This window comes from Emticicia sp. MM (genome assembly GCF_001649495.1).
This window is the reverse complement of sequence record NZ_LXHX01000046.1, coordinates 1-47,453: the sequence shown is the minus strand read 5'-3', so window position 1 is coordinate 47,453 and position 47,453 is coordinate 1. Positions and strand designations below refer to the sequence as shown.

Annotated in this window: 37 protein-coding genes; 6 read left to right on the top strand and 31 right to left on the bottom strand. The window is 33.7% G+C overall.

The window, feature by feature from the left end; translation table 11 throughout:
* Positions 1-111: 111 nt before the first annotated feature.
* Positions 112-1,248, bottom strand: a complete 1,137-nt coding sequence (locus A6M55_RS06840) for an FAD-binding oxidoreductase (protein WP_064197001.1) — start codon at positions 1,246-1,248, stop codon at positions 112-114.
* Positions 1,249-1,358: 110 nt separating this feature from the next.
* Here A6M55_RS06840 and A6M55_RS06835 point away from each other — a divergent pair, with 110 nt between their 5' ends.
* From A6M55_RS06835 to A6M55_RS06825, 3 genes are all read left to right on the top strand, one after another.
* Positions 1,359-2,537, top strand: a complete 1,179-nt coding sequence (locus A6M55_RS06835) for a class I SAM-dependent methyltransferase (protein WP_156510996.1) — start codon at positions 1,359-1,361, stop codon at positions 2,535-2,537.
* A 70-nt stretch (positions 2,538-2,607) separates the two neighbouring features.
* Positions 2,608-3,285 carry a hypothetical protein gene (locus A6M55_RS06830; RefSeq protein WP_156510995.1) on the top strand — a complete coding sequence of 226 codons (678 nt, stop codon included), beginning with the start codon at positions 2,608-2,610 and terminating at the stop codon, positions 3,283-3,285.
* Between the two features lie 218 nt (positions 3,286-3,503).
* A complete protein-coding gene (locus tag A6M55_RS06825; RefSeq protein ID WP_064196997.1) occupies positions 3,504-6,137 on the top strand; it encodes an MGH1-like glycoside hydrolase domain-containing protein in 2,634 nt (877 codons plus the stop codon).
* 26 nt (positions 6,138-6,163) lie between these two features.
* Here the strand turns inward: A6M55_RS06825 and A6M55_RS06820 are convergent, their stop codons facing one another.
* The 16 genes from A6M55_RS06820 to A6M55_RS06745 form a co-directional block, all read right to left on the bottom strand.
* Entirely contained in the window at positions 6,164-6,634 is a 471-nt protein-coding gene (locus A6M55_RS06820; RefSeq protein ID WP_064196995.1) for a DUF2147 domain-containing protein, read from the bottom strand.
* 11 nt (positions 6,635-6,645) lie between these two features.
* A complete protein-coding gene (locus tag A6M55_RS06815) occupies positions 6,646-7,824 on the bottom strand; it encodes a hypothetical protein (RefSeq protein ID WP_064196994.1) in 1,179 nt (392 codons plus the stop codon).
* Between the two features lies 1 nt (position 7,825).
* The gene (locus tag A6M55_RS06810; protein WP_064196993.1) at positions 7,826-8,653 is read right to left on the bottom strand and encodes a sterol desaturase family protein; all 828 of its coding nucleotides are present in this window, start codon (positions 8,651-8,653) and stop codon (positions 7,826-7,828) included.
* A gap of 244 nt (positions 8,654-8,897) precedes the next feature.
* Entirely contained in the window at positions 8,898-9,251 is a 354-nt protein-coding gene (locus A6M55_RS06805; protein ID WP_064196992.1) for a hypothetical protein, read from the bottom strand.
* Between the two features lie 373 nt (positions 9,252-9,624).
* Complete coding sequence (locus tag A6M55_RS06800; RefSeq protein WP_015030601.1) at positions 9,625-10,305, bottom strand: response regulator transcription factor; 681 nt, start codon at positions 10,303-10,305, stop codon at positions 9,625-9,627.
* A 414-nt stretch (positions 10,306-10,719) separates the two neighbouring features.
* A complete protein-coding gene (locus tag A6M55_RS06795; RefSeq protein WP_064196991.1) occupies positions 10,720-12,093 on the bottom strand; it encodes a HAMP domain-containing sensor histidine kinase in 1,374 nt (457 codons plus the stop codon).
* Positions 12,094-12,188: 95 nt separating this feature from the next.
* Entirely contained in the window at positions 12,189-15,287 is a 3,099-nt protein-coding gene (locus A6M55_RS06790; protein WP_064196990.1) for an efflux RND transporter permease subunit, read from the bottom strand.
* A gap of 237 nt (positions 15,288-15,524) precedes the next feature.
* On the bottom strand, positions 15,525-16,964 hold the full coding sequence (locus tag A6M55_RS06785) for a TolC family protein (protein ID WP_197491674.1): 1,440 nt from the start codon (positions 16,962-16,964) through the stop codon (positions 15,525-15,527).
* Positions 16,951-20,199, bottom strand: a complete 3,249-nt coding sequence (locus A6M55_RS06780) for an efflux RND transporter permease subunit (RefSeq protein ID WP_064196989.1) — start codon at positions 20,197-20,199, stop codon at positions 16,951-16,953. Before A6M55_RS06780 ends, A6M55_RS06785 begins: the two co-directional genes overlap by 14 nt.
* Before the next feature lie 28 nt (positions 20,200-20,227).
* Positions 20,228-21,316: an efflux RND transporter periplasmic adaptor subunit gene (locus A6M55_RS06775; RefSeq protein ID WP_064196988.1), complete on the bottom strand. Its 1,089-nt coding sequence runs from the start codon at positions 21,314-21,316 to the stop codon at positions 20,228-20,230.
* A 236-nt stretch (positions 21,317-21,552) separates the two neighbouring features.
* Positions 21,553-21,930 carry a hypothetical protein gene (locus A6M55_RS06770; protein WP_156510994.1) on the bottom strand — a complete coding sequence of 126 codons (378 nt, stop codon included), beginning with the start codon at positions 21,928-21,930 and terminating at the stop codon, positions 21,553-21,555.
* A gap of 203 nt (positions 21,931-22,133) precedes the next feature.
* Entirely contained in the window at positions 22,134-23,243 is a 1,110-nt protein-coding gene (locus A6M55_RS06765; RefSeq protein WP_015030593.1) for an efflux RND transporter periplasmic adaptor subunit, read from the bottom strand.
* Positions 23,244-23,279: 36 nt separating this feature from the next.
* Positions 23,280-24,536 carry a TolC family protein gene (locus A6M55_RS06760; protein ID WP_197491673.1) on the bottom strand — a complete coding sequence of 419 codons (1,257 nt, stop codon included), beginning with the start codon at positions 24,534-24,536 and terminating at the stop codon, positions 23,280-23,282.
* Between the two features lie 203 nt (positions 24,537-24,739).
* Positions 24,740-26,269, bottom strand: coding sequence for a glutamine-hydrolyzing GMP synthase (guaA, locus tag A6M55_RS06755; protein WP_064196985.1), 1,530 nt, complete (start codon positions 26,267-26,269; stop codon positions 24,740-24,742).
* A 106-nt stretch (positions 26,270-26,375) separates the two neighbouring features.
* Positions 26,376-27,839 carry an MBOAT family protein gene (locus A6M55_RS06750; protein WP_064196984.1) on the bottom strand — a complete coding sequence of 488 codons (1,464 nt, stop codon included), beginning with the start codon at positions 27,837-27,839 and terminating at the stop codon, positions 26,376-26,378.
* Between the two features lie 49 nt (positions 27,840-27,888).
* A complete protein-coding gene (locus A6M55_RS06745) occupies positions 27,889-28,836 on the bottom strand; it encodes a hypothetical protein (RefSeq protein WP_064196983.1) in 948 nt (315 codons plus the stop codon).
* Positions 28,837-28,962: 126 nt separating this feature from the next.
* Here A6M55_RS06745 and A6M55_RS06740 point away from each other — a divergent pair, with 126 nt between their 5' ends.
* Positions 28,963-30,183, top strand: coding sequence for an FtsX-like permease family protein (locus A6M55_RS06740; protein WP_064196982.1), 1,221 nt, complete (start codon positions 28,963-28,965; stop codon positions 30,181-30,183).
* Between the two features lie 64 nt (positions 30,184-30,247).
* Here the strand turns inward: A6M55_RS06740 and A6M55_RS06735 are convergent, their stop codons facing one another.
* The 6 genes from A6M55_RS06735 to rbfA form a co-directional block, all read right to left on the bottom strand.
* The gene (locus A6M55_RS06735; RefSeq protein ID WP_064196981.1) at positions 30,248-31,450 is read right to left on the bottom strand and encodes a nucleoside permease; all 1,203 of its coding nucleotides are present in this window, start codon (positions 31,448-31,450) and stop codon (positions 30,248-30,250) included.
* 44 nt (positions 31,451-31,494) lie between these two features.
* Positions 31,495-32,517, bottom strand: a complete 1,023-nt coding sequence (locus A6M55_RS06730) for a radical SAM/SPASM domain-containing protein (protein WP_064196980.1) — start codon at positions 32,515-32,517, stop codon at positions 31,495-31,497.
* A gap of 130 nt (positions 32,518-32,647) precedes the next feature.
* Entirely contained in the window at positions 32,648-35,146 is a 2,499-nt protein-coding gene (locus tag A6M55_RS06725) for a M1 family metallopeptidase (RefSeq protein ID WP_229235486.1), read from the bottom strand.
* 19 nt (positions 35,147-35,165) lie between these two features.
* A complete protein-coding gene (locus A6M55_RS06720; protein WP_064196978.1) occupies positions 35,166-36,128 on the bottom strand; it encodes a hypothetical protein in 963 nt (320 codons plus the stop codon).
* A gap of 44 nt (positions 36,129-36,172) precedes the next feature.
* Positions 36,173-37,375: an FtsX-like permease family protein gene (locus tag A6M55_RS06715; protein ID WP_064196977.1), complete on the bottom strand. Its 1,203-nt coding sequence runs from the start codon at positions 37,373-37,375 to the stop codon at positions 36,173-36,175.
* A 50-nt stretch (positions 37,376-37,425) separates the two neighbouring features.
* On the bottom strand, positions 37,426-37,800 hold the full coding sequence (gene rbfA / locus A6M55_RS06710; protein WP_015030582.1) for a 30S ribosome-binding factor RbfA: 375 nt from the start codon (positions 37,798-37,800) through the stop codon (positions 37,426-37,428).
* Between the two features lie 257 nt (positions 37,801-38,057).
* Here rbfA and A6M55_RS06705 point away from each other — a divergent pair, with 257 nt between their 5' ends.
* Positions 38,058-39,407 carry a hypothetical protein gene (locus tag A6M55_RS06705; protein WP_015030581.1) on the top strand — a complete coding sequence of 450 codons (1,350 nt, stop codon included), beginning with the start codon at positions 38,058-38,060 and terminating at the stop codon, positions 39,405-39,407.
* Between the two features lie 47 nt (positions 39,408-39,454).
* Here A6M55_RS06705 and rpiB read toward each other — a convergent pair whose 3' ends face one another.
* The gene (gene rpiB / locus A6M55_RS06700) at positions 39,455-39,883 is read right to left on the bottom strand and encodes a ribose 5-phosphate isomerase B (protein WP_015030580.1); all 429 of its coding nucleotides are present in this window, start codon (positions 39,881-39,883) and stop codon (positions 39,455-39,457) included.
* A gap of 191 nt (positions 39,884-40,074) precedes the next feature.
* On the opposite strand from rpiB, the gene A6M55_RS06695 reads away from it, so the two are divergent.
* Positions 40,075-40,803 (top strand): TIGR00730 family Rossman fold protein, encoded by a 729-nt coding sequence (locus A6M55_RS06695; RefSeq protein ID WP_015030579.1) that lies wholly within the window; start codon positions 40,075-40,077, stop codon positions 40,801-40,803.
* A 73-nt stretch (positions 40,804-40,876) separates the two neighbouring features.
* Here the strand turns inward: A6M55_RS06695 and A6M55_RS06690 are convergent, their stop codons facing one another.
* From A6M55_RS06690 to A6M55_RS06660, 7 genes are all read right to left on the bottom strand, one after another.
* A complete protein-coding gene (locus tag A6M55_RS06690) occupies positions 40,877-41,302 on the bottom strand; it encodes a BrxA/BrxB family bacilliredoxin (RefSeq protein ID WP_015030578.1) in 426 nt (141 codons plus the stop codon).
* Between the two features lie 105 nt (positions 41,303-41,407).
* Positions 41,408-41,719 (bottom strand): DUF59 domain-containing protein, encoded by a 312-nt coding sequence (locus A6M55_RS06685; protein ID WP_015030577.1) that lies wholly within the window; start codon positions 41,717-41,719, stop codon positions 41,408-41,410.
* 25 nt (positions 41,720-41,744) lie between these two features.
* The gene (locus A6M55_RS06680; protein WP_015030576.1) at positions 41,745-42,164 is read right to left on the bottom strand and encodes a SufE family protein; all 420 of its coding nucleotides are present in this window, start codon (positions 42,162-42,164) and stop codon (positions 41,745-41,747) included.
* A 64-nt stretch (positions 42,165-42,228) separates the two neighbouring features.
* Positions 42,229-43,452 (bottom strand): cysteine desulfurase, encoded by a 1,224-nt coding sequence (locus A6M55_RS06675; RefSeq protein WP_064196976.1) that lies wholly within the window; start codon positions 43,450-43,452, stop codon positions 42,229-42,231.
* 108 nt (positions 43,453-43,560) lie between these two features.
* Entirely contained in the window at positions 43,561-44,355 is a 795-nt protein-coding gene (locus A6M55_RS06670) for an O-methyltransferase (protein ID WP_229235485.1), read from the bottom strand.
* Positions 44,356-44,394: 39 nt separating this feature from the next.
* Positions 44,395-46,935 (bottom strand): ATP-dependent Clp protease ATP-binding subunit, encoded by a 2,541-nt coding sequence (locus A6M55_RS06665; protein ID WP_015030573.1) that lies wholly within the window; start codon positions 46,933-46,935, stop codon positions 44,395-44,397.
* A 151-nt stretch (positions 46,936-47,086) separates the two neighbouring features.
* The coding region (locus A6M55_RS06660) for a WbqC family protein (protein ID WP_197491672.1) at positions 47,087-47,453 on the bottom strand (367 nt) is incomplete at its 5' end.

Below are 47,453 nucleotides of genomic sequence, written 5' to 3'. Positions count from 1 at the left end.
TTTTTATATCTACTATAATTTTTGCTAATGCAAAAATAGATTAAAAACTTAAACTTACTATAAATGGCTTACAGAATATTAAAAACTTATATTGGTTAAATTCAAAACAAATCAATATTGAAGAACTTCGGTGATTTGTTTTGCTAATAATTCAGATAAAGTTGGAGCCAATGCAACACCCATACCATTCATTCGAACACTGAGCGAGACTTGGTTTGAAAGCATTTTACAAACAGGCGTTTTTGTTTCATCAAATGCCATTATCCCACTCCAACGATAATCAATTTTAGTTTGCTTGAAATTGGGAATAATATTTTTGAATAAAAGTTCTTCTAATTTTTCTTGTATTAAACTCGTGATTCCAAATTCATCTGTATTTTCGAGCGTAAAATTTAGATTTCTTCCACCACCCAATAATACTCGATTTTGGTAGTTTCTAAAATAATAAAAGCCCTTATCAAAGTGAAAAGTACCACTCCAATTCAACCCTTCTATGGGTTCAGTAATCAAGACCTGTCCACGACCAGGGTATAAGTCAATATCGGGTAATAATTGCTTTGTAAAAGCATTGGTTGTAAAACAAAGGTGTTTTGATAAAAAAGTGAGGTTATTTTTGGTTTTTATACATACCTCACCACTATTTTCTTCGAATGAATCTACTTCTACTCCAAAGAAAAATTTAACTTTTAGGTCTTGCAAGCTTTCAATCATTACATTGACAAGTTTGCCACTATGTATTGACCCTTCAACACTATTGGTTATTGCACTTTCAAAACCATAAAATCCAGCATTTCCAATGATATTTTTATCGACATAAAAATGGTTTTCATTGCCTGTTATTCTTTTAATAGAATCATTCAGATAATCAATTTTATGAATGGTATCATCAAAAACGCCATCATTAATAAATAATTCAGTCCCACCGCAGGCATCAAACTCAATTTCTGACCCAAAATATTGCTCAATCATTTTTATTCCACGAAATCGTTGTTCGGCTAAAAACATAGCCTCATCAACACCCATTACTGTAATATTTTCCAATAATTCAGTTGGACTTCCAAAACATGAAAAACCTGCATTTTTCGTACTTGCACCAGTTGGTAAAACCCCTCGTTCCAAAATGGCTATTTGAATTTTTGGATTCTGCTTTTTCAAAAAGAAAGCCAACCACAATCCAGAAAAACCTGCACCTACGATGATTACATCATATTTTTTCAAAAAAACATCTTTTTCCCAAAAACTTAGCATAATATTGTGTGATTAACTTATCTTGAACAGAGACAAAATTATCATTTAGATTACATAAAACTGAATGATGAATGATATTTTTTTAGTTTGAAGGCCCAATGATAGAAGCAATGATAGAAGCAAGTAAAATTGCTCAACAGTTTCAAAATACTAATGTTCAGGAGTTTATTTTAAAAAACCCGCTGAAACTTAGTTCTAACACACTTACATTAGTTGCAGACCAGCTACTTGCCCGACAAAAATCAAAAACAAAACTTCCAACATGGTTTACCAACCAAAACATACTTTTTCCACCACCATTATCAGTAGAACAGGCATCATCGGAAGTTACAGCAAATTTTAAGGCTTCGGTTTTTAGTCAATTAATTGGCAAAAAGAATGTTGTTGATTTAACTGGAGGGATGGGGGTAGATTCTTGGGCTTTAGCTAAAATTTGCGAGTCTGTTAAATACATTGAACAATCAGAATTACTTTCAGAAATTGCTAAGGTTAACTTTAAATCATTAAACCTTACAAATATTGAAGTCATTAACCAAAATGCTACAACCCTTGATTATTCATTTCTAAATAATAATAACAATTATTATATTGACCCTCACAGAAGAGATAATTCACAAAATAAGGTTTTTAAAATCGAAGACTGTGAACCAAACCTTCTGACTTTGAAGCCATTTCTTAATAAATATATGGTAAAATTTTCACCTATGCTTGATATTAAGATGGCACTCGAACAGCTCACAAATATTTCTTATGTCTATGTGATTGCCTTCGAAAATGAAGTAAAAGAGTTACTATTTATCAGCAATGGCATTGATTCCAATCCAAATATAGTTTGCGTAAATCTTAGTTTTAAGTCATTGCCCCATATATTTGAATTTGATTATACTTTAGAAGAGCATTGTAAAATAGCATATTCTAATCCGCTGAAATATATCTACGAACCCAATGCTTCAATCTTAAAAGCCGGAGGATTTAAAAGTGTGAGTGAAAAATTTAATTTGCTCAAAATAGCCCCAAATAGTCATCTTTATACATCAGATATACTCAATGAGGCTTTTCCGGGTAGAATCTTTTTGTGCGAGTCTATTTGTAAGTTTGATAAAAAAGAAATCCTATCAAAACTACCATCGCCGAAAGCCAATATTAGTACCCGAAATTTCCCCTTGAAACCAGAAGAAATAAAAAAGAAGCTTGGTTTACAAGATGGTGGCGATTATTATTTATTTGCCACCGAAAATTCAGATAAACAAAAGATTGTTTTGGTATGTAAGAAAGTTGAACTCTTGTAAGTTTTTTAAATAAATGTTACAAAAAATAAGAACTTGCGTCTGAAAATTATTTATTAAACAATTATTATATATGAGCAGACTATTCATGACTGTTTTAATGCTATTCATGGCATTGACGAACTTCGCCCAAACAATTTTAAGTGGGTCTGAAATTTTTGGAAAAGAACGTAAAGAAGGATTCTATATGACCCTTAGTATTGATAAAAAATACATTGAAAAAGACTGGGCAATTTATATTTCAAAGTATGGTGGTGTTTCACAAAATCGCGAAATATTTAGTATTTCTTCGGCGAATATGTCAGAAATCTCACCTGATCCTATTAATTTGATGAGTAAAGTCATCTCTGAACAAAAATTAAAAACCAAAGTTTTTGCTTCTTTTGATGTTGGGGGTGGACAAATGGTATCAGAGAATTCTATAAATTTCAGTAAAGTAGAAAAATTCTTAAAAGATTTTTATGCTTTTGCCATGCAAAATGAAGACGTTAGATTAGCAGAACGAGATTCAGAGGAAGCCCAAAAAAGCTTAGAGCGAGTTAATAAAACAGGAGATAAAATTTCGAGAGATATTGAGAGAAATAAACGAGAAAAAGAAAAATTGCTTAAAGCAATTGAAGAAAACAGAATAGAACTCGAAAAACTTCTCAATGACCAAATAGCCAATAAACAAGACCAAGAAAATGCCAAAATCTCATTGGAAGAAAAACAAAAAGCAGCAAGTCTTGTAAAAACTAAAAAAAATAATTGAAAAATTTCAACGCCTCTTACAAAGAGGCGTTTTTGTTTATCACCAATATAGAAATATTCCAATAACTTTTATTACTATTATAAGCGATTATTAATATTAACTTTTATCCATTACAATTTTTCATATTTTTGCGAGAACCGCATCAGTACTGCTGTATGTGGTTAAAATACTAAGCCTCAATTATTTATAATCCAAATTGGATTTAATAAGTAAAACTTATGACGGAAATACAAGAACAAATACGCCTAAACCAAAGAAAAGATAACAAAGGTTGGAAAAAGTGGGGACCTTATTTGTCGGAAAGACAATGGGGAACCGTTAGGGAAGATTACAGTGTATACGGCAATGCTTGGGATTACGTTCCGCACGATATGGCACGTTCACGAGCATTCAGATGGGGGGAAGATGGCATTGGAGGTATTTCTGATAACAAACAACACATTTGTTTTGCCCTTGCTTTTTGGAATCATAAAGATAAGATAGTAAAAGAAAGACTATTTGGACTGGCTGGCTCGGAAGGTAATCACGGAGAAGATGTGAAAGAGCTATACTATTACCTCGATAGTACTCCAACACACTCGTATATGAAGATGCTCTATAAGTATCCACAAAATGAGTTTCCGTATCGACAAATAGTAGAAGAAAATCAACGCCGAAATCGTAGTAATCCTGAATTCGAAATTGAACAAACAGGTATTTTTGATAAAGATGAATACTTCGATATTTTCATTGAATATGCAAAAGCCGATGAAAACGATATTTTGATAAAGGTTACAGCTCACAATAGAAATACCAAAGAAGCAATACTCACCATGCTCCCTACCCTATGGTTTAGAAATACATGGAGTTGGGGCTACGAAGCATATAGTAAAGCTCCAATGCTAACAGGTATTTCTAATACGCAGATAGAAGTTGGACATCAATTATTGGGCAAGTATAAATTATATGTAGAAGGTGCTGATGAACTCCTATTTTGTGAAAATGAAACAAATATGGAAAGAGTATTCGGACGCCCCAATACTAGCATGTATGTGAAGGATGGAATTAGCAATTATATCCTTACTGGCAAAAGCGAAACGGTCAATCCAAATAAAATTGGAACGAAGGCTTCCGCTCGTTATACCAAAAAAATTGCGGGTGGCGAAAGTTCAACAATTAGATTAAGATTCAGCCAAAACACGCATAATCATAATGCTTTCAATGATTTCGATGAAATTTTCAGTAAAAGAATTATCGAAGCAGACGAGTTTTATGGCCATGTACAAAAAGATGTAAAATCTGAAGAGATGAAAAATATTCAACGTCAGGCCTTTGCAGGCATGATGTGGAATAAACAATTTTACTACTATAATATTAACGAATGGCTCAAAGGCGACCCAAAAATGCCTTTTGAATTTAAAGGTAGGGCCTTTCCAAGAAATAGCACTTGGAAACATGCTTACATGGCAAATATTTTGTCGATGCCCGATAAATGGGAGTATCCTTGGTTTGCCGCTTGGGATTTAGCTTTTCATACGCTTACGCTTGCCCGAATTGACGCCGATTTCGCTAAAAGACAATTAGCCGTAGTATTGAGAGAATATTACATGCACCCTAATGGGCAAATCCCTGCCTATGAATGGAATTTTTCAGATGTAAATCCACCTGTTCATGCATGGGCAACTTGGAAAGTATATGAAATTGATAAGAAAAACAGTGGTAAAGGAGATTTAGCATTTTTAGAGAAAATCTTCCATAAACTACTCATTAATTTTACTTGGTGGGTAAATCAAAAAGATGAAGAAGGAAACAACATTTTTGGGGGTGGATTTTTAGGCTTAGATAACATTGGAGTTTTTGATAGAAATGCCCAAATCCCTGGGGTTAAATTAGAGCAGGCAGATGCAACAGGCTGGATGGCCATGTACACGCTCAATATGCTACGAATTGCTTGCGAAATTGCCATGGAGAAGCCTGTTTATCAAGATATGGCCTCAAAATTCTTTGAACATTTCTTGCATATTGCCGCAGCTATCAATAAACCAATTAAGGGAAATGACTTGGGGCTTTGGGATGAAGCTGACCAATTTTATTACGACAAACTTCATGCCCCCAACGGTGAAACTATTTTCATGAAGATTCGCTCCTATGTGGGTCTGATTCCTTTATTTGCTGTTGAGGTAATTAATGAAGAAATGCTCTCAAAATTACCAGACTTCAAACGTAGATTAGAGTGGGTTCTAACGAATCGCCCAGATTTAGCAGCACTCATCTCACGCTGGAACGAACCGGGGAAAGGTGAAACCCATTTACTTTCGCTTTTACGCGGGCACCGCATGAAAATGGTTGTAAAAAGAATGTTTGATGAAACAGAGTTTCTTTCAGATTATGGCATTCGTTCTTTATCAAAAGCCCATAATGATGTGCCATATCAGTTTAATCTCCACGGTGAAATAATGACCGTAAAATATACCCCTGCGGAATCAGATTTGAGCATTATGGGTGGAAATTCAAATTGGCGTGGACCAATTTGGTTTCCAATAAATTTCCTGTTGATAGATTCTCTTCTGAAGTTTTATCATTACTATGGTGATGACTTCGAAATTGAATATCCAACTAATTCTGGCAATATTATGTCAATCAAAGATGCGGCTTTGCTTGTTGCAGAAAGATTGGTAAATATTTTTAAAATGAAAGAAGGAAAAAGAGCTAATACTGGAGATTTTTCAAAATTTGACACCGACCCTCATTTTAAAGACCTTCATTTATTCTACGAATATTTTAACGGAGATACGGGTGAAGGATTAGGTGCTTCGCACCAATGCGGTTGGACTGGCCTAGTTGCAGACCTTGTACAATATATTAGTGAATAAAAAATAAGGGTAAACAATGTTTACCCTTATTTCCCACTAGGAACCACTCTATAAAAAATCATATTTTTACCTAATAACTCAATTCCCCAATACCCTTTTACAACCAAAGTATTATTATCTTTTAGTGTAACCACTGAACTATATGTACGTCCGGTATTGGGGTCGTAAATCGTGCCATTTCCCCATATATTATCACCATTAAACATTAAGCCTTCAACAACCTCCATTCCAAGCCAAGGTCTATGTCTTAATTTAGGCTCAGGATTTTCGGTATCTTTAAAATCACTCATATTTGGCGTTTTGGGGTCACACAAGAACCAAATAATTTTCCCAAAATACTTATCTTCTTTTTTATAAATTTCTACTTTTAAATCTTTATTTTCAGAAATCCAAGTACCCAAAATTTCATCTTGTTGTTTATAATCTTGAGCGTTTAGTACTATACCATTTGCTACTATTATCACTACCAGAAATACTTTCTTAAAATAATTATACATAATTTAAACAATTAATAAACTTCTCCCAAATTAAAGAAAAAACCCCTTGCTCCTCCTTTACCCAAACCATAGGATACTACAAAATATACTTTTGATTTCTTATTAACTTTTGTTCTTAAACTAGCTCCATATCCCAAAATTGGATTGGAAAAATGTTTATTTTGAGGTTCTGAAAATGACTGAATATTCGCAAAAAAAGCACCACCCAAAAGTTGGTTTTTGATAATATCAAATCTATACTCAGCTTCGTAATAAAGCATATTTTTGCCTCTGAATCTTCCCTGAATAAAAGTTCTTCCAGCATTATCATAAGTATCCCACAAAGTGCTTGGCAAATCGAAATAAGGAGATTTGCCTCCGAAAGTTAACCAATTAATATTCCAAAATGCTAAAATATTGTTTGAACCTTGAGGCAAACTCACATAATGCCTAAAATCAGAGTAAAGGGAGTAATAATTACTACTACTTTTTAAAAATTTATAATTCCGAATAAAGGAACTATTGAAATACCAACCACCAGATACAGGACTATTTTCATTTTTCCGGGAATCATACAAAACGTTAAATACTAATCCAGAAGAAAGTGTAGGTTTAGTTATTCCATAATTCGATACATTGGTATTTAACTGAGATTCATTTTGAATAATATTGAAGTGTTTATCAAAATTATAACCAATACCAAGCAAAAAATTACTTGAAATTGACCTCGACAATAATTGATGAAACCTTAAAAATTGATAACTGTAAGTATTAAAAATAAAAGGGTTTGTACTTCCTCCTAAACCAAAATCAATAACTTTATAATTATAATATCTCCAATCTGAAACAAAGTTATATTGGTTATTTTTAGTCCAAATACTAGTTGTCAAAATTGGCGTAAACTGCTTATTCTGAGCATATTCAGGCGTAAGCTTTATAACCGAAATATTGGTATTAGGCTGGGTATAAAACGAAATATTACCATCTATCAAAACTGTAAATCCAGTTAATTGACTATACCCAAATCCTGGTAAAATAGATAATAATGGTTCTTTAACTTTAGCTTTTGAAGTATCAATAGAATAATTCTTACTAAAAACAAGATGCCAAACATCTATTACATCCACTAGTTTATTTTTAGAAGTATCTACCTGCCCAAACACTACCTTGTAAGGGATACATACTAAGAAAATTATTCTCGAAATACTCATTTTAACCTTTCATATTAATCTTCTCAGAACTTTTATCAGATATTAGCGGAATAGTCAATAACTTGCTAAAAGTATTAAGATTACACTCATCAAAATGCGTATCAACACCAAAAACTACTGCTTCCTTAGGTAATTGAGCAAAAGTACCAAATATTCTATCCCAAATGCTCAATACATCTCCATAATTTGTATCTGTATAAGGTTGTAAATAATGATGATGAACATGATGAAAATTAGGAGTAACAAACAGATAACTCAGCCAAGAATCAACCTTTTCTGGTAGTCTTACTTCTGTATGAGCCAATACATTTGAAAATATTTGAATAAACTGGCGGAAAATAAGAGCCCACAATGAGACCCCGCCCCAAAATACCCAAAGTGTGGTAAAAAGCAGTCTAATTGTAGTTTCACCAGGATGTTCTCGTAATGTTGTAGAAACATCCAATTGTTTATCGGCATGATGAACTAAATGAAATTTCCAGAGTTTTTTTACTTTGTGCATCAATAAGTGATAAGCATATTCGCAAAAATCAAGATATAAAAAAGTCAAGATAAAAAGCGTTAACGCATTCACTTTCTGGATTTGATGAAATAACCCAAATTCATGGTTTTGAGTCCATTTAAGCACAAAATTCATTAAATATCCTAGTACGAACTGAACTGGAGCTGCAGTAAGCATAAATTTGGCATTAAGCCATAAATGACTTACTTTATTCTTTGCGTGTTCATAAAAATACTCAATATTCCAAAACAGAAAAAAAGAGAACGACAACAATAAGACTCTATGAAAATCGGGTGCTGAATTAAAATAGTTAATCAGATTTTTCATTTAAAATTAAAGGTTAGTAGTTAAATCTTACACGGATTATAAAAAATGATAGTGGGGTTGATAAGATTAAGTTTTTTTTAAATCCCACTCCTAATCATCATATACCATCAAAAAAGAAAATTCGTACACTAATCATAGATATTTCTAAGTGTTCTATATTTCTTACCGTGTAAATTTAATCTTACCAAATAGAAAAAGTTTCAAAGCCACATTAAAACCCAATTAAATACTTTCGGTAAATATTTTACCTTAATTCAACCTTTACTAAGTCTAAGGTATAGGTTTCTTCAATCTGGCTTTGATAAAAAGATTGTGCGTAATTTTTTACTTCAAAAATGAGAAGGCCGTTCATAAAATCAATCATTATTTCAGTACCTAGAAGAATTTTACCTGAAACTAACTGTTCGAATCTCATGATACAATCAGATAAATGATGGCGTAGTTTTATAAAATCACTTTCAGTAGAATTTGGAAAAAAATCTTTGATGTTTTCAAAAGCCCAAGGTTCAATATGCAATTTGAGTAAAATTGGTTTTTCACTCTTGAATGATTGAATTTGTGTATTGTAAGGTAGGTTTGCTAAAAATGAAGTTTCCATAAGACTTGAAAAGATTAAGATTCAACAAAATTTTATTAAAAGTCTCTGATTAAAAATCGGGTTTTAATCAGAGAACTATAACCCTAACTAACTAAACCCACTATGGCGGATTAATACTTCTACTCTAAAAAAAGCTCTGGTTAATGTGAAACCAGAGCTTTAAGACCTAAAATTCCTTTATGAAAATTCACTATTACTGTTTCTTGATGTAAAAGTATAGGTATTATCTTAATTGCTTCTAAAAATCAAATTAAAGAGTGATTAAAAATAGAATCCGCCTCACAATACAACTCAAACACCTTATTATCAAGTATTTACAGAAAAATAGCCTAGATTTTATGTCAAGGCTATTTTATATTCTTAATATAAATTACTACTCTTTTAAGATATAACCCATTCCCACTATTGTGTGGATTAGTTTGGAAGAAAATTCTTTATCAACTTTTTTTCGAAGAAAATTTATGTAAGTATCAATGGTATTACTGGTTGGGTCAAGGTCTGAGTCCCAAATCTTTTCAGCAATATCAACCCTGGATACTACCCTATTATGGTTAATCATTAAATACTCAAGCAAAGCATATTCTTTAGCAGTCAACAAAATATCTTTCCCGTTTCTAATGACTGTTCTGGCTGTTAAATCAAGTTCTAAGTCAGCGACTTTCATAATATTACGCTTAACTTGATGCTGCACAATTGCATTTCTTCTATGTAGAGCGTTGAGTCTCATTAAAAGCTCTTGAAACTGAAATGGTTTCACCAAAAAATCATCAATACCAGCATCAAAACCTAAGGCTTTATCGTTTAATGTACCCATGGCTGTGAGCATCAGAATTGGGGTATTTTGCTTTTCAGACCTAATTTGTTGTGTAACGTCATAGCCATTCATTTTTGGCATATTAACATCCATAATAATTACATCATAATCGTTATCGAATGCCATCTTTAGGCCCATTTCACCATCTTTGGCAATATCTGCCATGTGTGTATTTTCCTCAAGACCTTTTTTAATGAATTCAGCCAAGCGGAGCTCGTCTTCTACAATCAGTATTTTCATAAAATCAAAAAATTTTAGCAAGGCAGTAAGCTACCTTGCTAATATAAATTTGTGGGAATCAGAGCAAATGTATTAAGAAAAATTATTTATGTGCATGATTAGCTTCTTTTTTTGTCTCTTTCTCTGCTTTTTTAGCTTCTTTCTGCTCTTTCTTCATTTCATGAGCAGCCATTTTAGCCGTTATTTTATCTTCTTTTTTCTCTAATTTAGCTATTTTTTTTTTTAAACTTCAGGTGTTGTTTGTGCAATTGCATTTGCAGCAAAAATAGCCGCAATAAATGCTAAAATAAGATTCTTTTTCATGTCAGTCTATATTATAGAGTTAGCTACCAAATCACTGTTTGGCTTTCTAAATCAAAAATATATTCTAATGATAAAAAGCATCTAAAACCTAAATTAAAAGCAAGTTAAAGTCTAATAAAGCTGCTTTACGGGCAATTCTACTGTAAAAATTGAACCAACACCTTCTTCTGATAAAACCGATATTTTCCCAGAGTGAATTTCCACGATTCTCTTTGTTAGTGGTAAGCCAATTCCATGTCCTGAGATTTCTTTGGTTTTTTCATTTCTATAAAAAGGTTCAAAAATATGTTCCGTTTCACTCGAAGACATCCCCACTCCTTTATCAATAAAATCAATCCTAATTGAATTTTTCTCATATAAAATTTTCGCTTCTACTCTTTTATCTGCACTATACTTACATGCATTTTCCATCAGATTTCTAAAAACCAATACTAATAATTCTGCATTTCCACTCACAATCATTTGCTCATCATTTTCAGGAATCTGCTCAAACTCAACATTTATATGATATTCTGGTTGATTTTTTTTAACAATATCAGAAGCAGCCCATAATACTTCATCAACCCTTACCTCTACAAAAGGCACCGACTGGGCATCGGCATTCATTCTTGCTAATTCGAGTAAACTATTTACTAAATTTATCATATTGTTAATATCCACTTGAAAGTTTTCTACAGTTTGTTTGTATTCTTCAACTGTTCGTTCTTTCATGAGTGTCACTTGGGCATTACCCAATAAAATAGATAGGGGGGTTCGAAGCTCGTGTGTTACATAAGATACAAAATTTCGTTGTTGGGTATAGGAATTATCTAGTCTATCAAGCAAATCATTGAATGTATGAGCCATTTGGCCAATTTCATTATCAAGGTCGGCTTCTGGAATTCGTGATTGAAGGTTTTTGCTAGAAATCTTCTTCATTCTTTTAGCAATTTCACCAATAGGCCGCAAATCTGTCCTGATATAATATCTCGTGGTAAGCGTAATAATACTAATTAGTAAAACCGAACTAATGATTAAAATATAAAGGAGATTTCTTTGTTTATTAAAGCCAGATAAGTCATATCCTGCAGCTTCTATTACAAGCAGACGTTTATATTTATTGTTACGACTGAGGAAAATGGTTCTTTCATATCCATCTTTTTTAAATTCAACCTCATGCTTATACACTTCTTTTAGTAAATTATCTGTTAAGTGATTAACAGCATATCTCGATTTAAAAATTACGGTGCCCGTTGAATCATAAATAATAAATTGCTCTTGGGTATAAATATTTTCTTTCATATCATCCATTGTACGAACATCTTCGCCACTCAAGCCTTTGTCTATAATCATTTTTTCAATCGAAATAGCATTATTCCGAAGGTATAGATAAAACTCATTTTCACGGAAATTACTATAAAAGAGGTATATATTAGCCGAAAAAATGATGAGTGCAATACTCAAAATTGTTGGAATACGTATGGTCTGTTTGTCAACTATTTTCATAAAGAAATTCTCGATTAATTATCATGCAATATCACATATAACAAACAAAATAAAAAAGGGCTAAGCATAAATCTTAGCCCTTCATATTATGAAAATTAATTTAAAGGCAACTTTTCTTTATAAAAGACATAGAAAATTATAGGGAAGGCTAGTAAAGTTAAAACCGTTGCGGTTATTAATCCACCAATCACTACAATTGCCAATGGTTTTGAAGTTTCTGAGCCAATACCGTGAGAGATTGCTGCAGGAATTAAACCAATTGCAGCCATCATGGCGGTCATTATTACAGGTCTAATACGTGAAATAACACCTTTAGTAATAGCTTCCGTGAGATTCATTCGTTCATGAAGGTTTTTCTTGAATACTGAAATTAAAATAACGCCATTTTGAATACAAATACCGAAAAGTGCAATAAAACCAATACCTGCCGAAATACTAAAATTCGTACCCGAAATTAGCAAAGAAGCTATTCCACCAATGATTGCAAATGGTACATTCACTAATACAATTCCAGCATCTTTAATATTGCCAAATAATACAAATAATATCAAGAAAATCAACAACAAACTAATTGGAACTACCTGCATTAAACGGTTGGTAGCACGTTGTTGATTTTCAAAATCACCAGCCCATTTCATTGTATATCCTTTAGGCAACTTCACGTGTGCATTTACTTTTTGCTGGGCTTCTGCAATGGCACTTCCCATATCTCTTCCACGAACCGAGAATTTTACTGCATTGAAACGTTGATTAGCCTCACGGAATACTAATATTGGGCCAGTATTATAATAGATTTTAGCTATTTCTTTTAACGGAATTTGAGTATTATTCATCGTTGGAATTAATAAATTACTGATTTCGGAATCAGATTTACGATATTCTTGTTGGAATCTAATTCTTAAATCAAACTTACGCTCTCCCTCGTATATTTGAGTAGCCGCTTTACCACCAATGGCCATTTCAATAACTGCTTGAGCATCACCTTTTTGAACACCATAAAGACCCAACTTGTCTTCATCTAATTCAATTCTCAATTCGGGCTGGCCAATATTTTTAATTACCCCTAAATCTTCAATTCCACGAACAGTAGCCAATTGATTATATACCTCTTTGGCTTTTTTCTCCATCAAAACTAGATCTTGTCCGTAAATTTTCACGGCAATACTACCTTTAACCCCCGAAACTGCTTCCTCAACATTGTCCATAATAGGTTGCGAGAAGTTGAAGTTAACACCCGTGAATTTATCAAGCCGTTCTTGCATTTGACTGATTAATTGTTCTTTTGAAATATCTCTTTTCCAATCCTCTTGTGGGAAAATATCAACCAAAAACTCAATATTATAAAAGCCAGTTGGGTCGGTTCCATCATTTGGACGGCCAGTTTGAGACATCACCCCTTTTACCTCTGGGAAACTTCTAAATACTTGACGCATCTCATTGGTATATCGAATCGATTCATTCAATGAAATATTCATCGGCATACTTGCACGCACATAAATCGAACCTTCATTCAATTCTGGAAGAAATTCTGAGCCTAAAAACTTAAAGTTAAATAGACCCAATACTACCACAATTACAGTAATTAGTAATGTTTTACGTTTATGATTGAATACATAATTAAAGCCTTTCATTACCCATTTTTCAATAAATAACACAAACGGGTTGTGTTTTTCACGTACATTCTTTCTTAATAAAATACTTGCTAAAACAGGCACCAACGTAAGTGTAAAAATCAATGCTCCGAGTAAAGCAAAACCCAATGTCCAAGCTAAAGGTGAGAACATTTTTCCTTCAACTTTTTGGAAAGAAAATATTGGAATCAAACAAGTTATGATAATTAGCTTTGAGAAAAATATGGCTTTACCCATTTCTGTACCAGTCTTACGAATAATACTTAATTTTGAAAGCTTATTGTATCGCTCCATACCTATCTGATGAGCCAAATTATCAAGCACCACGAAAATTCCTTCTACCATTACAACTGCCCCATCGACAATAATACCGAAGTCAATCGCTCCCATTGATAGTAAATTTGCAGACATTCCTTTCAAACGAAGACAAATGAATGAAAATAATAGAGCCAATGGAATAACAATCGAAACAGTAACCGTTGTACGCCAATCGGCCATAAACAAAAACACAATGCAGGTAACAAATATAATTCCTTCTAAAAGGTTATGTGTTACGGTGTGTGTAGCAAAATGAATAAGGGTTTCTCTATTATAAAAAGTATTAATTTTTACATCTTGTGGCAAAATAGAAGTATTAAGTTCTTCAATTTTTGCTTTAACATTTTCTATAACCTGACTTGGATTTTCAGCTTTACGCATCACAACAATACACTCAAGAACATCATTTTGCCCATCTCTACCAGCTTGACCCAGACGAGGTAAGGCCGATTCTGTAACTGTTGCCACGTTTTTTACCGTAATTGGTACGCCATTCGCACTTTTAATGATTATTTTTTCTATGTCATTAATCCCCTTCAAAAGGCCAATTCCACGAACAACATAAGCCTCTGAATTTTTTTCAATCACATCTCCACCAACGTTTACATTCGAGTTGGCAACCGCTTGATAAAGCTCAAGTGGAGTAACATCATAATCTGCTAGTAAATGAGGATTAGCACTAATCTCATAGGTTTTTACTTCTCCACCAAAACTAACTACATCTGCTACACCTGCTACCCCTTTCAACTGTCGTTCAACCACCCAATCTTGGATTGTTTTCAATTCTCTAACAGTTCGTGCTTTACTTTCAAGTGTATATCTGAAAATTTCACCAGTAGGGCCATAAGGAGGTTGTATATCAGGTTCAATACCTTCTGGTAAATTTACACTTCCTATCAAATTATTAATTTGTTGACGAGCAAAAGCATCATCAACACCATCTTCAAACATAACTTTCACAACCGAAAGACCAAAAACAGTAGTCGAACGAATATCTGTTTTCTTTTGAACAGGATTCAATCCGATTTCTATTGGAATTGAAACAAACTTTTCAACCTCCTCCGCACTTCGGCCCGGCCATTGTGTAATAATTGTGATTTGTGTATTTGTTACATCGGGGAAAGCCTCAATTGGTGTATTTTGGTAGGCAATCCAACCGCCAATAACTGCTAATAAAGTAGCAAAAAAGATAAAGTATTTATTTTTGAGGGAAAAGGATAAAATTCCTTTGATGAATTTGTTCATGACACTCGTTGTTTGCTTGATAGCACAAAAGTGTTGTGGTAGTCTGAAAGACGTTTAAAGGAAAGATTAAAAGAGGATTAAAACAAAAATAAGTTTAATAAGAAAGGATTGAGTATATTTAATGAACAAATATGTAATTATTCAAAAAATCCACAAAGATTTCTAAAAAAATATCTAGTTTAATAATACCCTAGTTTATTCCTAAAAACCTTTGTGGATGATAATTTACACTTAATATTAATTCCAGCCTCCGCCTAATGCTCTATAAGTGTTAACAGCCGCATTCAATTGTTTCATGCGAGTTTCGATTAATTCCATTCTGGCTTCAAGTACATCTCGTTGAGTTAACAATACCTCCATGTAATCTGCACGTGCAGCTTTGAAAAGTTTTAGCGAAATATCTGTTGACCTTGTCAGGGCTTCCACTTGATTATTTTTCATTGCATAATTCTTCTCAAGATTATTAATGTTTGCCAACTGATTTGTAACCTCGATAAATGCATTTAAAACCGTCTTTTCATAATCGTAAACTGCTTGAATCTGCTTGGCATTCGCATTTTTATAAGTTGCTGTAATTGAATTTTTATTTACTAATGGACCAGCCAAATCTCCAGCTAATGACATAATCAAAGATTGTGGCAAATTCGCTAATAAAAGTGGGTTAAACGAACGAAAACCTAATGATGCAGAAAGCCCCAACGAAGGATAAAAATTAGCTTTTGCAACACTTACATTCAATTTAGCAGCTTGAATACCTAATTCTGCACGACGAATATCGGGGCGTTTTTCCAATAACTGTGCAGGTAATCCAACGGAAATTTTCGTAGGTACCATTGAAGCAAATTGTTGTGAACTTCTTTGAATTGGTCGTGGGAAACGTCCAACTAAAAAATTTATTCGATTTTCGGTTTCAACTATTTTCTGCTGAATTTCAAATTGAAGACTTTGAGTCTTAAAAACCTCAGCTTCAAATCTTTGAACAGCCAATTCTGTAACTTTTGCTGCTTCTTTTTCTTGTTTGATAATCAATAAAGCCGAATTTAATATTTCGATGTTTTTCTTGACAATATCTAATTGATTATCAAGTGCTAACAATTCGTAATAAGAATTAGCAATTTCAGCAACTAAGTTGGTCACCAGAAAGTTTTTTCCTTCAATTGTTCCTAAATAATTGGCGGCAGATGCTTTTTGAGCGTTACGCAATTTATGCCAAATATCTACCTCCCAGCTAGCAAAAGCCCCAAAATAAGAATCAGGAAGAACAACTGGAGTTCGTTTTCCGGGCTTAATTTCAGTAATTTCATCACTTGCACCCTTACTCGTATAGCGTGAAACTTTATCAAAACCCGTTCCGCCCCCTAATCTTACAAATGGAAGGTACTCCCCTCTTCGTGCCATGATTTCATTTTTCGACATCTCAATTTCTTGCATTGTAATATTCAGCTCCTGATTATTTAGCAGTGCTGTGTCTATCAATGCATTTAGATATGGGTCATTGAAAAAATCCTTCCATTTTAGTTTCGCAGAATTGGTAGAATCCTGTGAAGCTGCATAATTAGGCAATGATTTATTTTCTATTTTGCCAATTATGGCCGGTGTTTTACAAGAGTCGAGAACTATTGCTGAAACGGCCAAAGCAATAAACAGAAGTTTCTTTTTTATGTTATTTCGTATCATCTTCGTCGTTTCGGTTTAATAATTTTCTCAATCTTTCATTCGCTTTTCTGATATTTTTCAAAATCTTACCGCGTTCTTCACTTGATTCCACAAACCTTTCAGATAATGGTTCTTCGTCCTCGTCTTTAATTAGATGTTTACCATCGGATAAACTTCCAAATATGTAATACAGACCTGGAATTATCATTACGCCGAAAATTGTACCGAAAAGCATTCCACCCATAGCTGAGCCACCGATTGTTTTATTACCAATTGCACCAGCACCATGAGAAATAACCAAAGGAATTAGACCTGCTACGAAAGCAAAAGATGTCATTAAAATTGGTCGGAAACGAACTTTAGCTCCTTCAATGGCAGCATCAAAAATCGACATACCTTTTTGTCGTTGTTGAACGGCAAACTCCACAATCAATACGGCATTTTTCCCTAAAAGACCAACTAACATGATAAGACCTACTTGAGCATAAACATCATTGGCCATACCCATCGCTTTTAGCAAGAAGAAAGACCCAAATACCCCAACAGGTAGCGAGAAAATTACAGCCATAGGTAATAAGAAGCTTTCATATTGAGCCGCCAAAACGAAATAAACAAATATCAAAACGACAGCAAAAACATAAATTGATTCGTTTCCTCGTTTGGCTTCATCATATGATAAACCTTCCCAAGCAATATCATAACCTTTTGGAAGTGTTTTTGATACTTCTTGAATAGCCTTGATTGCATCGGCAGTGGTATAACCTTTCGCTGGTTGTCCTTGAATTGACGATGAGTTGTACATATTATACCTCGTAATCTCGTTTGGGCCCTGTTTTTTCACTAATTTCATGAATGCTGAATAAGGCACCATTTCGCCATTATCGTTTTTTACAAACATATTCATAATATCAGAAGGAAGACGTCGGAATTCTGGTGATGACTGAACATAGACCTTAAAGAAACGGCCAAAACGAATGAAACCCTGTTCATAAGTACTACCAATCATGATATTAAGATTCTCCATTGCTTTTCCAATGGATACCCCCTTTTGCATGGCCACATTATTATCAATCTCTAATTCATATTGAGGATAATTCGCGGCAAAGAAAGTAAATAAACCAGTCAACTCTTTACGCTTACCTAAAGCAGCCATAAAGTCTTTGTTTACCTTATCGAATTCTTGATAATCAGTTGTATTATTCTTATCAAGCATACGCATTGAAAAACCTGCTGAAGAACCAAAACCGGGTACGGCAGGTGGCTCGAAATACTCTACAACTGCCCCTAAATCTTTAGTTTTTTCTTCTAATTCTTCGATAATTTCATGTACTCCTCTTTCTCTTTCAGACCAGTTTTTCAAGTTAATCAAACAAGTACCAGCATTCGAACCACGACCTTCGGTCATGATTTCGTATCCTGCCAATGAAGAAACCGATTCAACGCCTTCTACTTTTTTACAAATTTCTTGTAATTCTCTTGAAACTGCATTTGTTCTTTCAAGTGTTGAACCCGGTGGTGTTTGAATAATGGCATAAATTGTACCTTGGTCTTCACTTGGAATAAATCCCGCTGGTAAGATTTTGTTTTCGAAGATAATTCCAACACTAAAAGCAACTAATATTAAGAACGTGAGCAATCGTTTATTAACAATGAACTTCAAAACACTCACATAACGACCTGTTAACTTTTCAAAACCTTTGTTGAATTGGTCAATGAGCCAATCAATTGGAGATTTTTTCTTTGGTTTTCCATGATTATTTTTAAGAATCATGGCACAAAGTACTGGGGTGAGCGTAAGAGCAACAACAGCCGAAAGTATGATAGAACTCGCCATCGTAATTGAAAACTGCCGATAGAAAGTACCCACAGGACCTGACATAAAGGCAATTGGTAAGAACACAGACACCATTACGAGCGTAATTGCAATGATAGCTCCACTGATTTCGCCCATCACTTTTCTAACAGCATTATATGGAGAAAGATGCTCTTCTTCCATTTTGGCATGAACGGCCTCAACAACCACAATCGCATCATCAACCACAATACCAATAGCCAAAACCAATGCAAAAAGTGTGATAAGATTTATAGAAAGCCCAAACATTTGCATCACGAAAAATGCACCAATTAATGACACCGGTACGGCAATGATTGGAATAAGTGTCGAACGCCAGTCGCCTAAGAAAAGGAAAACAACCAAAGCTACCAAAATAAAGGCATCACGTAAGGTATGAAGTACTTGCTCAATTGAGGCATCCAAAAATTTCGATACATCATAACTCAACTTATATTCAACTCCGGGAGGGAAAGTTGCTTTTAACTCCTCCATTTTATCTTTTACTTGTTGAATTACTTCACTCGCATTACTACCCACATTTTGTTTCAATACAATCGCTGCCGAAGGATGACCATCAAGGTTAGAATAAATATCAAAAAATTCACTGCCAAGTTCTACTTTGGCAACATCTTTCAATCGAATACTTTCACCAGCAGGATTTGCTCGCAGAATCACATTTTCATACTCTTCGGGTTTATTGTAGCGGCCTTTGTATGTCAAAACGTATTCTAAAGATTGAGCCGCTATACCAGAACTTTGACCAATACGACCCGGGCGACCAATAATACTTTGCTCTGCCAATGCTTTCATTACATCTTCAGCCGAAATATTATAGGCACGCATACGGTCTGGATTTAACCAAACCCTCATCGCAAATTGGCGACTACCCAAAATTTGCGTTCTTGCTACCCCATTGATACGGTTAATTTCGGGTAAAAGGTTTACGTTAGCGTAGTTATACAAAAACTTTTCATCGAAATTCTTACTTGTTCCATAGAGATTAATGTACATCAACATACTTGGTTGGATTGGTGTAATCACAACCCCTTCACGTTGTACTAACTCTGGTAACAAAGGCATTACTTGGTCAACCCTTGTTTTTACCCTAATAACCGCCTGATTAGGGTCGGTACCCGGTTCAAAAATTACACGAAGCGTTGCTTCACCCGCACTTGTTGCATCGGTGGCGAGGTATCTCATTCCCTGAACACCATTGATGGCATTTTCGAGGGTTACGAGTGTAGATTTAACGAGAACGTCAGCACTTGACCCTGGGTAAGCAATAAAGATATTGACTGTTGTAGGGGCAATTTCTGGAAACTGCGAAGTTGGCAGTTGCTTGATGGCTAAAGTACCAGTAAAAACTATCAATACCGAAATAACGATAGCCAATACAGGTCGTTTGATGATATTACTAAACATATATTTCTTTTGTTTCGGTGGATAAAAACTATTCAGCGTAAAGACTTAAGTGTGAAATTACCTGTGAAGGTTCTTCAAACTTGTACTCTATCTTTTGGTTTTCTTTTACTTTTCTTAAACCTTCCAAAAGAATCTTGTCGCCAGTAGATAGACCAGAAGAAATAGCATATAAATGCGGCATTTCAGCGGCAATCGTTACGGGGCGAGAACGCACAATATTGTCTTTATCAATTACATACACATACGTTTTATCGAGTACCTCAAAAGTAGCTTTTTGTGGAATAAGCAATGCATTTTTCACAGGAACTGTTACTTGAATATTACCTGTTTCACCATGTCTTAATAGTCCTTCTGGATTGGGGAACGTTGCTCTAAAGGCGATATTTCCTGTTTCATTATCAAACTCTCCTTCAATGGTTTCTACAATACCCGGAAACTTAAACAATTCATTATTAGCCATTTTGAGCGATACTTTTTGCATTCCACCATCACTTTTTGCATGGGTTTTAAAGTTTAAATACTGTGCTTCTGGCACATTGAAATAAACCCACATTTTGCTATTATCTGATAAAGTTGTAAGTAAATCACCTTCATCAACCAAACTACCTTTTCTTACACGAAGGCGGTCCATGATTCCATCAAATGGTGCTCGAATTTCAGTAAATCCCAAATGCACTTTCGTTAGAGCCAATTCAGCAAGAGCTTTGTCTAGTTTTGCTTTGGCCAGAGCTAATTCATTTGCTGAAACAATATTTCCATCAGCCAATGATTTGGTGTTTTTATATTCAATTTCTGCATAATTTGCTTCCGCTTCCGCTTTTTTCATTTCTGCTTGATAGAGGTTTGGCATAATCTGGAACATTAATTGTCCTTTTTTCACAAACTTACCTTCATCTACAAAAATGCCTTGTAAATAACCCTTCTCAAGGGCACGTAACTCGATATTATTAATTGATCGAATTTGGCAAACATAGTCGGTAGTGACAACAGTATCTTTGCGGATGGGAGAAGTAACTAGAAGTTTGGCATCTTCTTTCTTTTCCTCTTTTTCTTCTGACTTACAACTCGCATTAAAAAGCAAGACAGTCAAACCTAAAAACATGAGTGATTTTTTCATAATTATTCTTCTTCGGATTTAAAATTTATAATTGTCGAAGAGCTATTAAAATATAGGCAAAGCGTTGCCATTGAGGCCGAAAAGCCTATTTTAAAGCTTGTTTTTTTGCGTTTGATATACTGTTTGAATGTAGAGTTCTGTAAAAGCAGCAGAATGATTTACCTCAAACAGGTTCGAAATTTGATTTAATTGTATTGATGTCTTTTATAAGCAATTTTGCTTTCAAAAAACTAAAATCATAGTAAATAGGCACAGTTTAAAATAAACCTTTTATGGCCTTTATGATTTTTTTTAAATAAATAATAGTAGGTAAATTTTGATTGTAAGCCTAATAGGCAAATGGAAGGTTTTTTGGTATAATTATTTTCTTGTGTGGGATATGTTTTTTTATTTGTTTCCGCATCTTCGGCTATTTCTTCTAAATAAAAGAAAAGATTATAAAAAGAAATAGCTGTTTTGAGGGTTAGTGCAAAAGTCTTAGTTAAACCACTCAAAGGCAAAACAATTGAGTTTCTTTTGTGAGGTGATAGAGTCGGACTAATATTTCTTTTAAACTCATCCGCTCGACAACTGGCACCCATTAAAAGAATACACAAAAAAAGAAGATATTTCAAAATTGTGTTACCCATTTATTTTTACAAAAATATTCAACGATGGCTTTCCAAATAAGTATATCGTCTTAAAATTTGATTAAAACTATCCCCAAAGTCGATGATTAAAGGTATTGTAATACAATTAATTATCATTAAAATTGGGGTATAAGAATCGAGTTACTAATTTCAGTAACCCGAATCTAAAATAAATAAACAAACAATAATTATTGAATAAGTGCTTGATATAAAGTCAATTGGTTTTCAGTCACAATTGGCGTATTTGCCTCAACTCCTGAATAAATAAAGGTTTTATCACCAACTACTTTGTAAATCGAAATAGGTTTTACAGCCAATTTTCCTGACTCTTTTACAACCACAAAATTCTGATTATTATCAAAAACCACAGCCTTGCTAGGCACAGCAAGACGTTGCTCAGAACCACCATATTCAACTATAATATTCGTAAACATTTCTGGTTTTAACTGAAAATCTTTGTTCATCAATTGAATTCGTACCTTTTCAGTTTTATTCATCGGGTCAAGCGTATTGAAAATTTTATCAATCTTGCCTGTATATACTTTATCAGGAAAAGAGATAGTAGTAATTTTTGCTTCTTGCCCTAAATGCACCTTTGCAATATCTGATTCATATACATTTGCCATGACCCAAACACGGTCAAGGTTGCTAATTGTAAATAAATTTTCGGGGTCATCTCCACGCAGTTCCATGCCCGTAGCTGCGGTTTTTTCAACAATAAATCCATTAGTCGGAGCTTTAACTACATACAACATTCCTTTAGCACCTAAGATACTCTTTCTTTCTGCCACCCTATTTACTTCTGCTTTTGCAGTTTCTACACCCTCTTTGGCTGCAACTAATTCTTTTTGAGATGAAAGGCCAGACTTTGTCATATCTTCAGAAACTTGAAGATTTTTTTGTGCAACCGATAAATTACTTTTGGCAGAAATTGCTTGTTGCTCCAAATCGGCTAAATCTCCACTTCTAATCACCGCTAAAACTTGTCCTTTTTGCACATAATCGCCTAATTCGACTTTAACCTCCTCGATGTGTCCACCTACTAAAGGAAAAACTTTCACAACACCATCTTGGTCAAAGGTAATTTTGCCAGTTAAATTTAAAACCTGATTTACAGTTTTTACTTCTGCATTGATAGTTTTTAAATTTTTATAAGTTTCTGCATCTAAACTGACTTGCTTTTGAGCTGCTTCCTTAGAATCTTGTTTGGTCTGCCCTTCTCCACAACCAGTCATTGCAGTGGAAAAAATCGATACAATCGATAGCCCCAGAAACAATAATCTCAATGAATTTTTCATGTTATTTTATTTTTAAATATATAATTTCGATAAAAATTAGTTCAAAATTGCTTTACCAACCGTAAAGTTTAGATTTTCAAAGGCAGATACTCTATCGTTTTGCAGTTGATTATATTGCAAAATTGTTTGTTTATAAGAGTCAAAAAAATCTATAAACTCAACAACTGTAATGTTTTGTTTTCGATAATTATCTAATACTCCAGCGATAAGTTTAGAAAAATCGTCACTAAACTTACTGTCAATTGATTTAGCAACTGTATCTGCTTGACGTGCTTTATAGAAAGCATTTTGAACATCTTTTTCTACTTTCAACTGATACGATTCTTGTAATTTGTCAGCTTCTTGTATTCTTATTTGAGCGGCTTGAATATTTCCTTGGTTTTTATTAAAAACAGGTAGGTTCATGCTAACGCCAAGTCCTAAATAATTTTGAACAAAACTACCATTTCGGTCATATGTCATTTGAAAAGTCAAATCTGGTTTTTTATTAGCCATTTGGAATTCCAAATTACGCTCTTCAATTTTTCTTTGTGTCAATGCACCTTTCAAATCAAATCTATTTTCCGAAGCAATATTTATTAAATCACTGATTGTCAGCTTATTAAAGTCAACATTCGTAAAAACTGATTCAACCACTGGTTCGATAGTATACTGTTTTTTTGAACCAAGCAAATAACCTAAATCTCTTTCGTCATCAAATTTTTGTTGAATCAATGATTGCTTTTCAGTATTCAGTGAAACCAAATAAGCTTTTAATCGAGCTAAATCTTTTAAAGGGACATTTCCACGATTAAATTGCTCTTGATAAGCATTTAAGGTCTGTTGGAGCGTTGATATTTCTTGTTCATAAACTACCAATGCCTGATTGGTAAAATATAAATCATAGAAAGTGGCATGTAATTGATACTGAAGATTTCTGATTAATTCTCTAAAGCTATTTTCAGCTTGTTCGGTATTTGCTTGAGCAAGAGAAATGGCCTTCTGGCGTTTTTGGGCAACTTGAACGAGGTATTGAAATTGAATAATTTGCTCCGCATTATTTTTTTTTAAACCTCCTAACTCCTTGTTTTGTGTATTGTAAGGCATGTGCTCAAAATATAGACTCGGATTGGGTCTCAAACCAGCTTGTAATTCGTATGCTCTACCTTCGGAAATTCCCAATTTAGCAGCCACTAACTGAAGATTTTCCTTGAAAAAATCATCTTCAGCTTGCTTTAAAGTCAGCTTCAACGTATCACTTTGTGCAGAAACTCTAAATCCCAGTAATAGTAAAACAAAAATCAATTTCTTCATCACATTCATTTATTTTGATGATGTAAAATTGTTTTTTGAATATCAAGTAGATTTTAAAGGAAGATTAAAAAAGGGTTAAAAGAAGTATTATGGAAAAAAGAAGTTTTGAATTATCAAATAGACTAACCTTAAACTAAATAAAAAAAGCTGATAAACTTAAATTTACCAGCCCTTTTAGCATCATAATTAATAATTATCATATATTATTCCCACTCAATGGTTGCTGGTGGTTTCGAACTAATATCATACACTACCCTATTGACTCCCTTCACTTTATTGATAATTTCGTTAGAAACATCAGCTAAAAACTCATAAGGTAAATGTGCCCAATCGGCAGTCATTCCATCTATACTCGTTACAGCTCTAAGGGCAACAACTCTTTCATAAGTACGTTCATCACCCATTACTCCTACACTTTGTACTGGAAGCAACATTGCACCTGCTTGCCATACTTTATCATACAGTCCAGAACTTTTCAGACCATTGATAAAAATGGCATCAACTTCTTGTAAAATTTGTACTTTCTCAGCAGTTACATCGCCTAAAATCCTAATTCCTAAACCTGGTCCTGGGAAAGGATGACGTCCTAAAATATTTTGAGGAATATCTAAAGCTTTACCTACTTCTCTAACACCATCTTTGAAAAGTAATCTCAATGGTTCAACTACCTGCAATTTCATAAAGTCAGGTAAACCACCCACGTTATGATGCGATTTGATAGTTACTGAAGGGCCTTTGACCGAAACTGACTCAATTACATCAGGATAGATTGTTCCTTGACCTAACCATTTTGCTCCTTCAATTTTATGAGATTCGGTATCAAAAACATCAATGAATGTTTTTCCAATAGCTTTTCGTTTAGCTTCAGGGTCTGTTAAACCTTTCAATGCTTCATAAAATCTATCTTTCGCATCAACACCCACGACATTTAACCCCAAACCTTTATATGAATCAAGCACCTCTTCAAATTCACCTTTACGAAGCAAACCATTATCAACGAATATGCAATATAGATTTTTTCCGATTGCGTGGTGAATTAAAGTTGCTGCTACCGATGAATCAACACCACCAGATAGACCCATAATTACTTTATCATCGCCTAATTTTTCACGTAAATCTTTGATTGTTTCTTCTACAAATGAATCGGGCGTCCAAGACTGAGAACATTCACAGATATCCACCACAAAGTTTTTAATAATTGTTTTTCCCAAAACTGTATGTGTCACTTCTGGGTGAAACTGAATACCATAAACTGGTTTTTCCTTTATTTTAAAAGCTGCAACTTTTACTGTATCAGTAGAAGCAATAATATCCGCATCTTTAGGAGGCTGTGCAATGGTATCACTGTGCGACATCCAAACTTGAGTATCATCAGCCACGTCCTTAAATAAAGCGTAACGATTATCTACTTTATTCAAAATTGTGCGTCCATATTCTCTAATTGAAGAGGGAGCCACTTCGCCACCGCCAGTTTGAGCCATCATTTGTGCTCCATAACAAACACCCAAAACAGGAAGCGTTTTGGCAAATTCTTGCCAATCAACAATCGGAGCATCTTCATCTCTTACTGAACACGGACTCCCTGAAAGAATAACACCTTTAATTTCGGGTGTAATAGCGGGAATTTTATTGAAAGGGTGTATTTCACAATACACATTTAGTTCTCTAACTCGACGGGCAATAAGCTGGGTAAATTGCGAGCCAAAATCAAGAATAAGGATTTGTTCGGTCATGATTACATTTCTAAAATACAAAATTAGGAGAAAAAGCCTTTGCTTGCAAACAAAGTTTCTTTCTCCTACCAACTATTATGGTCTTTTATATGAAACGAATAGAGTTTTAGAACTGAAAATAGATAAATTGGGCAGGTTGGTCGAAAACGCCAAGCAGGAAAAAGGCAATCATGAAAGCATAATATATTATCCATCTTTTTGGAGTAGAATAACTTGAAATGATTGCTCGGATACTTTTATCTCTTTGAATATAATGAATCATTTCCATGAAGATTATTAAGCATAAAGCAATAATAAATTCAACGATGGTAAAGCCTAAAAAAACATTTTGAGATAAATATTGATAAGTCAAGAACTCATGCCAAGTTGGAAGATTCGTAAATAAATGTGTAATCAAATGCCAACATTGACTTTGTTCAAGGTAATTTCCTCTGAAAAATATCCATGCAAAAGCAACTAATAAAAACGTAATGAAAGCTTGAATACTTTTATGAAGCATTGGAATTCGCTCAATTCCAGTTATTTTGTAGAAAAACTCCCTTGGTTTCTTTGTCAATCGGGCAAAAATCAAATAAAATCCGTGTAATGCTCCCCAAATAATAAAGTTCCAATTGGCTCCATGCCACAAACCACTCACTGCAAAAACCAAAAATTGGTTGAAATTTTGTCGAGTTTTGCTAACCCGATTACCACCTAATGGGATATACAAATAATCACGGAACCACGTTGAAAGTGATATATGCCATCTTCTCCAAAACTCAGAAATACTTTTAGAGAAATACGGACGGTCGAAATTCTTCATGAGTTTAAAACCCATCACTTCGGCAGTACCAAGAGCAATATCTGAATACCCAGAGAAATCGCAGAAAATTTGAAAGGTAAAGAAAAACGTAGCTACGATGATTGGAATTCCTTCATATTCCATCGGACTATTATAAACTTTATCGGCAAATAGAGCTAATCGATCGGCAATGACTACTTTTTTAAAAAGCCCCCAAGCCATTAGTTTTAAGCCGCTCGTAACTCTTGCATAATCAAAAGTCATCCTTTCATAGAATTGATGCAAGACATTTTGTGGTCGTTCAATTGGCCCCGCCACCAACTGTGGGTAAAACATTACATAAAGTGCATATATACCAAAATGTCTTTCAGCCTTTTGATTGCCACGATATACTTCAATTGTATAACTCATCGCTTGAAAAGTATGAAAAGATAAGCCAATAGGTAAAATAAAATCAAGTAATTTAAAATGAGCGATATTGGCCTGTGCTAAGGCAAAAATGGCAAAGTTTGTATATTTAAAAAATGCCAAAACCCCAATATTTGCCACCAAACTCATAATCAAGTAAAGCCTCTTTTGCTTTCCTTGTGCATTTTCAATCCAAATCCCAGCATAGTAATCAACTACAATCGTAAAGCCTAAAATCAAAAGATATTCAGGCTTAAAAACCATATAAAATACACAACTTGCTGCCAAAAGCCACCACCATCTATTATTATGCTTCAACAAAAAATAAATAATCGTAACAATGGGAAAAAACAATAAAAATTCAATTGAATTAAAAATCATATTTTTATCAGAGAATAAAGTCTTCAAATGGAAGTACTTTATGATGCTTTTATTTCTTTCTTAATAGCTGAATAATTTTTCCGGTTCGAATATCTCCGCCTTTTTGTGTTAGGTGATAGGCCATATCATGATAAAGCGAATCTGCAAAAACAAAATCAGTGGGTTTACCTAAAATTGGAAAAACGGCTAAAGAATCATACTCTTTTTTATATTTTTCAATAATTGGTTTATCTAAAGCATAATTTTCCTCCGAATAAGTTGGATAGACAAAATATACCTCTACTCCCCTTGCTTTCATTGTTTTATAGAATAAATTCATATCTTGAATTGATTCTTTTAAACTCATTTTATCACTCAAAATTGCCCTTGGGATAGTTTTAAATCTTGGATTATTATAATGACTTACTAAATCTCCATATTGATTGGCCGCCCCTCTAAAAAACACACTGGTGGTATCGTTAATTGAATAATCAATTTTATTTTGTTTGATTAATCGCTCTAAACCAACCCTAAAAACTTTGATTCTCAACAAACTGTAAGCCCTTATTCTTTCAAAAATATCATCATATTCAATCCATTCATGTGCTTTTGGGAAATATCGAGCCATCAACATTTGTTCACTGATATTTCCTTTACTCTCAATGATATATTCAAAACCCATAATTACTGTATCACCTTTCTTTAATTCTGATTCTAATTGCTTTAGCATAAACTTCGAGCCATAATTATAATGAATAGCCATGTTTACAACAGGCTTTTTCAGAGAGTCTGCTAATAATTTACTATTGATTCCATAAGCAAAATTAGAACCAGCTATCAAAACAACTTTTGGAGATGGTGTTTCTTGAAGAATTTTATATTTATCAATAATAATTGCATTGTAGGATGTTTCAAAGTCGTGTTTTTTGTAAGGGTCAAAATAGAAAAATGCCTCAATAGTTCCCCATGAAAGGGCAGATAATACAATTACTTTAATTAAAAAGATTTTTATATTCATATAAATTAATGTACAAAAACAAATTAAATCATTTTTTGATGAGTATTTTTAATAAAATTGACCCCAAAATTTCAATGTTTGGTTCAAAAAATGATAGTTTTGTAAAATATCAGATTTTAAATTATAATGAATTTACCAAGGTTTATTGCTCAAAGAATTCAAAAAACCAACACAACCACATTTACTTCAACAGTTACAAAGATTGGGATATCAAGTATTGCAATTGGCTTGGCTGTGATGATTATTTCATTTAGTATCTTGATTGGCTTCAAAAAAACCATCAAAGAAAAACTTTTTAGTTTGAGTTCTCACATTCAAGTTAGCAAAATTACGCTGAATCAATCGTTTGAGGAAACGCCTTTGACAATAAATACAAAATTTCATCAAAATTACAGAAAAATCCCCGAAATCAGGCATCTTCAGGTAGTTGCTAATAAAGCTGGTTTATTAAAATCAACAGAAGAACACGCTGGTATTGTGATAAAAGGCGTTGGAAAAGACTATGACTGGGATACTTTTAATGAAAATTTGGTCGAAGGTAGAAAAATAAATTTTAAGGATACAACCTATTCTGATGAGATAATTATCAGTAAAAAAATAGCTAATCAGCTAAAAATCAAACTTTCTGAGGAAGTACGTATTTACTTTATTCAAAATCCTCCACGAATTAGAAAAGTAAAAGTAGTTGGTATTTATGAAACAGGTTTGGAAGAATTTGATAAAAACTTCATTCTAGGAGATTTAGCATTAATTCAGAAAATGAATGATTGGAATAATCAAACAGTGGGTCATTATGAAATTTTTATCAAAAATTTTGACCAATTAGATGCTACCGCCAAACAAGTTTTTGATGAAATAGACCAAGACATGCAAATATTAAGAGTTACCGATATGTTTCCAGCCATTTTTGATTGGCTTAGCCTCATGGACAGAAATATTATCGTGATTATTGGACTAATTTTGTTAGTTGCTAGTTTTAATATGATTTCTGTCTTGCTGGTAATGATGATGGAGCGAACACCAATGATTGGTTTATTAAAAGCATTAGGTTCTGATAATGCCAAAATTCGAAAGATATTTATTTACAATGGTCTAACAATCATTATCAAAGGAATGGCATATGGAAATATCATTGGTTTAGGGTTCTGTTTTCTGCAAAAAGAATTCAAAATTATTCCCTTAGATTCCGAAAGCTATTATATGAGTTTTGTTCCAATTTCTATTGATTGGCTAACAGTTTTATGGCTAAATGTTGTAACGGTTATACTAGTTTGGGCAGTTATTACCATTCCAACATTTGTAGTTTCAAAAATGAAATTAGTTGAATCACTCAAATTCAAAAGCTAGTTATTTTCGAACCAATAAAAAAGGGACTTTGCTTTCGCAAAGTCCCTTTTTTTGTATCTCTTTATTAAGCATTTGCTCTTGTATTATCTTTAAAAACGAGAACAAAAAGTACTAATACTACTGCAGCAATGGCCGCAGGTACCATCCAAACTGATGTCCAATCGTGCGTACTTACTTCGCCTACTTTTGTTGTATACTTATCTAAAACTTTGCCAGAAAGGATAGAACCAATACCCATACCAATTCCGTAAGTGGCTAAAGTAATTAAACCTTGAGCTGAGTTCTTAATTTTTTCACCCGCTTTGTTATCTGTATAAATTTGTCCGGTAACAAAGAAGAAGTCATAACATACACCGTGAAGAACAATCGCTAAATAAAGCATCCATGCAGATGAAATTCCATCTCCATAACCAAAACAAATAAAGCGTACAATCCAAGCAATTAAGCCAACTATCAACATTTTCTTGATTCCAAATTTACTTAAAGCAAAAGGAATAAGAAGCATAAAACCAACTTCAGAAACCTGACCAAGAGACATCTTATTTTCAACGTTTGTCATATTTGATTCTGTCAATGATAAATTGGCGTGAGCATAGTAGAATGAAAGCGGAATACAAACTAAAATTGAACAAATAAAGAAAATCAAAAACGAACGGTCTTTGAATAATACAAACGCATCTGTACCTAATATCTCGCCGATAGAAGTTGCTTTAGTTGCTTTTGGAGGTGTATTTGGAAGCGTAAATGCAAAAACCGCCCAAGCAATTGAAGTAAACATAGCAATTTGGAAGATTGTTACCTTATCGCCTACACCATAGAAACCAATAATATTTGTAATGACAATCCAAGCAATTGTACCAACTACTCTTATCGAAGGAAATTCTTTTTCAGGATTTTCCATTTGATTCATCGCAATGGAATTTGAAAGTGCTAAATTTGGTGCGAAAGTTATCGTGTAAGCCAAAATATACCAGAAGAATACATCTGGGTCTTTAGTTTGAATTAAAAAATATAGAATTATTGCCCCAATAATATTTAAAACACCCATCACTTTTTGAGCAGAAAAGAAGCGGTCTGCAATCATACCCATAAAGAATGGTGCAACAATCGAAGCGATAGAGAATGTCGCATAAGCCCCTCCTATTTGGTCGCCTGTTGCATTCAAAGATGTAAATAAATATTTTCCCATTTGGCCATACCAAGCTCCCCAAGTACAAAACATGAGAAACATCATCAACATTAATTTAATTCGTGTTAGAGGTGTCATAGTGTTTAAAAAATAGATTATATGATTGTTAAGTTTTATTTAGATTATCCCCAAATTTTTGTACCTTCTGTGCAGTTTTTACACATTTCTATCTCCGAACGTGCTGTTGTAAGCGATTTCCTAAAATGCTGATAAGGAGCACTTTGCCAAATATCTTTGAATGATTTAGCTTTTAAATCTCCCATTCTGTATTCTGCATCTTTATCAAAACAACAAGGAACAACCAAACCATCCCAAGTAATTACACATGAATGCCACATTTTCCAACAATGGTCAAGTAGCTTATTCTTGATTTTATACTGCCCCTCTCCTCTGTCTTCGTATCTTGAATATCTATCAATCGTTGGAATTAAGGGCGAGCCATTTTCGTAATCATAAATTTGTGCTGTTTTAAAAGCTACTTCATCAACACCAATTTCTTTGGCTAATTGCTTTACATCTTCAATTTGATGCTCATTGGGTTTAACTACCAAAAATTGAAAAATAATGTGTGGCGTTTTTGACTTTAACTCTTTTTTCCAATGCACAATCTTTTTAGTTCCTTCAATAACTTTATCTAAATTTCCACCAACTCTGTATTGTTCATAAACATCTTGGGTTGTTCCATCAATTGAAATAATCATTCTATCCAAACCCGATTCAATAGTTTTTTTTGCCAAAGTATCTGTTAAATAATGTGCATTAGTGGAAGTAGCAGTATAAATGCCTTTTTGGGAAGCATATTTAACTAATTCTAAGAATTTCGGATGTAAATATGGCTCTCCTTGAAAATAGAAAATCAAATATAGTAGTGTTTCTGAAAGTTCGTCAATGGTTTGCTTAAAAAGATTTTCAGGAAGCATACCCGTTGGACGAGTAAAGCTCCTTAGTCCGCTCGGACATTCTGGACAACGAAGATTACATGAAGTAGTTGGCTCAATAGAAATTGCAATCGGTAAGCCTCTATGAATTGGTCGTCCTGTAACTTTTGATTCAAGATAACTACCCACATTTTTCAAAGCATTCCAAGCTCTCGGCCAAGTAACTTTAGAGAAAAAATTTAATCCATCTTGAATATTTCTATTCATTATAAATGTGGGTTTAGGTATTAAAAGTATATTTTAAAATGATAATACTATTCATTATCATTTCGCATATTCAAAATTGCATTACGACCCTAAATTTAGTCAAAAATCGAATATTTTTAATTGTTTCCAACTAAATATCCTTGAATTGTTTGTAGATTTTTTTCAGTCGTTCATCTTTCTCAGCATCTGTAATCTCCTTAATTATGGCTTTTACTTCCTTATTATCACTGATTAGATTTAAGGTTTGCATTCCTGCAAAACGAACATACCATTGAGAATCATTTTGTGCAATTTGTTTTAAAAGAGGTACACTTTTCAATTGAATTTCGGTAGAAGATTTCACTAAATAAGTACCAAAAATTCCTAATACTTGGTATAAATCATTTCCTTTCATTTGTTTTAAATGAATCATAAACCAATCGAATCGCAGAGGTGAAGCCTCCTCAGCAAAATAATTGGCAACCGCAGCAAAAATATTGGGGTCAGTTGAAGTCTCAAATTTTAAAACCAACTCTAAAGCATCGACAGGCTTAGTAGCCAAAAGTGCCTCAATAGCCGCCGCTTGCACTGTATATGAACTATCGTTGAGTGCCTCTCTAAAAAGCTTATCATTATGAGAATTTTGGAAGCCTTTCATAGCTAAAATTGCATCCGCACGTACATACGAACGCTCATCGTGAATAACTCTATATTGTAAAGCTCTTTCTACTTCAAGGAAATCCTCGCCATCATAATCGAAGAGTTTTTGAACGGCAAATTGTCTTACTCGCCAGAATTTATCCTTAGTTGCATCAATCAACAATTGTCTAATTTTCTTGTCGGCTGCAGGATAATAGAAAGTTGTATCTTCTTCTGGAATAAAAGTCAATGAATCAAGTACATTAAGCTTTGAAATTGTATTTGCTGAATTATAAAATTGATAAATCAACTCATCCTTCGACTTTGGGTGCTCTATTTTACCAACCAAGATATTTTCGGGGTCTAAGAGCACCATTTTTGGAGAAAAACTAGCAGCAATTTCAAAACTTTGTTGTTTCTTATCAATCACAATTTCTTTAACGAACTCCTCACCTTCTGTTTTTACGAAAACTTTCAATGGAATACGATAGATTGGTGTATAGGTGGTGTCTTGAATTTGTTTGATATTCAACAATATTTTGCCTTCTTTGTAATCATGTGAAACCTTTAAAATAGGATGACCTGGCTTCAAAAACCACTGTTCAAAAAACCAATGCAAGTCCTGACCTGTCACATTTTCAAATACAATTCTTAAATCTTCTATTTCGGCAGTCTTGTAGGAATATTGTAAAAGATACTGCTTTAAAGCTTCAAAAAAAGCCTCATCACCAACAACATTTCGGAGCATGTGTAAAATTCTCCCACCCTTTGCGTAAGAATGTGAATCAAACATATCTTCTTTGTCATTATATTGGAATCTGATGAGTGGCTCTTGTTTTTCTTTAGATTCATCTAAATATTGATTTAGTGCAATAAACGACACTAAATCGCCTTCATCTTTCCCATACTTATAGTTTGCCCACAAATATTCAGCATAATTAGCAAAAGCTTCATTTAATGGTAAATTTGCCCAAGATTCGCAAGTAACTAAATCTCCGAACCAATGATGAAAAAGTTCATGGGCAATCACCCCATCATCATTGTCATCAACCAATTGGTGATTATCCTTTTGAATAAACTCACCGTGAATCGTGGCTGTTGTATTCTCCATTGCTCCAGAAACGTAATCACGGACAGCCATTTGAGCATATTTTTCCCACTGAAATTTTACTCCTAGGAGTTTTTCAAAATACCGAATCATTTCTGGAGTTCGACCAAAAATATTCATTGCGTATTTTTCAAATTTGGGTTCTACAAAGTAGCTAACTTCAAAATCCTTAAAATTGGGGTCAATAATCTTCTTAAAATCGCCAACTGCAATCATTGTCAAATAAGGAGCGGCAGGTTTTGATTGTTTCCAATAGTCAGTGCGAGTGCCATCTGAATTCAGTTTGGATGAAATTAACTTACCATTGGAAAGTGTAGTAAACTTAGATTCTACCGTCAAGAAAATATCTTGGGTCATTTTCTGATTTGGCGAATCTATGGTAGGAAACCAACAAGAATTAGCTTCTGTTTCACCTTGTGTCCAGATTTGTTGAGGTTTATCTAATTCTGTACCTAAAGGATTAATAAAATAGAGGCCTTTATCTGAAGTTATTGCCTCACTTCCTCCAGTAGGCAACTCATTTGGCTTAGCAATGTATGTTATTTGTAATGAAAATGTATCCTTTCGAGTGTAAACTTGAGCTAAATCTACTTTTAAAACTAATTTGTTATATTCAAATTTAAGAGGCTTGTTGTTCTGTGTAACTTCCTTAATTTCAAAGCCTTTAGCATCTAAACTTACTTGTGTTTGTGGGTAAAAGTGAGGTTTTAATGTAATGGTTGCTTTTCCCAAAAGCCATTGATTTTTCCAGTCTGGTTTAAGCTCAAGTTTTGTATGAACCAAATCAACTTCTTTCGTACGTGAAGGATTATACTGACCCTTAGTTGGAGCTAAAATGGTGTTTTCTTGGGCAAAAACGCTGATACCCCAACAAAAAAACACAAAACTTAAAAAAAACCTCATACCTTTTTCTTCAAACAATTTAATACTTTACTCTTTCTTTTCTTTTTCGAATTTCTTTATGTTCTCTTCCTCTATTACGATAATCATTGAAATAGTGCTCTTTTATTTTTCTTAATTCAAAGCCATCATCAATAATCTCAACAAAGTATTCACGCTTAAACTTAAAATCATCCAAACTTGCATACCCTCCTTTTAAGGTAAGTGTAAGAATATTTTTTTTATTATCGAATTCCCAAGTAGTTTCATCGGTATCAATATCTAAAAAATCTACACCCGCACAAAATCTAATTTTAGGGTCACTCTCATATTCATATTCAATTTTCCCATTTTTGAGCCAAGACATAACCAAATTGTTAATCGTTAATTTCGACTCATCATAAGTTGTAAATTGAATATCCCCTCGCTCAATTCTATTTCTTACTAAAATCCATTTTTTTGATTTATCAAATAAGGTTTGGATTTTCTCAAAATAATCAACCTGTACTAATGGTGTAGCCAGAGGCTTTCTAAGTGTTCCTACGCTCGCTTGTGATTCCTTTCTTAAATCTGCAAAAAACTCTTCACTCACTTGCTTTAAAACTAGGCCATTAGCTCCTTGTTCAATTTTATAAGAGCGTTTAAATCGAAAATCATCAAACGTTTCATAGCCCGCTTGTATGGTAAGTAATAGTAATTGATTAACAGTATCTATTTCCCATGCAGAAAAAGAGGTATTTATATCTAAATATTTGATTTCAGAATTACTTCCAAATTTTGAATTGGTTTCATAATCGTATCGAATTTTACCATTCTCTGCAAATTGTAGCACTAATGTATTGAGTGTTAATTTACTCTTTTGGAAAGGAATTAGATGAATTTCATCGTAATCAATTCTATTATTGGCAAGTATCCAACGCTTAGTTGTGTCAATAGTTACAAAATCTTTAGCAAAAACTTGATTTAACGAAAAAAACAGTACTATTACTCCTAATATTTTATTCATTGGGTTAATTCAATTAATTTTAATCACAACATTTTTTAAAAATATTAGTTTTTGGCTGCCCTTTGAGCGGGTAAATAAGAGGCTATTAATGTAATAATAATGATAGATATTGATGTTAAAATAAAATCTGAAAGTTGCATTTTTACAGGATAAGCATCTACAATCGAACTCTCCATTCCCATTTTGATGATACCAAAATTTTCTTGTAAGAAACAAATCAAACCGCCTAAAATTAGGCCAACGATTGCACCAATAAAAGATACAATTGCTCCTTCCGAAAAGAAAATCCTTTTGACCATACTTTCATCAGCCCCCATGGCAAAAATCGTTTTAATATCTTGTTGCTTATCAATAACCAACATGGTTAAAGAAAAGAAAATATTAAAAGAGGCAATCCCAATGATAAACAATAGAGCTATAAAAATAAAAAGTTTTTCGATTTTAATGGCCCTAAATAAGGAGGCATTTTGTTCGTCTTGGTTTTGTACAAGAAAGTTTTCCCCTAAGATTTTTTTAATTTCCTTTTGAATTTCTGGAATCTCAAAACCTTGTTTAACTTGAATTTCGAGGCTACTTCTTTTATTTCCGTATTCGGTTAATTGTTGTGCAACTGATAGTGGCACATAGACATAATCATCATGAAATTGCTCCAAAGAATAAGCTCCTGATATATTAATAGTATATCGATTGATATTATCATCTGGATTCAAAGAAACCGATTTCCGATTACGAGGATACCAAATTTCGAGTGGTTCAATGATATTTTGTAATGAGATATTCAAAGCACCATAAACATTACCTCCAATAAATGCATAATCAACACTATCTTTTTGGAGGATAAAATTTCCTTCAACAAGTGATTTCCTTAAAGGGCTATGTTTTTGAAAACCATCATCAACCCCTTTTAGTGTAACTACCATTTGAGAATTTTCATATTTCACTAAAGCATTGTCTTGGATTACTTCCGTTACATAATCAATTCCATTGAGAGATTTTATTAAGTTTAATTGTTTTTCATCCAAAATAAAACTCTTTCCTACCATTGGTAAAATCCTCAAATCAGGGTCAAATGATTTGAAAATTCTTCGATTTAAGTCTTCTAAACCATTAAAAACCGATAATACAATTACCAAAGCCATCGTACCGATACCAATACCCAGCATCGAAATAATGGAAATAAAATTGATAAAGCTTTTTTTCTTTTTAGAAAAAAAATATCGTTTGGCAATAAGAAATGATAGGTTCAAAGCTTGCTTTTAAAATTAAAGTATTCAAACATTAATTTTTAATGAATTAATTAAGACTCGGTTTCCTCTTCCGCTGGAGGAATGACAATAGTTGCAAAAAGTGCATCAATTTTTTGGGCATATTCGGCGGTATCATCAATAAAAAACTGAAGATTTGGCACAATTCTTAATTGATGACGCACTCTTTCTCCTAGTTGCGTGCGAATTGACTTTGTATTTTCTCTGATTATTTGCAGAATACCTTCTTTGTCTTTTGTCAATAAAAAACTTAAATAAACTCTTGCAATCGCCAAATCAGGCGTAACTTTTACATCTGTAATTGTTACGAAAGCACCTTCTAATTGGCTTTTCATTTCACGCTGAAAAATTTCACCTAAATCCTTCTGTATCTGTTTTGCTACTTGTTTTTGTCTTTTTGATTCCATCATTTTTTTATTTTAAATGATTGAATTCAGAATATTTGAACGAATATATAAAACCATTTACTTAAATTACGTTCTTAAATACCTTCAACAATCAATTTTATGCAAATATCCGCATTTTTTGGGGTTAAATAAAGTAAAGTTTTATACATCAACTTCTTTTTTCATAACTTTGCAGTATAACTAATATCCTTAAAGCCTTGCTAACATTTTTTAGGTTAAATTCTCTGTTTCACATTTTTTCACTTCTAATTCTAGTTGTGATAATCAAACTTCCATTTCTTGGGCAAAAACTACCTTTACTTTTACCTGAATTAGAATGGATGTTGGTCGGTGAAAAAATCCATGATGGACGTTTTCTATATCGTGAAGTATGGACCAACATTGGCCCACTCGCATCATTCATATATTGGACTATTGATGTTTCATTTGGAAGGTCTCAATTTGTCTATGAATTCATTGCATTACTTATCACCTATTTTCAGGCTATCTACTTTACTTTTGTTTGTAATACTCGACAAACGTATCTTGAAAAGAATTATGCACCAGGGTTAATCTATGTATTGTTGATGAATATCTCGTTTGATATTAGTAAACTTTCACCTGTTTTATTATCAACAACTTTTTTACTTTTTGCATTCAATAAATTGGTTAAACAGATGGAACGCCGTGAGGGTGTATCTGACGAAGTGTTTGAAGTTGGACTTTACATTGGCATTGCTTCTCTATTTCACCAACCAACAATGGTATTTATATTTTGGAGTATTTCTAGCTTGGTATTTTTTACCAATGCCAATTTACGCCAACATTTCCTTGCCATTCTTGGATTCGTCTTTCCCATATTTTTATCGGCACTCTATTTCTATTTTTACGATAGTCTTGATGAATTTAAGTATAATTGGTTCAATGGAATCTTCAAAATCAAACAATATAGTTTAGAAGATTTCAAAAGTGCCTTTATAGCTATTTCTATTCCTTCTGTACTAGCAGTTCTGGGTTTCTTGCGTCAAACTCAAGTAAGTAGATATAACAGTTATCAGCAACGTACCCAACAAATCATGTTGATATGGGGCATTGCTTCTCTAATTGCTTTGTTTCTCTCGCCAAGTGTTGCTCCGATGCAGTTTATTATCTTTGTTCCTTTTTTTGCATATTTCATCACGGGTTGGTTTTTTCACCTCCGAGGAGCATTTCTTCCAGAATTACTTTTTACTGTATTTCTAATAGTTACCTTAATGATTCAATATCAAGGCGTAACACCGATTATCGGGAAAGGTTTTGAACAGCTAACCGACATGCGTGTTAAACCCAAAGAACTACCACAGCTTATGCAAGGACAAAAAATGTTGGTAATCGGCGAACGTATTGATGAATATACCTACGGTAAAGCAGCAACATGCTACCTAAACTGGGAGTTATCGAAAATTGATTTAGAAAATCCGGATAATTATGAGAGTATCATTAATATCTTTGATAATTTCAAGAAAGACCCGCCAACCATAATCATTGATAAAGAGAATGTCATTCCCAAAATATTCAAGAGAATTCCTGCATTGGCAGATGATTATCAAGGAACAAAAATAAAGGGTATTTATCAGAGGAAATATTAAACTTCAAGAGGCATGAAAAAGATTTTTCATGCCTCTTTCATTATCACTTAGCAAGATATTTTATCGGCTCTTCTGGCATGACGCCCACCTTCAAATTCAGTACTCAAGAAGGTTTTTACACAATCTAATGCCAAATTTTCATCAATAAAACGAGCTGGCAAACAGATTACATTTGCGTTATTATGTTGTCTGATTAATGCTGCTACTTCAACATTCCATGCCAAGCCTGCTCTAATACCTTTATGATGGTTAGCGGTCATGCAAACACCATTGCCACTACCACAAATCAAAATCCCAAATTCATACTCACCACTTTCTACCGCACTTGATAATTGATGTGCAGTATCAGGATAATCCATTGATTCATCAGTGTAAGGCCCGAAATCTGCAGTTTGATAGTTTTGTTCTTGAAGATAACGAAGAATAATTTTCTTGTATTCAAATCCTGCGTGGTCACCTGCAATTGCTACTTTCATAGTATTATTATTTTGGAAATCTGAATCTTCTTTAAGCAAGAAAATTCATTTTTTAGGTATTATAAACTTTTTTTTGCAAATATACGTTTTCATTATCCAATTCTCTTGAACTTAACAGAAGAATTGTACTAATTCAACCAAATAAAAGTTTATCGACAGACAAAAGATTGTCTATAATAAAAAATAAAATTATGGCAGAAAAAGAAATTATTTTAAATGAAGAAGAATTGATTCGTGAGGCATTTGTAGAAAAAGGCTGGAATGAAATTCAGAGTCAAGATTCATGGCAAATATTAAAAACAGTAGCAGAATTTGTTGATGGTTTCGACCGATTAGCAAAAATTGGTCCTTGTGTAACTATTTACGGTTCGGCTAGAACAAAACCCGACCACAAATATTATAAACTTTCAGAAGAAATTGCAGCTAAATTAGTATCTAGAGGTTATGGTGTGATTACTGGTGGAGGCCCTGGGGTTATGGAAGCAGGAAATAAAGGTGCAGCTGAAAATGGAGGAAAATCGGTTGGATTAAACATCAAATTACCATTTGAACAAGTGCCTAATCGCTACGTTGACCAAGATAAAAGCATCAACTTTGATTATTTCTTTGCAAGAAAAGTTTGTTTCATGAAATACTCTCAAGGTTTTATAGTTATGCCCGGTGGTTTTGGCACACTCGACGAACTTTTTGAGGCCTTAACATTAATTCAGACTAAGAAAATTGCCCGTTTCCCTATTGTAATGGTTGGGAGTGAATACTGGAAAGGCTTACTAGATTGGTTGACACAAACTATGTGTGAGCAAGAAAAAAATATAAATCCAGAAGATTTAAAACTAATTAAATTGGTAGATACTGCTGAAGACGCAGTGAAAGTAATTGACGAATTCTACGGCAAATATTTATTGAAACCAAACTTCTAATTTGTATTGAGGTAATGAGTTCTGAGTGGTTCACCATAGGATATCGGTGTAATACTCAGAACTCATAACTTTTTTAAGCTTCCTCTCCAACAATTTCTTCAAGAGCTGCCGAAAGGTGCATTGCAATCATCTCAGCCGAACGACCTTCAATGTGGTGTCTTTCGATAAAATGTGCAATTTCTCCATCTTTAAAAATGGCAATCGCAGGTGATGATGGAGGAAACGGAATGTATGAACGCATTTGTTGAGTTGCATCGGTATCAACACCAGCAAATACAGTAACCAATGAATCTGGTTTAGCTTCTGTTCTTTGTAAAGCTAATTTCACACCTGGGCGACAAGTACCGGCAGCACAGCCACAAACCGAGTTAATGACAACCAAAGAAGTACCTTTTTGATTGGCCATGAAATTATCTACATCAGACGAAGAAAGTAATTCTTGAAAGCCAGCATTTACTAAATCTGCTTTCATAGGTGCTACTAAATGAGGAGGATACATAGTATTAAGTGCCCCCTGCCCCTAAAGGGGAGCTTTTTTATTTGGTTTAATGTGTTGTAGGGGAAAAATCAACACTTTTATATGATAACCTACAGGTTTTCGAAATTACATAAATCCAAGTTCAAGCTTTGCCACTTCCGACATCATCTCTGTCGAGTAAGGCGGGTCAAAAGTAAGTTCGACACTTACATCGCTCACCGTTTCAATTTCTCGAATTTTTTGTTCAATTTCTACAGGAATTGACTCGGCTGAAGGGCATGAAGGCGAGGTAAGGGTCATTAAGATATAAACATTATTTACAGGAAAAATTTTTATATCATAAATCAAACCTAGCTCATAAACATCCACTGGAATCTCAGGGTCATAAACCTGCTTAATTGCTTCAATTACTTTTTCTTTTAATTCTTGCTCGTTCATTTTTATTTTTAATTAGAACCAATCCTTAATTTCTTGCTTGATAGGCAATTGCATAAGCCTTCATTTGTTTTACCATTGACGCCAAACCATTCGAACGAGTTTGTGCCAAATGACTCGAAAGACCTACTTTATCAATAAAATATAAATCTGCATTCGCTATTTCTTCTGGCGTATGATTAGTCATTACTTTTACTAACATGCTCACCAAGCCTTTCACGATAATAGCCTCACTATCAGCCTCGAAAAAAAGATTATCATCTTTCTTGTAAGCATGAAGCCAAACAACAGATTGACAACCCTTAATAATATTATCTTCAGTTTTGTATTCGTCTGCCAACTTCGGCAACTTTTTCCCTAAATCAATAATATATTCGTACTTTCCTTCCCAATCATCAAAAAGTTCAAACTCTTCAATGATTTCATCTTGTATTTCGTTAATGGTCATATTTACCCAATGCTGAAACTTTTCAATTAATTATACTGCAAAGTTTATCATCTAAACTTTAATTTTAAAGAACCATCTTTTTTACTTTATGGATACCCATAATCAACTTATCTATTTCTTCGGTTGTGTTATAAACAGCAAATGAAGCTCTTGAAGTTCCGGGAATACCTAAGCGTTTCATCAATGGTTGTGTACAATGATGCCCTGTTCGAACAGCAATTCCTTGTTGGTCGAGAATCACACCAATATCTTGTGGATGAACGCCATCAATTACAAACGAAACTACTGAAACCTTTTGCTTGGCTTGTCCAACAATTCTTAAACCTTCAATTTCAGTTAACTTTTCAGTTGCATATTTCAACAATACATCTTCATAAGCCGCAATGTTTTCCTTTCCTAATTCATTAATATAATCAATGGCATATTTAACTGCAACCACATCGGCAATATTTGGTGTACCCGCTTCAAATTTATAGGGTAATTCATTATAAGTTGTTTTTTCGAAAGAAACTTCTTTAATCATTTCACCTCCTCCTCTGTACGGTGGCATGGCATTTAGAATATCTGATTTACCATATAATACACCCATTCCAGTTGGACCAAATAATTTGTGTGCAGAAAAAACATAAAAATCGGTATCAAGCTCTTGCACATCAATAGTTATATGTGAAGAAGCCTGAGCACCATCAATTAATACTTTTGCACCAATTGCATGGGCCTTATCAATGATATATTTTATAGGATTGATAGTACCTAAAGCATTTGATACATGCACTACAGAAACAAATTTTGTTTTTTCAGTAAGTAAATTATCAAATTCTTCTAATATCAAATCACCATTATCATCAATAGGAATCACTTTCAAAATACATCCTTTTTCTTCACAAAGAATTTGCCAAGGAACAATATTAGAATGGTGTTCTAGGGTACTAATGATAATCTCATCTCCTTCTTTTAAGAACTTTCGTCCATAAGTTTGTGCTACCAAATTAATTCCATCAGTAGTTCCATAAGTAAAGATAATCTCTTCTTTATGGGCCGCATTCATGAATTTTTGAATAGTAGTACGAGAATCCTCAAACGCGGTGGTAGCTTTTTCAGCTAAATAATGAATCCCACGGTGGATATTAGCATTGTAATGACCGTAATAATTTGATAAGGCCTCTAATACTTTTACAGGTTTTTGTGTTGTAGCAGCATTATCGAAATATACCAAATCTCTACCGTTTACTTTCTCATCTAATATCGGAAAATCTCTACGAATTTTATTTATATCTAAAACTGACATATTGTTTTGTTAGTCAAACTAATGTTTTATCAAACTGACCTTAAAATCTGCTATCTTTTAGAACAACAATCAAGTAAAACATTTAGTTTGGAATAATTCTAAATTAGTTTAAAATTTTAAAATGAAATGCTGTTTAGGCTGCTTTTTTCGGAAAAATACAATACCAATCCAATAGAAATCTATACTAATGCTTACTTCGGGATGCTTTTTTATAGTATCCCAAGCCATTTTCATTTCATTAGACCAATAAATGTCATCAAAAACAAAGCAGGAATCCTCATGAATTTTGCCTACACAATGTTCAAAATAACTTATTGTTGGTTCAAATCGATGGTTGGCATCAAAAAATGCAAAATCTATTTTCTCAATTTTTTGTAGAACTTCGGGTAAAAGGGTATCTATATTCCCAACATTCAATGAAATATTATTGATTGAAAGAGCATCGAAGTTTTCTTGTGCAACATTAGCGGTTTCAGCACAACCTTCAAATGTATTTACTTGTGAATCTTGATTTGCTTTGGCCAAATATGCCGTGGTAATGCCCAGAGAAGTTCCTAAATCAAGGATATTTTTATAATTATAATAGCTAATGATACGGTGTAAGAATTTGGCTAATTGAGGTCTTTTAAGAGAATGCTTAGCAATATCTTTTACCATTCTTTGCTTATTGCTATTTAACTTTGCTCCAGCTCCAAAATCGGTAATATTAATTAGTCTTTTATCTTTCAGAGCTTGTTTACGTAAATTTTCAATTTCACTATAAACTCCATAATTTGTTTTATCTTTTACAATTCTAGTGTAGAAATCAAAAAGAAAGGGGGAATGTAGCGAATGCTCGTCTTTTGCTTTGAAGATATATTTAATGTAATCAAAAATCATGGCACAAAAATAATGAAAAAGCACGACAGTTTGCCGTGCTTTTTCATTATTAGATTCTAAGAATTAATTCTTTTCAATAGATTCTTCTTTTTTAGTTCTACCAAAAGAAAGGGCTTCGCCTTCTCCGCTATAATCAACTAAAATAGTATCACCTTCTTGCACATCACCTTTCAAGATTTCTTCAGCAAGTGGGTCTTCCACATATTTTTGAATCGCTCGATTCAATGGTCTTGCACCGTATTGTTGGTCGTAACCCTTTTCTGCTAAGAAATCTTTTGCTTTTTCAGTAAGCTCGATATTATATCCAATGTTAGTAATACGTGCCACCAATTTTCCTAAAGCAATATCAATGATTTTGTGAATGTCTTCACGACTCAAAGAATTAAACACGATTACGTCGTCTAAGCGGTTCAAGAATTCTGGTGAGAAAGTTTTCTTCAAAGCATTTTGAATTGTGCTTTTCACCATATCATCCTGGCTCTCAACTCTTGATTTTGTTGCAAATCCAATTCCTGTCCCAAAATCTTTCAAATCACGTACCCCAATATTTGAGGTCATGATGATAATAGTATTACGGAAATCAACTCTGCGACCAAGACTATCAGTCAAAATACCATCATCAAGTACTTGCAAGAGAATGTTATACACATCAGGGTGAGCTTTTTCAATCTCATCAAGCAAAACTACCGAATATGGTTTTCTACGAATTTTTTCAGTCAATTGACCACCTTCTTCATAACCAACGTATCCTGGAGGGGCTCCAACTAATCGAGAAATGCTAAATTTCTCCATATATTCACTCATATCTATTCTTACGAGTGCATCCTCTTTATCAAAAAGATAAGTAGCGAGTGTTTTAGCAAGCTCCGTTTTACCAACACCGGTTGGACCTAAGAAAATAAATGAACCAATTGGTTTTTTAGGGTCTTTCAAACCAACTCTTGTTCGCTGAATCGACTTAACCAATTTTTCAACTGCAGCATCTTGGCCAACAATTCTTCCACGAAGTGCATCACCCATTTTCAAGATTTTCTCACCTTCGTTCATGTTCACGCGTGTTACAGGAATACCTGTCATCATTGCTACAACATCAGCAACGTTATCTTCGCTTACGGTATAACGCTTAGTTTTAGCTTCTTCTTCCCAAGCTTGTTTGGCTTTGTCGAGTTGCTCTAAAAGTTTCTTTTCACGGTCGCGTAATTGAGCGGCTTCTTCATAGCGTTGGCTCTTCACAACCTGATTCTTCTCTTTTTTGATTAATTCAACTTGCTCTTCCAAGAATAAAATATCTTGTGGAACAGAAATATTATTGATGTGTACACGAGCACCCACTTCATCCAAAACATCAATCGCCTTATCTGGTAAATAACGGTCAGTAATGTATCTCTCTGATAATTTTACCGCTGCCTCTAGAGCTTCTGGTGTGTAATTTACATGGTGATGGTCTTCGTACTTATCTTTAATGTTATTTAAGATTTCGATGGTTTCATCAACTGATGTTGCATCAACCATTACCATTTGGAAACGACGAGCTAAAGCCCCATCTTTTTCAATGTATTGACGGTACTCATCAAGGGTTGTTGCACCGATACATTGGATATCGCCACGAGCTAAAGCTGGCTTAAACATATTCGAAGCATCCAATGAGCCACTTGCACCTCCAGCACCTACAATGGTATGAATCTCATCGATGAAAAGAATTACATCTGGAGATTTCTCCAATTCATTCATTACCGCTTTCATTCTTTCTTCAAATTGTCCACGGTATTTAGTACCGGCCACTAAAGAAGCTAAATCGAGCGTAACAACACGTTTCCCGAACAAAATTCTTGAAACTTTCTTCTGCACAATTCTAAGTGCTAAACCTTCTGCAATAGCGGTTTTACCAACACCAGGCTCACCAATTAAAATTGGGTTATTTTTCTTACGTCTTGAAAGAATCTGAGCTACACGCTCAATTTCTTGTTCACGTCCTACAATCGGGTCTAATTTACCAGCTTCTGCAAACTTGGTTAGGTCGCGTCCGAAGTTATCTAAAACAGGCGTTTTTGATTTCTCAGGATTTTTTTGTTCTCCTTTTTGCTGAGAGTACCCACCAGTGCCTCCACCGAAAATTCTTTCGTCATCATCATCAGTCTCCGGACGTTCCATCACAGGCTTCTGACCAGTAAGTTGATACTCAAGCATTTCTTTTGTTTGTTCGTAGTTAAGGTGGAACTTCTGTAAAATTTGGCCACCGAGGTTATCGCCATCACGCAAAATTGCCAATAGCAAATGCTCTGTACCTATCAGTTGCGATTTAAAGATTTTAGCCTCTAAATGCGTAATTTTTAATACTTTTTCAGACTGACGAGTAAGTGGAATATTCGCCAAGTTTTTAATGTTATTGGTAGCAGTTCCTTTCGTAGCCTGCTCAATAGTGGTACGTAGCTCATCGAGTTGTACGCCAGAATCTCTCAATAGATTTAGAGCAATCCCCTCACCATCTCTAATCATCCCCAAAATCAAGTGTTCGGTTCCGATATAATCATGTCCTAGACGTAAAGCTTCTTCACGTGCTAAGGTGATGATTTCTTTGACTTTTTGTGAAAACTTTGGCTCCATTAAAATAATTTTGAATGATTAAATTTTAATTGATTGAATGGTACCAATTTGGCGATGAAGTAGATAGTTTAATCTATTATTTATCAACACATTTTGTATCCATTCGCACAATATCTATATTGCAATATAACGGTTTATTAATTAAGTGTGTTCAATTTAGCGAAGAATTTTTTAAAATTTCTAGGGCTTGAGTTCCACGACAAAATAATAAATCAATAATTGAGAGATTTGGCACAAATTCATTGCCAAAATTTTGTTGATATGGCTTTGGCAGATAAAAACTAGTTTCAATTACTTGTTTTTTGGGATTAAATAGAGTTCTTGCATCAAAAACATTTGAATCAACTTCTTTTTGATAGACCTCAGTATGACTAATTGTCCTATTAACCTTTAACAATTTCAGACAAGTTGTCAGCATTTGAAAATTCAAATCCCATAAAAAAGTATTTTTTTTGTCTAAAATATTTTGGAAATAATCGGCGTAAAACTCAAAAAAAGGAGATTTACCATAAGCCGCA

What these genes read in the sequence shown, in the direction of transcription:
- A6M55_RS06745 (WP_064196983.1), bottom strand. Translation starts at nt 28,836, where the DNA reads ATGAATATAAAAATCTTTTTAATTAAAGTAATTGTATTATCTGCCCTT.
- guaA (WP_064196985.1), bottom strand. Translation starts at nt 26,269, where the DNA reads ATGACCGAACAAATCCTTATTCTTGATTTTGGCTCGCAATTTACCCAG.
- A6M55_RS06750 (WP_064196984.1), bottom strand. Translation starts at nt 27,839, where the DNA reads ATGATTTTTAATTCAATTGAATTTTTATTGTTTTTTCCCATTGTTACG.
- A6M55_RS06815 (WP_064196994.1), bottom strand. Translation starts at nt 7,824, where the DNA reads ATGAGTATTTCGAGAATAATTTTCTTAGTATGTATCCCTTACAAGGTA.
- A6M55_RS06825 (WP_064196997.1), top strand. Translation starts at nt 3,504, where the DNA reads ATGACGGAAATACAAGAACAAATACGCCTAAACCAAAGAAAAGATAAC.
- A6M55_RS06760 (WP_197491673.1), bottom strand. Translation starts at nt 24,536, where the DNA reads ATGAAGAAATTGATTTTTGTTTTACTATTACTGGGATTTAGAGTTTCT.
- A6M55_RS06830 (WP_156510995.1), top strand. Translation starts at nt 2,608, where the DNA reads ATGAGCAGACTATTCATGACTGTTTTAATGCTATTCATGGCATTGACG.
- A6M55_RS06840 (WP_064197001.1), bottom strand. Translation starts at nt 1,248, where the DNA reads ATGCTAAGTTTTTGGGAAAAAGATGTTTTTTTGAAAAAATATGATGTA.
- A6M55_RS06800 (WP_015030601.1), bottom strand. Translation starts at nt 10,305, where the DNA reads ATGAAAATACTGATTGTAGAAGACGAGCTCCGCTTGGCTGAATTCATT.
- A6M55_RS06720 (WP_064196978.1), bottom strand. Translation starts at nt 36,128, where the DNA reads ATGAATAAAATATTAGGAGTAATAGTACTGTTTTTTTCGTTAAATCAA.
- A6M55_RS06795 (WP_064196991.1), bottom strand. Translation starts at nt 12,093, where the DNA reads ATGAAAATAGTTGACAAACAGACCATACGTATTCCAACAATTTTGAGT.
- A6M55_RS06695 (WP_015030579.1), top strand. Translation starts at nt 40,075, where the DNA reads ATGGCAGAAAAAGAAATTATTTTAAATGAAGAAGAATTGATTCGTGAG.
- rbfA (WP_015030582.1), bottom strand. Translation starts at nt 37,800, where the DNA reads ATGGAATCAAAAAGACAAAAACAAGTAGCAAAACAGATACAGAAGGAT.
- A6M55_RS06685 (WP_015030577.1), bottom strand. Translation starts at nt 41,719, where the DNA reads ATGAACGAGCAAGAATTAAAAGAAAAAGTAATTGAAGCAATTAAGCAG.
- A6M55_RS06775 (WP_064196988.1), bottom strand. Translation starts at nt 21,316, where the DNA reads ATGAAAAAATCACTCATGTTTTTAGGTTTGACTGTCTTGCTTTTTAAT.
- A6M55_RS06785 (WP_197491674.1), bottom strand. Translation starts at nt 16,964, where the DNA reads ATGATACGAAATAACATAAAAAAGAAACTTCTGTTTATTGCTTTGGCC.
- A6M55_RS06725 (WP_229235486.1), bottom strand. Translation starts at nt 35,146, where the DNA reads ATGAGGTTTTTTTTAAGTTTTGTGTTTTTTTGTTGGGGTATCAGCGTT.
- A6M55_RS06735 (WP_064196981.1), bottom strand. Translation starts at nt 31,450, where the DNA reads ATGACACCTCTAACACGAATTAAATTAATGTTGATGATGTTTCTCATG.
- A6M55_RS06740 (WP_064196982.1), top strand. Translation starts at nt 28,963, where the DNA reads ATGAATTTACCAAGGTTTATTGCTCAAAGAATTCAAAAAACCAACACA.
- A6M55_RS06680 (WP_015030576.1), bottom strand. Translation starts at nt 42,164, where the DNA reads ATGACCATTAACGAAATACAAGATGAAATCATTGAAGAGTTTGAACTT.
- A6M55_RS06665 (WP_015030573.1), bottom strand. Translation starts at nt 46,935, where the DNA reads ATGGAGCCAAAGTTTTCACAAAAAGTCAAAGAAATCATCACCTTAGCA.
- A6M55_RS06675 (WP_064196976.1), bottom strand. Translation starts at nt 43,452, where the DNA reads ATGTCAGTTTTAGATATAAATAAAATTCGTAGAGATTTTCCGATATTA.
- A6M55_RS06810 (WP_064196993.1), bottom strand. Translation starts at nt 8,653, where the DNA reads ATGAAAAATCTGATTAACTATTTTAATTCAGCACCCGATTTTCATAGA.
- A6M55_RS06765 (WP_015030593.1), bottom strand. Translation starts at nt 23,243, where the DNA reads ATGAAAAATTCATTGAGATTATTGTTTCTGGGGCTATCGATTGTATCG.
- A6M55_RS06780 (WP_064196989.1), bottom strand. Translation starts at nt 20,199, where the DNA reads ATGTTTAGTAATATCATCAAACGACCTGTATTGGCTATCGTTATTTCG.
- A6M55_RS06790 (WP_064196990.1), bottom strand. Translation starts at nt 15,287, where the DNA reads ATGAACAAATTCATCAAAGGAATTTTATCCTTTTCCCTCAAAAATAAA.
- rpiB (WP_015030580.1), bottom strand. Translation starts at nt 39,883, where the DNA reads ATGAAAGTAGCAATTGCAGGTGACCACGCAGGATTTGAATACAAGAAA.
- A6M55_RS06835 (WP_156510996.1), top strand. Translation starts at nt 1,359, where the DNA reads ATGATAGAAGCAAGTAAAATTGCTCAACAGTTTCAAAATACTAATGTT.
- A6M55_RS06820 (WP_064196995.1), bottom strand. Translation starts at nt 6,634, where the DNA reads ATGTATAATTATTTTAAGAAAGTATTTCTGGTAGTGATAATAGTAGCA.
- A6M55_RS06690 (WP_015030578.1), bottom strand. Translation starts at nt 41,302, where the DNA reads ATGTATCCTCCTCATTTAGTAGCACCTATGAAAGCAGATTTAGTAAAT.
- A6M55_RS06805 (WP_064196992.1), bottom strand. Translation starts at nt 9,251, where the DNA reads ATGGAAACTTCATTTTTAGCAAACCTACCTTACAATACACAAATTCAA.
- A6M55_RS06730 (WP_064196980.1), bottom strand. Translation starts at nt 32,517, where the DNA reads ATGAATAGAAATATTCAAGATGGATTAAATTTTTTCTCTAAAGTTACT.